The organism is Nocardioides sp. GXQ0305 (assembly GCF_050880345.1).
Lineage (GTDB): Bacteria > Actinomycetota > Actinomycetes > Propionibacteriales > Nocardioidaceae > Nocardioides.
On record NZ_JBNYXG010000003.1, the window covers coordinates 111473 to 169143 of the forward strand.

General features: G+C 72.5%; 43 protein-coding genes and 3 tRNA genes (2 of these 46 running past the window's edge). 26 read left to right on the plus strand and 20 right to left on the minus strand.

Annotation, left to right across the window (positions count from 1 at the left end; translation table 11 throughout):
* A protein-coding gene (gene gndA / locus ACQ1X7_RS09115) for an NADP-dependent phosphogluconate dehydrogenase (protein ID WP_432477867.1) crosses the window boundary here: on the plus strand, positions 1-821 show its 3' portion. 619 nt of this gene lie to the left of the window's left edge; only the last 821 of its 1440 coding nucleotides appear in the window; the start codon falls outside the window, past its left edge; it ends in the stop codon at positions 819-821.
* 21 nt (positions 822-842) lie between these two features.
* On the opposite strand, the gene ACQ1X7_RS09120 is transcribed toward gndA, so the two are convergent.
* Positions 843-2582, minus strand: coding sequence for a sugar phosphorylase (locus ACQ1X7_RS09120; protein ID WP_432477868.1), 1740 nt, complete (start codon positions 2580-2582; stop codon positions 843-845).
* A 139-nt stretch (positions 2583-2721) separates the two neighbouring features.
* Here ACQ1X7_RS09120 and ACQ1X7_RS09125 point away from each other — a divergent pair, with 139 nt between their 5' ends.
* From ACQ1X7_RS09125 to ACQ1X7_RS09140, 4 genes are all read left to right on the plus strand, one after another.
* A complete protein-coding gene (locus ACQ1X7_RS09125; protein WP_432477869.1) occupies positions 2722-3921 on the plus strand; it encodes an ABC transporter ATP-binding protein in 1200 nt (399 codons plus the stop codon).
* Between the two features lie 175 nt (positions 3922-4096).
* Positions 4097-5248 carry an ABC transporter substrate-binding protein gene (locus tag ACQ1X7_RS09130; protein ID WP_432477870.1) on the plus strand — a complete coding sequence of 384 codons (1152 nt, stop codon included), beginning with the start codon at positions 4097-4099 and terminating at the stop codon, positions 5246-5248.
* Positions 5249-5278: 30 nt separating this feature from the next.
* Positions 5279-6223: a carbohydrate ABC transporter permease gene (locus ACQ1X7_RS09135; protein WP_432477871.1), complete on the plus strand. Its 945-nt coding sequence runs from the start codon at positions 5279-5281 to the stop codon at positions 6221-6223.
* Positions 6220-7110 carry a carbohydrate ABC transporter permease gene (locus ACQ1X7_RS09140; RefSeq protein WP_432477872.1) on the plus strand — a complete coding sequence of 297 codons (891 nt, stop codon included), beginning with the start codon at positions 6220-6222 and terminating at the stop codon, positions 7108-7110. Before ACQ1X7_RS09135 ends, ACQ1X7_RS09140 begins: the two co-directional genes overlap by 4 nt.
* Before the next feature lie 7 nt (positions 7111-7117).
* Here ACQ1X7_RS09140 and ACQ1X7_RS09145 read toward each other — a convergent pair whose 3' ends face one another.
* The 3 genes from ACQ1X7_RS09145 to ACQ1X7_RS09155 are packed head-to-tail and all read right to left on the minus strand — an operon-like array spanning position 7118 to position 12091.
* Positions 7118-8728 (minus strand): FAD-dependent oxidoreductase, encoded by a 1611-nt coding sequence (locus ACQ1X7_RS09145; RefSeq protein ID WP_432477873.1) that lies wholly within the window; start codon positions 8726-8728, stop codon positions 7118-7120.
* Positions 8729-8731: 3 nt separating this feature from the next.
* Positions 8732-10789 carry an amylo-alpha-1,6-glucosidase gene (locus ACQ1X7_RS09150; RefSeq protein ID WP_432477874.1) on the minus strand — a complete coding sequence of 686 codons (2058 nt, stop codon included), beginning with the start codon at positions 10787-10789 and terminating at the stop codon, positions 8732-8734.
* 60 nt (positions 10790-10849) lie between these two features.
* Positions 10850-12091, minus strand: coding sequence for an AGE family epimerase/isomerase (locus tag ACQ1X7_RS09155; RefSeq protein WP_432477875.1), 1242 nt, complete (start codon positions 12089-12091; stop codon positions 10850-10852).
* Between the two features lie 189 nt (positions 12092-12280).
* On the opposite strand from ACQ1X7_RS09155, the gene ACQ1X7_RS09160 reads away from it, so the two are divergent.
* Positions 12281-13132 (plus strand): hypothetical protein, encoded by an 852-nt coding sequence (locus ACQ1X7_RS09160; RefSeq protein WP_432477876.1) that lies wholly within the window; start codon positions 12281-12283, stop codon positions 13130-13132.
* 65 nt (positions 13133-13197) lie between these two features.
* Here the strand turns inward: ACQ1X7_RS09160 and ACQ1X7_RS09165 are convergent.
* A tRNA-Leu gene (locus tag ACQ1X7_RS09165) sits at positions 13198-13281 on the minus strand.
* Positions 13282-13481: 200 nt separating this feature from the next.
* Between ACQ1X7_RS09165 and ACQ1X7_RS09170 the strand changes: the two genes are divergently transcribed.
* Genes ACQ1X7_RS09170 through pknB form a run of 7 tightly spaced genes read left to right on the plus strand, consistent with a single transcriptional unit; the run spans position 13482 to position 22123 of the window.
* On the plus strand, positions 13482-14213 hold the full coding sequence (locus tag ACQ1X7_RS09170) for an FhaA domain-containing protein (protein ID WP_432477877.1): 732 nt from the start codon (positions 13482-13484) through the stop codon (positions 14211-14213).
* Positions 14206-14688 carry an FHA domain-containing protein FhaB/FipA gene (locus ACQ1X7_RS09175; protein ID WP_432477878.1) on the plus strand — a complete coding sequence of 161 codons (483 nt, stop codon included), beginning with the start codon at positions 14206-14208 and terminating at the stop codon, positions 14686-14688. The genes ACQ1X7_RS09170 and ACQ1X7_RS09175 overlap by 8 nt, the downstream gene beginning before the upstream one ends.
* Before the next feature lie 13 nt (positions 14689-14701).
* Complete coding sequence (locus ACQ1X7_RS09180) at positions 14702-16012, plus strand: PP2C family protein-serine/threonine phosphatase (RefSeq protein ID WP_432477879.1); 1311 nt, start codon at positions 14702-14704, stop codon at positions 16010-16012.
* A 1-nt stretch (position 16013) separates the two neighbouring features.
* Positions 16014-17402: an FtsW/RodA/SpoVE family cell cycle protein gene (locus ACQ1X7_RS09185; protein ID WP_432477880.1), complete on the plus strand. Its 1389-nt coding sequence runs from the start codon at positions 16014-16016 to the stop codon at positions 17400-17402.
* Entirely contained in the window at positions 17399-18883 is a 1485-nt protein-coding gene (locus ACQ1X7_RS09190) for a peptidoglycan D,D-transpeptidase FtsI family protein (protein ID WP_432477881.1), read from the plus strand. Before ACQ1X7_RS09185 ends, ACQ1X7_RS09190 begins: the two co-directional genes overlap by 4 nt.
* A 52-nt stretch (positions 18884-18935) precedes the next feature.
* Positions 18936-20366: a serine/threonine protein kinase gene (locus ACQ1X7_RS09195; protein WP_432477882.1), complete on the plus strand. Its 1431-nt coding sequence runs from the start codon at positions 18936-18938 to the stop codon at positions 20364-20366.
* Entirely contained in the window at positions 20363-22123 is a 1761-nt protein-coding gene (pknB, locus tag ACQ1X7_RS09200; protein ID WP_432477883.1) for a Stk1 family PASTA domain-containing Ser/Thr kinase, read from the plus strand. The genes ACQ1X7_RS09195 and pknB overlap by 4 nt, the downstream gene beginning before the upstream one ends.
* Before the next feature lie 133 nt (positions 22124-22256).
* Here pknB and ACQ1X7_RS09205 read toward each other — a convergent pair whose 3' ends face one another.
* Positions 22257-23087 (minus strand): DUF881 domain-containing protein, encoded by an 831-nt coding sequence (locus ACQ1X7_RS09205; protein ID WP_432477884.1) that lies wholly within the window; start codon positions 23085-23087, stop codon positions 22257-22259.
* A gap of 88 nt (positions 23088-23175) precedes the next feature.
* Here ACQ1X7_RS09205 and ACQ1X7_RS09210 point away from each other — a divergent pair, with 88 nt between their 5' ends.
* The 5 genes from ACQ1X7_RS09210 (at position 23176) to ACQ1X7_RS09230 (ending at position 26745) form a co-directional block, all read left to right on the plus strand.
* Positions 23176-23640, plus strand: a complete 465-nt coding sequence (locus tag ACQ1X7_RS09210) for a cell division protein CrgA (protein WP_432477885.1) — start codon at positions 23176-23178, stop codon at positions 23638-23640.
* Positions 23637-24452: an SURF1 family protein gene (locus tag ACQ1X7_RS09215; RefSeq protein ID WP_432477886.1), complete on the plus strand. Its 816-nt coding sequence runs from the start codon at positions 23637-23639 to the stop codon at positions 24450-24452. The genes ACQ1X7_RS09210 and ACQ1X7_RS09215 overlap by 4 nt, the downstream gene beginning before the upstream one ends.
* Positions 24449-24847, plus strand: coding sequence for a DUF3817 domain-containing protein (locus ACQ1X7_RS09220; RefSeq protein ID WP_432477887.1), 399 nt, complete (start codon positions 24449-24451; stop codon positions 24845-24847). The genes ACQ1X7_RS09215 and ACQ1X7_RS09220 overlap by 4 nt, the downstream gene beginning before the upstream one ends.
* A gap of 7 nt (positions 24848-24854) precedes the next feature.
* Positions 24855-25673, plus strand: a complete 819-nt coding sequence (locus ACQ1X7_RS09225; protein WP_432477888.1) for a patatin-like phospholipase family protein — start codon at positions 24855-24857, stop codon at positions 25671-25673.
* A gap of 64 nt (positions 25674-25737) precedes the next feature.
* Positions 25738-26745, plus strand: a complete 1008-nt coding sequence (locus ACQ1X7_RS09230; protein ID WP_432477889.1) for a 1-acyl-sn-glycerol-3-phosphate acyltransferase — start codon at positions 25738-25740, stop codon at positions 26743-26745.
* Positions 26746-26794: 49 nt separating this feature from the next.
* Here the strand turns inward: ACQ1X7_RS09230 and ACQ1X7_RS09235 are convergent, their stop codons facing one another.
* A complete protein-coding gene (locus ACQ1X7_RS09235) occupies positions 26795-27415 on the minus strand; it encodes a hypothetical protein (protein WP_432477890.1) in 621 nt (206 codons plus the stop codon).
* Positions 27416-27563: 148 nt separating this feature from the next.
* Between ACQ1X7_RS09235 and ACQ1X7_RS09240 the strand changes: the two genes are divergently transcribed.
* Positions 27564-28076, plus strand: coding sequence for a peptidylprolyl isomerase (locus tag ACQ1X7_RS09240; RefSeq protein ID WP_432477891.1), 513 nt, complete (start codon positions 27564-27566; stop codon positions 28074-28076).
* A 116-nt stretch (positions 28077-28192) separates the two neighbouring features.
* Positions 28193-29002 carry a rhomboid family intramembrane serine protease gene (locus tag ACQ1X7_RS09245; RefSeq protein ID WP_432477892.1) on the plus strand — a complete coding sequence of 270 codons (810 nt, stop codon included), beginning with the start codon at positions 28193-28195 and terminating at the stop codon, positions 29000-29002.
* Between the two features lie 163 nt (positions 29003-29165).
* Here ACQ1X7_RS09245 and ACQ1X7_RS09250 read toward each other — a convergent pair whose 3' ends face one another.
* Positions 29166-30008 (minus strand): endonuclease/exonuclease/phosphatase family protein, encoded by an 843-nt coding sequence (locus tag ACQ1X7_RS09250; RefSeq protein WP_432477893.1) that lies wholly within the window; start codon positions 30006-30008, stop codon positions 29166-29168.
* A 155-nt stretch (positions 30009-30163) separates the two neighbouring features.
* The gene (locus ACQ1X7_RS09255) at positions 30164-31147 is read right to left on the minus strand and encodes a hypothetical protein (RefSeq protein ID WP_432477894.1); all 984 of its coding nucleotides are present in this window, start codon (positions 31145-31147) and stop codon (positions 30164-30166) included.
* 65 nt (positions 31148-31212) lie between these two features.
* On the opposite strand from ACQ1X7_RS09255, the gene ACQ1X7_RS09260 reads away from it, so the two are divergent.
* From ACQ1X7_RS09260 to ACQ1X7_RS09285, 6 genes are all read left to right on the plus strand, one after another.
* The gene (locus ACQ1X7_RS09260; protein ID WP_432477895.1) at positions 31213-32316 is read left to right on the plus strand and encodes a carboxylate-amine ligase; all 1104 of its coding nucleotides are present in this window, start codon (positions 31213-31215) and stop codon (positions 32314-32316) included.
* 138 nt (positions 32317-32454) lie between these two features.
* The gene (locus ACQ1X7_RS09265) at positions 32455-34455 is read left to right on the plus strand and encodes a serine/threonine-protein kinase (protein ID WP_432477896.1); all 2001 of its coding nucleotides are present in this window, start codon (positions 32455-32457) and stop codon (positions 34453-34455) included.
* A 159-nt stretch (positions 34456-34614) separates the two neighbouring features.
* A complete protein-coding gene (locus ACQ1X7_RS09270) occupies positions 34615-34896 on the plus strand; it encodes a pyrophosphorylase (protein WP_432477678.1) in 282 nt (93 codons plus the stop codon).
* Positions 34897-35105: 209 nt separating this feature from the next.
* A complete protein-coding gene (locus tag ACQ1X7_RS09275; RefSeq protein ID WP_432477897.1) occupies positions 35106-40493 on the plus strand; it encodes a DUF6531 domain-containing protein in 5388 nt (1795 codons plus the stop codon).
* 35 nt (positions 40494-40528) lie between these two features.
* Positions 40529-41071 carry a hypothetical protein gene (locus tag ACQ1X7_RS09280; protein ID WP_432477898.1) on the plus strand — a complete coding sequence of 181 codons (543 nt, stop codon included), beginning with the start codon at positions 40529-40531 and terminating at the stop codon, positions 41069-41071.
* A 30-nt stretch (positions 41072-41101) separates the two neighbouring features.
* Positions 41102-41662, plus strand: coding sequence for a hypothetical protein (locus tag ACQ1X7_RS09285; RefSeq protein WP_432477899.1), 561 nt, complete (start codon positions 41102-41104; stop codon positions 41660-41662).
* Between the two features lie 15 nt (positions 41663-41677).
* Here the strand turns inward: ACQ1X7_RS09285 and ACQ1X7_RS09290 are convergent, their stop codons facing one another.
* From ACQ1X7_RS09290 to gyrB, 11 genes are all read right to left on the minus strand, one after another.
* A complete protein-coding gene (locus tag ACQ1X7_RS09290) occupies positions 41678-42016 on the minus strand; it encodes a hypothetical protein (protein WP_432477900.1) in 339 nt (112 codons plus the stop codon).
* A gap of 26 nt (positions 42017-42042) precedes the next feature.
* Positions 42043-46395 (minus strand): FtsK/SpoIIIE domain-containing protein, encoded by a 4353-nt coding sequence (locus tag ACQ1X7_RS09295; RefSeq protein WP_432477901.1) that lies wholly within the window; start codon positions 46393-46395, stop codon positions 42043-42045.
* A gap of 39 nt (positions 46396-46434) precedes the next feature.
* Entirely contained in the window at positions 46435-47715 is a 1281-nt protein-coding gene (locus ACQ1X7_RS09300; protein ID WP_432477902.1) for an ABC transporter substrate-binding protein, read from the minus strand.
* A complete protein-coding gene (locus ACQ1X7_RS09305; RefSeq protein WP_432477903.1) occupies positions 47715-50234 on the minus strand; it encodes a hypothetical protein in 2520 nt (839 codons plus the stop codon). Before ACQ1X7_RS09305 ends, ACQ1X7_RS09300 begins: the two co-directional genes overlap by 1 nt.
* Before the next feature lie 553 nt (positions 50235-50787).
* The gene (locus tag ACQ1X7_RS09310) at positions 50788-53310 is read right to left on the minus strand and encodes a malectin domain-containing carbohydrate-binding protein (RefSeq protein WP_432477904.1); all 2523 of its coding nucleotides are present in this window, start codon (positions 53308-53310) and stop codon (positions 50788-50790) included.
* A 376-nt stretch (positions 53311-53686) separates the two neighbouring features.
* Positions 53687-53762 (minus strand) — tRNA-Ala (locus tag ACQ1X7_RS09315).
* A gap of 9 nt (positions 53763-53771) precedes the next feature.
* The gene (locus tag ACQ1X7_RS09320) at positions 53772-53906 is read right to left on the minus strand and encodes a DLW-39 family protein (RefSeq protein WP_432477905.1); all 135 of its coding nucleotides are present in this window, start codon (positions 53904-53906) and stop codon (positions 53772-53774) included.
* 34 nt (positions 53907-53940) lie between these two features.
* A tRNA-Ile gene (locus ACQ1X7_RS09325) sits at positions 53941-54014 on the minus strand.
* 221 nt (positions 54015-54235) lie between these two features.
* Complete coding sequence (locus ACQ1X7_RS09330; protein WP_432477906.1) at positions 54236-54817, minus strand: DUF3566 domain-containing protein; 582 nt, start codon at positions 54815-54817, stop codon at positions 54236-54238.
* The gene (gene gyrA, locus ACQ1X7_RS09335; protein ID WP_432478336.1) at positions 54817-57504 is read right to left on the minus strand and encodes a DNA gyrase subunit A; all 2688 of its coding nucleotides are present in this window, start codon (positions 57502-57504) and stop codon (positions 54817-54819) included. Before gyrA ends, ACQ1X7_RS09330 begins: the two co-directional genes overlap by 1 nt.
* A gap of 135 nt (positions 57505-57639) precedes the next feature.
* A protein-coding gene (gene gyrB, locus ACQ1X7_RS09340; RefSeq protein ID WP_432477907.1) for a DNA topoisomerase (ATP-hydrolyzing) subunit B crosses the window boundary here: on the minus strand, positions 57640-57671 show its end. Its footprint extends 2128 nt past the window's final position; only the last 32 of its 2160 coding nucleotides appear in the window; the start codon falls outside the window, past its right edge — the gene reads right to left on this strand; the stop codon is at positions 57640-57642.

The window sequence follows — 57671 nt, forward strand, 5'->3', positions numbered from 1 at the left end:
TGCGCCGGGTCGGCGGCCACGAGCCCACGGTGCTGGCCGAGGTGTTCGACCGGTGGAACGGCGGCGACCTGGAGTCCTACCTGATCGAGATCACCGCGGAGGTGCTCCGGCAGCAGGACGCCGACACCGGCCGGCCGCTGGTCGACGTGATCCTGGACCGCGCCGGCTCCAAGGGCACCGGTGTCTGGACCGTCCAGAACGCCGTCGGGCTCGGCGTCCCGACGACCGCTATCGGGGAGGCCGTGTTCGCCCGCGCGCTGTCCTCGGCGCCGCAGCACCGCGAGGCGGTGCGCGGGACCTTCCCCGAACGACCCGACGTCCCGACGGCACCGGACGGCTTCGAGGACGACGTCCGGACCGCGCTCTACGCCTCCAAGGTGGTCGCCTACGCCCAGGGCTTCGACCTGATCCGCGCCGGCGCGCAGGAGCACGGCTGGGACGTCGACCTCGGCGCGATCGCCCGGATCTGGCGCGCCGGCTGCATCATCCGCGCCCGGTTCCTCGACCGCATCGCCGAGGCCTACGACGACGACCCGTCCCTGGTGACCCTGCTCGCCCACCCCTACTTCGCCGAGGCCGTCCGCGAGGGAGAGGCCGCCTGGCGCCGCGTGGTCGCGCTCGCCGCCACGGCCGGTGTCCCCGCGCCCGCGTTCGCGTCGTCGCTCGCCTCGTACGACGCCCTGGCCTCCGAGCGGCTGCCCGCCGCGCTGATCCAGGCGCAGCGCGACTTCTTCGGCGCCCACACCTACGGCCGCACCGACCGGGAGGGCACCTTCCACACGCTCTGGTCCGGCGACCGGTCCGAGGTGTCCACCGGCTGACCTGCCGACCTCGGCCCCGCGTCAGCGGGGCCGCAGCCAGCGCACGCCGTACGCCGGCACGGGGACGTCGATCCGTCCGTCCGCGCCGACCGGGTGCTCGCTGCCGTCGACGAGATCGACGAGCGTGGTGGCGCCGCAGGCCGGCAGCAGCGTCCCGAAGCGACCCGGCCAGCCCGAGACGTCGTGGACGCAGACGACCGGGGGGCCTGCTCCCACCGGGGTCCGCACCACGGCGAGGAAGGCGTCGCCACCGTCGAGGACCTGCTGGCCCGCCCGGGGGTGGAACGCCGGCTGCGCCACCCGGATCGCGATCCGGTCGAGCAGCCGGCGGAGCACCTCGTGGCGGAGCGACCCGGGATCGGCGAGCTCGGCCTCGAGCTCTGGCAGGGCCAGCCGCTGCCGGTTGACGACGCGGGCACGCCCCTCGCGCTCGGCGCCCTCGACCCAGTTCCGGCTGCCGACCAGCGAGTGGAAGTAGAGCAGCGGGACGCCGGCCAGCGCGAGCAGGATCGAGTGAGCCGCGAGGAACCGGTCGACCTCGCGCTGCTGGTCCTCCTGTCCCGGTCCGGCGAGTGCGTCGAGGTAGACCGTGTTCAGCTCGTAGGGGCTGCGCCCGCCGTCCGCGCGCGCCCGGTAGGAGACCTGACCGCCACCGGCCACCACGGCCTCGCACAGCTCGGCGACCTCGGCCTCCGACAGGATGCCCTCGACGGGCCGCACCCCGATGCCGTCGTGGCTGGCGAGGAAGTTCAGGAACGACGTCTGCGCCGAGGGTGCCTCGACGCGGGACGCCCAGTCGGCGAGCGTCGCCGCACTCCCGGTCCGGAACGCCGAGAGCACCAGGGGCGGCAGCGCGAACTGGTAGACGAGGTGGGCCTCGTCGCCACCGTCGCCGAAGTAGGTGAGGTTCTCGCGGTGCGGCACGTTCGTCTCGGTGACCACGAGGGTCCCGGGCGCCGCGGCGTCCAGCACGGTCCTCCACAGCCGGATGATCTCGTGGGTCTGCGGGAGGTGGACGCACGAGGTGCCCACCTCCTTCCAGAGGAAGGCGACCGCGTCCAGGCGCAGCATCCGCGCCCCGTGCCCGACGTAGCGGAGCAGCTCGCCCGTGACCCGGAGCAGCACCTCCGGGTTGCGGTAGTCGAGGTCCACCTGGTCCGCGCTGAAGGTGGTCCAGACCCAGCGCGGCCCCGTCGCCGACTCGAACCGGGTCAGCAACGGCGAGGTGCGCGGCCGCACCACTGAGGAGAGGTCGGTGTCCGGATCGACGTCGAGGTAGAAGTCGTCGTACGCCGGGTCGCCCGCGAGCCAGCCCGTGAACCAGGGGTGGGAGGCCGAGGTGTGGTTGAGCACGGCGTCCAGCATCAGCCGGTGCTCCGCCGCCAGCGCCTCGACGTCCGCCCAGTCGCCGAGCACGGGATCGACGGCGGAGAAGTCGGCGACCGCGAAGCCGTCGTCGGACGTGGCGGGGTAGTGGGGCAGCAGGTGCAGCCCCGGGACGATGCCCCGGGTGTGGTCGGCCAGGAAGCGCCGCAGGCTCGCCAGCGGTGGGCGGTCCGGCTCGTGCACCTGGTCGCCGTACGCGATCAGCACGACGTCGGTCTCGTCGAACCGCGCCTCGGGTGCCGGCGGCGACCCGTGCTCGTGCCGGAAGCTCTCGAGCAGACCGGCGAAGCGGGCCACCAGGTCGTCCGCGCGACCCTCGCCGTAGAGACGGGCGAGGTGGTCGCGCAGGCGGGCGCGGACGGGCTGGGGGATCACGGTGGGCCTCGATCGGAGCAATCGTTGTCGTCTCGTGACCCTAGGCCACGCCGTAGCGGCGGTGGCGACCTTGCGGACCTCGACGCACCCCGCAAGGATGCCGGACACAGAGACCCACATCACTTCTCCGGGGAGATCGATGGCCAAGATCGAGTTCGACGGGGTGTGGAAGCGGTACGCGGACGGCACCGAGGCCGTGAAGGACCTCAGCCTGACCATCGAGGACGAGGAGTTCGTGATCCTCGTCGGCCCCTCCGGATGCGGCAAGTCGACCGCGCTCCGGATGGTCGCCGGGCTGGAGACGATCTCCGAGGGCAAGCTGATCATCGGGGACCGGGTGGTCAACGACCTCTCGCCCGGCGAGCGCGACATCGCGATGGTGTTCCAGTCCTACGCGCTCTACCCCCACATGTCGGTCGCCGACAACATGGCGTTCTCGCTGAAGATGGCGAAGGTGCCCAAGGACGACATCGAGCAGCGGGTCAAGAAGGCCGCGGACATGCTCGGCCTCACCGAGTACCTCCACCGCAAGCCCAAGGCGCTCTCCGGCGGCCAGCGGCAGCGGGTCGCGATGGGCCGCGCGATCGTGCGCAGCCCGCAGGCCTACCTGATGGACGAGCCGCTGTCCAACCTCGACGCCAAACTGCGGGTGCAGATGCGGGCCGAGATCGCCGGCCTCCAGAACCGGCTCGGCGTCACCACCCTCTACGTCACCCACGACCAGATCGAGGCGATGACGATGGGCGACCGGGTCGCGGTGCTCAAGCGCGGCGAGCTGCAACAGGTCGCCAGCCCGCAGGACCTCTACGAGCACCCGGACAACCTCTTCGTCGCCGGGTTCATCGGGTCGCCGGCGATGAACCTCGGGTGCGGCGTCATCGAGGACCACGACGGGCGACTGTTCGTCAGCTTCGGTGAGCACGCGGTCGTCCGCCTCGCGGATGCCGCGCTCGACCACTACCCGCAGGTCACGGAGTACGTCGGCCGCGAGGTCGCCGTGGGCATGCGTCCCGAGCACTTCTTCCCGGCCGACGACTCGGTCCCCGAGGAGAACGTGATGAAGCAGCGCGACGTGCACCTCGTCGAGCTCCTGGGATCCGAGGTGCTGCTCCACTTCGGCACCGAGGCGAAGCCGGTGATCACCGAGGACCTGCGTGAGGCCCTCGACGACGCCGAGGCCTTCGCCGAGCTCGAGCAGGCAGCGGCATCCGGGCGGCAGCAGTTCGTCGCCAGGCTCGAGCCGTACGGGGCCCCCAAGACCGGTCAGACGGTCGACCTCGCGTTCAAGACCGAGCACATGCACTTCTTCGACCTGGAGACCGGACGAGCACTTCGCTGACACGCACGTCGCTGACCCCCGAACCACCCAGCGAGACCACGAGGAAACGGAGATCGAGATGAGTCGACCGACCAACCGTGCGGGATGGGCAGCCGTAGGCGTGCTGTCGCTCGTGACGGTCGCAGCGTGCACGCCGAGCGGAGACAGCGGAGGTGAGGGCGAAGGTGGCGGTGAGATGGTCTGGGCCATCGGCGGCTCGGAGGCCCAGCCCGGAGGCGTCCACCAGAAGGTCGCCGAGATGTGGAGCGAGGAGAACCCCGACAACCCGATCACCATCGAGATCCTCCCCGACGAGGCCGACCAGCAGCGCGAGCAGCAGGCCCTCGAGCTCCAGGCCGAGGGCAGCAACTTCGACGTCCTCGGCATGGACGTCATCTGGACCGGCGAGTACTCCACCAACGGCTGGGTCGAGAACCTCGAGGACATCCGCGGCGACATCGAGGAGGTGACGCTGCCGGCGGCCGTCGAGTCCGCGAGCTGGGACGGCCAGCTGTGGGCGGCGCCCTTCAACACCAACGCCGGTTTCCTCTACTACCGCACCGACCTCGTCGACGAGCCGCCGACGACCTGGGAGGAGCTGTGTGACGTCGCGAGCCGTGTCGCCGAGCAGGAGGACATGAGCGGGTACATCGGCCAGGGCGCCCAGTACGAGGGCTTCGTCGTGAACTGGCTGGAGGTCTACTGGAGCGGCGGCGGCGAGCTGTTCAACGACGACCAGAGCGCGGTCGAGTTCGACCCCGACCTGGCCACCGAGGCGACCGAGTTCTTCGCCGAGGGTCAGGAGAGCGGCTGCTTCGCGCCGGGCTTCAACACCGCCACCGAGGCCGAGGCCGTCAACGAGTTCCAGAAGGGTGACGCCGTGTTCATGCGCAACTGGCCGTCCTTCTACCAGCCGATCGTCGACGACAAGGGCAGCCCGGCCAACGGCAACTTCGACATCGCGCCCCTGCCGACCCTCAGTGGCGAGGGCACGATCTCGGCGTCGGGCGGGTTCAACCTGGGGGTCAGCGCGTTCTCCGACAACAAGGAGGGGGCGAAGGACTTCGTGCTCTGGGCGTCCACCAACGAGGAGGTGCAGAAGCTCCTCGCCACCGACGCGTCCTTGCCTCCCACCATGGAGTCGGTCTACGAGGACCTCAGTGACGACCCGGTGATGGCGCTGCTCGGCGAGGTGCTCCCCGACGCCAAGCCCCGTCCGCCGTCGCCGCAGTGGAACACGATCAGCGTCGAGATGCAGCGAGCCCTGCACCCGGCCTACAACGGCGAAGGCGATCCCGCGGAGGCCTCGCAGACGGTCCAAGAGGCCCTCGAAGGGACCCTTCAGTAACCGACGCGCGACCACCGGGACAGGACGGCCATGGCGACCACCAGCACGGACACGGGGCACGACCCGCGACCGAGGACCACCGACCGGGCCGCGAGCCCGCGCCGGAGGGAGATGTCGGAGACCGCGCTCGGGCGGGTCTTCGTGGCGCCCTCGATCCTGCTGATGGCCCTGGTCGCCCTGTTCCCGGTGGTCTACGCCCTCGTGATCAGCTTCCAGGCCTACACCGGGCGGCTGCACGAGGGCTTCGCCGGTCTGGACAACTACAGCGAGGCCCTGTCCGACGCGCTGTTCTGGGACGCGCTGTGGTTCACCGTGGTGTTCACGGTGACCTCGGTGGCCGCCGAGTTCGTGATCGGTCTCGGCTTCGCCCTGCTGATGAACCAGGCGTTCCGCGGCCGCGGCCCCACCCGGGCCTCGATCCTGGTGCCGTGGGTGATCCCCACGGTGATCGCCGCCCAGATGTGGTTCTTCATGTTCAACGTGACGCCGGGTTTCATCAACAACGTGTTCGGCCTGGGCGACTTCAGCTGGCTCGGCCAGTCGGGGTGGGCGAGCTTCGCGATCATCTTCGCCGACGTCTGGAAGACGGCCCCGTTCGTGGCGCTGCTGCTGCTCGCCGGTCTGCAGACGATCCCGGGTGACGTCTACGAGGGAGCCCGGGTCGACGGCGCGGGGATGTTCCAGCGCTTCTGGTTCATCACCCTGCCGCTGCTGAGGCCGGCGATCCTGGTGGCACTGTTGTTCCGGACCGTCGAGGCGCTCCGGGTCTACGACCTGCCGCAGGTCATGACCGGCGGCGCCTTCGACACCACGTCCCTGTCGATCCTGGTGCAGCAGTACGTCGTGCGCACGCCCGACCCGGGCCTGGGGTCTGCGCTGTCCACGATCACCTTCATCTTCATCCTGGCGGTCGGCCTGGTCTTCGTGAAGCTGCTGGGCAAGGAGCTCGTGATCGGTGAGGGGGAGGGTCGATGAGCGGCCAGACGTCCACCCGGACCGCCAAGCGCGGCGACCACGGCGTGGTCGAGCAGCGCTCGGCCGCACAGGTGTGGGGCAAGAGCGCGCTCCTCGCGATCATCCTGTTCTGGTGCCTGTTCCCCTTCTTCTGGCTGATCATGACCAGCCTCAAGCAGGGTGACCGGGCCCTGAACAGCCCCGACCTGTTCCAGGGCCCCTTCGGCACCCAGAACTACGAGGCCGTGTTCCAGCAGGACTTCCTGCTCAACCTCCGCAACTCGCTGGCCATCGCCGGCATGACCACGATCCTGTGCGTGATCATCGGGTCCTTCGCGGCGTACGCCCTCGCCCGGCTGCCGCTGAAGCGGAAGATCCTGCTGCTCTCGGGAGTGCTCGCGGTGTCACTCTTCCCGCCGGTGGCCCTGGTGCCGCCACTCTACGAGCTGTGGCGCACCCTCGGCCTGCTCAACACCTGGGAAGGGCTCTACATCCCCTACACGTCGTTCACGCTGCCGCTGACCATCTTCATCCTCACCACGTTCTTCGCCGCCATCCCGAAGGACCTCGAGGAAGCAGCCCGCGTCGACGGGGCGAGCCCGTTCAAGGCGTTCTACCGGGTGGTCTTCCCGCTCGCGGCCCCCGGGGTGTTCGCAGCGGCGATCATCATCTTCGTCGCGTCCTGGAACGAGTTCCTGCTGGCCAGCACCTTCGCTCCCCGCAACCCCGAGATCGCCCAGACCGTGCCGGTCGCGATCGCCGCGTTCACCGGCGCGGTGCCGTTCCAGCGTCCGGTCGGGACGATCACCGCTGCGTGCGTGGTGGTGACCATCCCGATGATCATCGTCGCGCTGGTCTTCCAGAGGCGGATCGTCGCGGGACTCACGGCGGGCAGCGTCAAGGGCTGACGCGGGCTCAGTATCCCCGCACGTCGGGCCAGCGGAGCTCCACCCCGTCCCGCACCAGCCGCGCCTGCAGCTCCTCGCGCAGGTCGTCGTCGTCGCACACCTGCTGCGGCGTGCACCCGCGCTCGAGGCAGAGGTCGGCGAGCGTCCCCGCCACCTCGCCCACGTTCCACTCGACCGGGTGCAGTCGGTAGCAGCCGTTCGTGACGTGCGTCGTCCCGATGTTCTTCGCCGCCGGCAGCAGGTTCTCCACGCGCACGGGCACCAGCGCCCGCAGCGGGATCTCGAACGGGCAGGAGGCGATGTCGACGTAGGGGTCGCCGCCGGTCGAGGGGTGCAGGTCGATGCGGTAGCTGCCGACGCCCACGCTGTCGTCGTACCGCACCGCCCGGCCGTCGGGGCGGAGGTCGAGCGCCAGGTCCTGCTCGACGACGGTGTACCTCGCGCGGATCCGTCGGGACTCGCGGACGTAGGGCCGCATCGCCAGGCCGTCGGAGGTCCCGAGGAGGTCGCCGCGCAGCCGGAGTCCCGGATAGCCCGCTCGCCCGTCCGGGCGAGGGGCCTCGGTCTGCAGCCAGTGGAGGAAGCTCAGGCTCAGCTGGCGGGCGCCGTCCCGGTGGCGGGCCGCCTCCGCGCTGTCGACGCCGTACAGCGGCCCCTCCAGGTAGTCGACCATCGGCCAGTTCACCAGCGTGACGTCGCTGGCGAGGTGCCCGGGGACGAAGGTGCGGCGGTCGGCGATGCGGCGGAACGCCCACAGCTCGTGGTCACCGCCCACGGTCCGGTGGTCCACCACGGTCTCGCCGGCCGCATCGGGGTTGGGCGTGAAGGTCCGGGCCAGCGGCTCACCGGTCCGGGGCACGGGCGCGGTGAACGACAGCATCGGTCCGCCGGTCCACCCGCGGGGGGCGTGCTCGCGCCAGAACGCGTACTGCTCGGGCCGGTCGATCGTGAAGTCCTCGCCGGCGAGGTGGTCGACCGCGAAGCACCACGACACGGCCTGCATGTTCAGCGGCTGAGCGCTCTCCGGGGCGTGCGGCTCGCCCGTCTCGGTCCGCGACTCCGCGCCGGTCACGTGCTCGACGCCGGCGAGCGGCAGGAGCGCGCCGGTCTCCGTCGCGTCGAGGACGCACGGCGCCACGACGGTGACCGGGTCCTCCCCCTCCGCCTCGACCGTGACCGAGGTGACCCGGTCGCCGTCGACGGTGGCGGCCACGGGGCGGTGACCCAGCAGCACCTGCAGCCGGCCCGAGCTGCGGGCGGCGGCGAGCATCCCCTCGATGACCGCGACGCCGACCCGCGGCTCGACGCAGAGGGCGCTCACGGTGCCGCGTCCCGGGTTGAGGTGACGCTGCCGGCGGGCGTCCGCGCTGAGCGGGTACCACTGGCGGTAGTGGTCCCGGAGGCCGTCACGCAGCCGCCGGTACCGGGCGGTGCACCCGAACTGCTCGATCCACGGGTGCTCGTCCGGGGGGACCGCCTGCGAGGTCAGCTGCCCGCCGAGCCACCCGCTCTCCTCGGTGAGCAGCACGGTGCGTCCGGCGTCCAGGGCGGCCAGGGCCGCGGCGACCCCGCCCAGGCCGCCGCCGATGACCGCCACCTCGGCGTACCGCTCCGGCACGGCTCAGCGCTCCCCGGAGAACGCCGGGTGGTCGGTGTCGACCCGCACCTCGGCGTCGCGACCCACCGTCACGGCGAGGTCGTGGCCACCGACCCGCAGACCGGAGACCGACAGCGGAAGCAGCTCCTCCGGCAGCATCGGCCGCACCGCCAGCCGCCCGCGGGGGACGTCGACCTCGATCCCCAGCAGCGCGACCAGCGCCGCCATCGGCGCCGCCGCCGCCCACGCCTGCGGTCGGCACGCGGCCGGGTAGGGCATCGGGCTCCGCGCCTCGGCAGCGCCGTCTCCGCCGTACAGCTCCGGGAGCCTGGAGTCGAAGGCCGGCGCCGCGCGGAGCAGGCCCTCGAACAGCGAGGCGGCGGTCTCGGCACGGCCGTGGGCGGCCAGGCCGGCGACGGCGATCGCCGTGTCGTGGGGCCACACCGTGCCCCCGTGGTAGGAGAGCGGGGAGTACGCCGGCGACCGCGCCGTCAGGGTCCGCAGCCCGAAGCCCGAGTCGAGGTCGGGAGACCCCAGCCGGTGTGCGACCAGGGCGGCCTCGTCGGGGTCGAGGAGGCCGGTCCCGAGCAGGTGGCCCATGTTCGACGCGACCGAGTCGACCGGCGCTCCGTGGGCGTCGAGGGCAACGGCCGGGAACCGGCCGTCGGCGTCCTCCACCCAGAACCGCTGCCGGAACCGGTCCGCCAGGGCCGCCGCCCAGGCGCGCCAGTGGTCGCCTCCGGGGCGTTCGAAGCCGTCGAGGAGGTCGGCCCCCAGCATCGCGGCCTGGAACGCGTAGCCCTGGACCTCGCTCAGGGCGATCGGCGCCTCGGCCAGGGAGCCGTCGGCCCACTGGATGGAGTCCACGGAGTCCTTCCAGCCCTGGTTCGACAGGCCGTGCCCGCTGGCGTCGACGTACCGGACGAAGCCGTCGCCGGCCTGCTGCTCGAGCCAGCCGAGCGCGCGCTCGACGGCCGGCAGCAACGCCCGCACCTCGACTGGGTCGGCGCCCCACCGCCAGGCCTCCACGCAGCAGGTGACGAACAGCTGGGTGGCGTCGGCGGTCCCGTAGTAGGTCGGCGGGAGCGTGAAGCCCTCGAGGGCGAGCGGCTCGGCCCGCACCTCGTGGAGGAACCGGCCCGGCTGCTCCTCGCTCTCGGCGTCGTGGCGGCTCCCCTGGCGCCGGGCGAGCGCCCGCAGCGTCCCCATCGCGAGGTCGGTGCCGACCGGCATCAGCATCCGCGCGGTCCACAGCGAGTCCCGGCCGAAGAGCGTCAGGAACCACGGGGAGCCGGCGGCGGCGAACAGGTCGTCCTCGTCCTCGGGGTCCACGAGCAGCAGCCCCTCCAGGTCGTCGAGCCCCTGCTGGACGGCGCGCGGGAGTCGGCGGTCGGGGCAGGCGAGGTCCGGCCGCGACCACGGGACGCGTGTGGCGCCACGGAACACGGGGGTGCTGCCCGGACGGGCGGTGGCGCGCAGCGTGATCGTGACCGACGCGCCCGGCCCGAGCTCGAGCCTCCACGCGAGTCGGCCCGCGCCGGGGTCGATCCCGTCGGGCACCGGGTCGGCGGCGAGGAGTGCCACGGCCTCGCCGGCGCTCCACTGCAGACCGTCGGTCCGGGCCTCGGCGGGCAGCCCGTCCCGCGGTCTCCCGACCCGGACCTCGGCCAGGTCGCTCAGGTCGGCGCCGGCGTCCACGGCGAGCACGCACGAGGTGGGGGCGCGGGCGGTCGAGGTGATCGTGATCGTCTCGACCATCGAGTCGTGCCGGACCTCCCGGCGACGCTCCACGAAGCACGTGGGGTCGTTGGTGGGGGCGCCGATCCCGGGCACGATCCCGCGGAAGACCGCGCCGCCCGCGCCGCGCAGGTCGTGCGAGAGGCCCACCGGGTCGGCGTCGTCCACCGTGATCCGCAGCCGGCTCAGGAAGCGTCGGTCCAGGAGCAGCCAGCCCTGGACTCCCCCGTCCCCGATCTGCCCGTCGCGCGCCGAAATCACCTGCGAGGGCGCGTCGACGCAGGAGACGAGGTCGAACAGGGAGGGCTGGCGCGGTCGGGTGGGCTGGTCGGGGGGACCGGTCACACCGTCAGTCTGGTCAACACCGCCACGCGGCGTCCACCCGGGTGTCGTCGTGGGGCCGGCTCAGGCGAGGAGGCCGTCGCGCAACGCGACGGACAGCGTCGGTGACAGTGGCAGCCGCGGGAACAGGGTCGCCTGGAACGCGTGGTAGGTGTCCGGCTTGCCGGACCAGGTCGCGTCGTCGGGTCGGTTCTCCGGGTCGAGCTCGTGGTGCCAGGACCCGCGATGGCGGTCGAGGAACACGCACGCGACGTGGTCCCACCAGGTGCGGTACCAGGCGTCGTACGACGGATCGCCGGTCGCCTGCCAGAGCGCGGCGGCCGCGGCCGTCGCCTCGGCGGCCACCCAGTGCATCCGCTGGCGCACCACCGGCCGGCCCGACCAGTCGACGGTGTAGACGAAGCCGTCGGCGCCGTCGACGGCCCACCCGTCGGCGACGGACGCCTCGAACAGCGCCCGGGCGGCGTCCAGCAGCCACCCCGGTGCGTCGGCGCCGAGCGCCGCGCGGAGGTGCAGCGCCAACCGGGTCCACTCCAGGCCGTGGCCGATCGTGGCGCCGTACGGCCGGAAGGGGTGGGCGGGAGTGTCGAGGTTGTAGTCGGGCTGCGGGTTCCACGCGTCGTCGAAGTGCTCCGGGAGCCGCCAGTGGTGGGCCGGCCCGAGCTCGTGGAGCACCCGCGTGGTGATGCGGAGCGCGCGGTCGAGCAGTGACCGGTCGCCGGTGACGTCGGCGGCGGCGAGGAACGCCTCGACGGTGTGCATGTTGGCGTTCAGTCCCCGGTAGGGATCGAGGGAGGAGAAGGACTCGTCCCACTGCTCGACGACCATGCCGTGCTCGTCGTCCCAGAACCAATCGAGCACCACCTCCAGGGCCTGGCCGAGCAGCTCGTCCGCCCCGGGTCGGGCGGCGCAGGACGCCGTCGCGGCCGCGAGCAGCACGAACGCGTGCCCGTAGGCGGCCTTGTCGCCCGACACCGGTCCGTCGGCGCCGATCGCGCCGTACCAGCCGCCGTGGACGGCGTCCCGGAACCGGTCGCCGAGTGCCGCGACCCCGTGGTCGGCGAGCGGCCCGCACCCGGGGCGCCCCATCAGCGCACCCAGTCCGAACACGTGCGTCATCCGGCAGGTGATCCACAGCTCGACCGGCCGCTCCGGATCGGGCCGGCCCGCGGCGTCGAGCCACGCGAAGCCCCCGGCCGGGTCGCGGGACGCGCGGCCGAAGTCCAGCAGCCGGTCCCCCTCGGCCTCGAGCCACCGCCCGTGCGCGGGACTTCCGAGCCAGGCACCCGGGAGAACGTCGCTCATCGTCCCATCCTCGCAGCCCGGGCCGATCGATCCCGTCCGGCGGCCGGTCCGTGTGGCATCGAGGTCACCTGGTGACTCCGATCCCACACGTCGACGCCGACACCGGCAGGAAGGCTAGGCAGATGTGCCGATACCGCGGCCACCCGCACCGGGGCACCCTGAAGGGATCCGACCGACCTGGGGGAACCGATGGCGTCCACACTCCACCACCACCGCACGCGTGCCGCTGCCGCGCTGGTCGCCGCCCTGATGGCCACCGCGCTGACGTCGCCCGGCGCCCACGCCGCGCCGCCGGTCAACGACACCCCGTCGCGTGCCGCCCCGGTCGCGGCGGTGCCCACCGTCTTCGAGGTCGACACCCGCGCGGCGACGTACGACACGGTCCGCCGGAGCTGCGTGTACGCCCGCAGCGTCTGGTACCGCTACGAACCTGCCACGACCGGTCGGGTGCGGATCAGCACCGTCGGCAGCAGCTACGACACCGTCCTGGCCGTGTACTCGGGTGCCCGTTCACCGCAGACCCGACTGTCCTGCAACGACGACGCGGCGGGGCTCCAGTCGGCGGTGCGGCCCAGCCTGGTGGCCGGCCGGCAGTACTGGATCGCCGTGAGCAGCTGCTGCGGCAGCCCGTCGGCCCGCGGGGGCGACCTCGTCCTGCGGTTCTCCGAGGACCCCGCCGCGGCGTCGGTCGAGGTCTCGAACCTGGTGGCCACCGCCGGCGCGGTCTCCGGACGCCTCCGGGTCACCGCCGACGTCACCTGCGCCACCCCCTCCGTGGCGTACCTGTACGTGAGCGCGAGCCAGCGGGTCGACACCCATGTGGCCCGGGGAGGCAACAGCCGCAGCGTGCTCCTCTGCTCGACCGACCCGGTGTCGCGGACCATCAGGATCGACTCCGAGACCGGGTGGGCCTTCGCGACGGGCCCCGCCGCTCTCGACGTGTACGCCGAGGGCGACGACGGGTTCTCGCGGGTCGTCCTGAGCTTCGAGCAGAACGTGGACGTCGGCGACGACCCCGACGGCCGCCGGGTCGCGCGGTAGGAGCTGGAGCCCCGGACGGGCGAGGACCGGGCGGCACTCGCCACCCGGTCCCGTTCGCCGTGGTGTGCGCGAGGGGGGAGTTGAACCCCCACGTCCGTTAGGACACACGGACCTGAACCGTGCGCGTCTGCCTATTCCGCCACTCGCGCGAGAAGCGGGGCACAGGCTATCCCAGCGCCGAGACCATCCCCAAACCGGCAGCACGGCGCGCGGCGCACGGCCGTGGGGAGTCGGAGGGGCGGCGTCGACCCCGATACGATCGCGAGCAGCGTGCGTGCCCCCGCAGGTCCGAGCATGCGCGCACACCGACCGACGACGGACGACGACGCAGGCGGAAGGAGGGTCGGGCATGGGCGGGCTGCAGCGCTTCGAGCGCAAGCTGGAGCAGGTGATCTCCGGGGCGTTCGCGAAGACCTTCCGCAGCGCCGTGCAGCCGGTGGAGATCGCCGCAGCGCTGCAGCGCGAGTGCGACAACAACGCCCAGATCCTCTCCCGCGAGCGGCGGATGGTGCCCAACGACTTCCAGGTCGAGCTGTCGCAGGTCGACCTCGACCGGCTCTCGCCGTACGACTCCACGATGGTGCGCGACTTCACCGAGCAGCTGGAGGACCACGCCAAGGAGCAGGGCTACCAGTTCCCGGGGCCGGTGCGGATCGAGTTCGAGGCGGCCGAGGACCTCAGCACCGGCCGCTTCCGGATCCGCAGCAGCGCCCGGGCACGGGTGCAGTCGAACGCCACCCACACCCAGGCCCAGCGCGCCCGCGCCTTCGTCGTCGCCGGCGGCGAGCAGCACCCCCTCCACCCGCCCGTCACCGTGGTCGGCCGCGGGACCGAGGCCGACATCCGGGTCAACGACCCCGGCGTCAGTCGACGGCACGTCGAGTTCCAGCTCGTGGGCGGATCCGGCGACGGGGCGGGGCTCCAGGTGCGCGTCCGGGACCTCGGGTCCACCAACGGCATGCTCGTCGACGGCCACCGGATCACCAGCACCAGCCTCCGCGACGGGTCGCAGGTCAAGATCGGCAGCACCACGCTCACCGTCCGGATCGTCACCGAGGGACCGGGTGCTTCCGATGTCTGAGCTCACCCTGTTCCTGATCCGGCTGGCCTACCTGGCGATCCTCTGGATCTTCGTGCTGTCCGCGATCTCCGTGGTCCGGTCCGACATGTTCGGCGCGCGCGTGCCCGCGGAGGCGCGCGAGGGCGGCGGCGGCCGGCGTACCCGGAAGCCGAAGGCACCCAAGGCACCGCCGAAGCGGCGGGGCAGCCCCACCCACGTGCTGGTCGTCGACGGTGCCAACTCCGGCGAGCGCGCCGAGCTCGACCAGGCACCGATCCTGATCGGCCGCGGCACCGACGCCGCCATCCGGCTCGACGACGACTACGTGTCCACCCGTCACGCGCGGATCGCCTCCTCCGGCGACCAGTGGTTCGTCGAGGACCTCGGCTCCACCAACGGCACCTACGTCGGCACCGCCCGGATCACCCAGCCGACGACCCTCTCGCTCGGCACCCAGGTCCGCATCGGCAAGACCATCCTCGAGCTGAGGAAGTAGGGCCTGCCGAGACATGCGTCTTGACTACGCCGCCATCTCCGACGTCGGCCGGGTCCGCAAGGACAACCAGGACTCCGGGTACGCCGGCCGACACCTGCTCGCCGTCTGCGACGGCGTCGGCGGGGCCGCCCGCGGCGACATCGCCTCCGCGACCGCGATCGGACAGCTCCGTCGGCTCGACGACGAGGACGTCGAGGACCTGCTCGGCCAGGTCGCCGGCGCGCTGCACCGCGCCCACGACCGGATCGGCGAGCTCGTCGACGAGGACCCCGCGCTCACCGGGACCAGCACCACCGCGACCGTCGCGTACTTCGACGGCACCCGGCTGGGGATGGGCCACGTCGGCGACAGCCGCGCCTACCTGCTCCGCGAGGGCGAGCTGCGCCAGCTGACCAAGGACCACACCTTCGTCCAGACCCTGATCGACGACGGCCAGATCACCGAGGAGGAGTCGCGGGTCCATCCCCACCGCAACCTCATCCTCAAGGCCATCGACGGCATCCACGACCTCGAGCCGGACCTGTTCGAGCTCGAGACCCGGGCCGGCGACCGGTTGCTGCTGTGCAGCGACGGCGCCAGCGGCGTGCTCGACTCGGCACGGCTCACCGACATCCTCCGTTCGGGCAACGCCGACTACGCGGCGGTCGAGCTGGTCCGCGCGAGCCTCGAGGCCGGCAGCACGGACAACGTCACCTGCCTGGTCGCCGACGTCATCGACGACCAGGCCGAGGGCGACACCGAGCCGATGCTGGTCGGCGCCGCGGCCGAGCTGCCGAAGCGCGGCGGGCGCGCCATGGCCGGCATGGGCAGCCTGTTCCGCGGTCACCGGTCCGGCGACACCGGGGAGCTCGAGCCGGTTCCCGGCGACATCCCGGACGACGTCGAGTTCGCGATCGCGGCCGACCCGATCGACCCCGAGGAGGCCCGCTACGCGCCGCGGGAGCCCCGGCGCTACGCCTGGCTGCGCCGGCTGCTGGTGCTGGTCTTCCTGGTCGGCGTGGTGTGGGTGGTGGCCGCTGGGGCGTGGGCGTGGTCGCAGAAGCAGTACTACGTGGGCGAGTACGACGGCGTGGTCACCATCTACCGCGGCGTGAACGCCGACCTCCCGGGCGTGGAGCTCTCGCACCCCTACGAGACGAGTGACATCGCGCTCGCCGACCTCAGCGACTACGACCAGAACCAGGTCCGCGACGGCATCGGCCTCGGCGACCTGGCGTCCGCACGTCGTACCGTCGGCAACCTGGCGGCCGAACGGGTCCAGCAACCCGACGACGCGACCAGCGACCCGACCGGCGACGCCTCCTCCGGGTCGGCGAGGTCCTGAGATGTCCCAGACCGGAACCCTCATGGGCTTCGTCCACCGGCGACGGCGGGGCGCCGAGCTGTTCCTGCTCGTCATCGCGCTCGCCGTCGGCATCGGCGCCTACGCCGCGGTCGGGCTCGGGGTCAAGGGCACCGTCCCCGCCGACATCGTCGGCTACGGCGGCACCCTCGCCGTGCTGGTCGTCGCGGCGCACATCACGGTCCGGCTCACCGCGCCGTACGCCGACCCGGTGCTGCTCCCGGTCGTCGCGGCCCTCAACGGCCTCGGCCTGGCGGTGATCCGCCGGCTCGACCTGGTCAAGGACACCGAGTTCGCCGGCCGGCAGCTGATCTGGATGGCGGTCGGGGTGGTGCTGTTCGTGCTCACCCTGGTGTTCCTGCGCGACCACCGGGTGCTGCAGCGCTTCACCTACACGTTGGGCCTGGCCGCGATCCTGTTGCTGCTGCTGCCGATGGTGCCCGGCCTCGGGGCCACCATCAACGGCGCCCGGATCTGGATCCGGCTGCTCGGCTTCAGCTTCCAGCCCGGCGAGATCGCCAAGGTGCTGCTGGTGATCGCGTTCGCGGGCTACCTGGTGCTCCACCGCGACGCGCTGGCCCTGGCCGGGCGCCGGGTGCTGTTCGTCGACCTCCCCCGCGGCCGCGACCTGGGACCGATCCTGGTGATGTGGCTGGTGAGCCTCGGCATCCTGGTCTTCCAGCGCGACCTCGGCTCCAGCCTCCTGTTCTTCGGGCTGTTCCTCACCATGCTCTACGTCGCCACCGAACGACCCGGGTGGCTGGTCGTCGGCGGGGCGCTCTTCTTCGGCGGCGCCGCGATCGCCTACCGGCTCTTCGGACACGTCCGCGACCGGGTCGACATCTGGCTGGACCCGTTCGCCCACTACGGCCCCGGCACCGACGACCGCGCCTTCCAGCCGGTCGAGGCGATGTTCGGGATGGGCTGGGGCGGCCTGCTCGGCCGCGGCTTCGGCAACGGCGAGCCCGAGCGGGTGCCGTTCGCCGAGTCCGACTTCATCGTCGCCGCGATCGGCGAGGAGCTCGGCCTCACCGGCGTCATCGCGATCGTGCTCCTGTACGGCCTGCTCGTCGAGCGGGCGCTGCGCGCGGCGCTGGTGTGCCGCGACGGGTTCGGCAAGCTGATGGCCACCGGCCTGGCCGGCGTCCTCGCCATCCAGGTGTTCGTCGTCATCGGCGGCGTCACCCGGCTGATCCCGCTGACCGGCCTCACCACTCCCTTCCTCTCCTACGGCGGCTCCAGCCTCGTCGCCAACTGGGTGATCATCGCCTTGCTGCTCCGGATCTCCGACCAGGCCCGACGGCCGGTCCCGTCCCTGCCCACCGACGACGACTCCGACGCCGAGTCGACCCAGGTGGTGAAGCTGGGATGAACAAGCCGATCCGCACCATCTCCGTCTTCTGCCTGCTGCTGTTCCTCGCGCTGATGCTCAACGCGACCTACCTGCAGTACTGGCAGGCCGGCGCCCTCAACGACGACCCCCGCAACCGACGGGTGCTCGCCGAGGCGTTCTCCAGCGAGCGCGGCGCGATCCTGGTCGGCCAGTCCGAGCAGGGCCGCACCCCGATCGCCGAGAGCGAGCCGTCGGGCGACCGCTACGACTTCCAGCGGGTCTACCCCGAGCCGTTCAAGTACGCACACCTCACCGGGTGGTTCTCCTACTTCAGCCAGACCGGTCTGGAGAAGACCCAGAACTCGGTGCTCTCGGGCGACGACTCCCGGCTGTTCGTGACCCGGCTGGTCGACCTGATCAGCAACTCCAGCGCCAAGGGCGGCAGCGTCCAGCTGACGCTCAACCCGAGGGCGCAGCAGGCCGCGTTCGACGGTCTCAGCAATCTCGGTGAGGGCGTCGAGGGCTCCGTCGTCGCGATCGAGCCGAGCAGCGGGCGGGTCCTGGCGATGGCCTCGCTGCCGACCTACGACCCCAACGAGCTCGCGAGCCACGACTTCGGCGCCGTGGCCAAGCGGGCCGAGGAGCTCGAGAAGCGCGACGACGAGCCGCTGCTCAACCGCGCCATCCAGACCAGGCTCCCTCCCGGGTCGACGTTCAAGCTGGTCACGGCCGCGGCCGCGATCGAGTCCGGCAACTACGACGCCGACTCACAGGTCCCCGGCGGGGCCACTTACCAGCTGCCGCAGACCACCGGCGAGACCGGCCTGATCGACAACGAGGGCCGCGACTGCGGGACCGACCAGATCCCGTTCACCCAGGCGATGGGGAACTCCTGCAACACCACCTTCGCCCGGCTCGCCGTCGAGGTCGGGGCCGACGCGATGCTCGAGCAGGCGGAGGCGTTCGGGTTCAACAGCGAGTACTTCGAGGACCTGCCCAACCAGGCCGAGTCGAACTTCCCGGAGAACATGAACCCGCCCGAGACCGGCCAGAGCGGCATCGGCCAGTTCGAGGTCGCCGCGACGCCGCTGCAGATGGCCATGGTCTCGGCAGGGATCGCCAACGGCGGCACCGTGATGCGGCCCTACCTCGTCGACGCCGTGCTGACCCCCGAGCTCGACGTGCTGCCCCGCACAGAGCCGTCGGAGCTCTCCGAGGCCGTCTCGTCGGAGACCGCCCAGGACCTCACCGACCTGATGACCTACACCGTGTCGCAGGGCACGGCCAGCCCGGCCGCGATACCGAACGTCGAGGTGGCCGGCAAGACCGGCACCGCCCAGAGCGGCATCGAGTCGGTGCCGCCGTACGCCTGGTTCACCTCCTTCGCCCCGGCCGACGACCCGCAGGTCGCCGTCGCGGTGATGATCCAGAAGGCGCCCGGCACCGAGCGCGGCGAGATCGCCGGCGGCGCCCTCGGCGGCCCGATCGCCAAGGCGGTCATGGAGGCGGTGATCCAATGATTCACCCCATTCGAATGCTCACTCCGTTCCGCTCCGAACGGGGGCCCCGACGATGAGCGACACCAACAACGCGCCCGAGCGCTTCGCGGACCCCGCACGGCGCTACCGGCTCGACGACCGGATCGCCACCGGCGGCATGGGCGAGGTGTGGCGGGCCACCGACACCCGGCTCGGCCGCACCGTGGCGGTCAAGCTGCTCAAGGACGAGTACGCCGACGACGCGACGTTCCGGACCCGGTTCACCACCGAGGCCCAGCACGCCGCCGCGCTCCACCACCCCGGCGTCGCGTCGGTCTACGACTACGGGGGCGGCGACGCCACCCACCCCTACCTGGTGATGGAGCTGGTCGACGGCCAGCCGCTCTCCGCCCTGATCGCCCCCGACCGGCCGATGGACCCCGAGGTGGTGCGCGACCTGATGGCGCAGGCGGCCGACGCCATCGGGGCTGCCCACGCCGCCGGGATCGTCCACCGCGACGTCAAGCCCGCCAACCTGCTGATCACCCCGGACCGCCGGGTGAAGATCACCGACTTCGGCATCGCCCGCGCCGCCGAGGGCATGGCGCTGACCCAGACCGGCCAGGTGATGGGCACCCCGCAGTACCTCTCCCCCGAGCAGGCCCAGGGCCAGACCGCCGTCCCGGCGTCCGACGTGTACTCCCTCGGGGTCGTGGCCTTCGAGTGCCTCACCGGCCGCCGTCCGTTCGGCGGCGAGACGCCCGTCGCGACCGCGCTGGCCCACCTGCGCGAGCCGGTGCCCGACCTGCCGGCGGACGTGCCTGCCGACCTGGCGGCGGTGGTCAAGCGGGCGATGTCCAAGGACCCGGCCGACCGGTTCCCCGACGCCGCCGCCCTGGCCGCCGCCTTCCGCGACCCCGGCACCGCCGTGCTCGCCGCGACCGCGGTGGCGGCCGCGGCGCCCGCCACCCAGGTGATGACCGGCACCGCACCGGTGCCACCCCCGGGCGAGCCGACCGACGACCGGAAGCGTCGGAACCCCTGGCCGTGGATCCTCCTCGCCCTGCTCGCCGTCGCCGCCGTCGTGCTCATCGTCCTGCTCACCACGGGCGACGACGAACCGACCGACAACGACAACGACCCGAACCGCGACCGGCAGCCCTCGCAGGACGCCTCCCAGGACCCCTCGCCCACCGAGACGACCACCCCCGAGACCACGCCACCCCCGGAGGAGACCACCTCGGCGGAGCCGGAGACCTTCGACATCGACGAGGGCGACTACCTCGGCCGCGACGTCGACGAGGTGCAGGGCGAGCTCAGCGGGCTCGGCCTGAGCCCGACGACGCAGGAGGTCGAGAACGACGGCACCCAGGAGGAGAACACCGTCGCGTCGGTGAGCCCGACGTCGGGCCTGCAGGAGGGTGACGAGGTCGTGGTCGAGTACTACGGCGCCGCACCTGCCGACACACCCGGACCACCTGAGACGCCGCCCGGCCAGGAGAAGAAGCAGGAGGACGACCAGTGAGCGCCCTCATCGGAGGACGGTACGAGCTCGGCGAGATGCTGGGCCGCGGCGGGATGGCCGAGGTGCGCAAGGGCACCGACACCCGGCTGGGCCGGGTGGTCGCGGTCAAGCGGCTGCGCACCGACCTCGCGAGCGACGCGACGTTCCAGGCCCGGTTCCGGCGCGAGGCCCAGTCGTCGGCCTCGCTGAACCACCCCGCCATCGTCGCGGTCTACGACACCGGCGAGGAGGAGACCACCGACGGTCCCCACGGCGACACCGTCGCCCAGCCCTACATCGTGATGGAGTACGTCGCCGGCCGCACGCTGCGCGACATCCTCCGCGAGGGTCGCAAGATCCTGCCCGAGCGGGCCCTGGAGATCACCAGCGGCGTGCTCTCCGCCCTCGACTACTCCCACCGCGCGGGGATCATCCACCGCGACATCAAGCCCGGCAACGTCATGCTCACGCCCTCCGGCGACGTCAAGGTGATGGACTTCGGCATCGCCCGCGCGATCTCCGACGCCAGCTCGACGATGACCCAGACCGCCGCCGTCGTCGGCACCGCCCAGTACCTCTCCCCCGAGCAGGCGCGCGGCGAGACCGTCGACTCCCGCTCCGACGTCTACTCCGCCGGCTGCCTGCTCTACGAGCTGCTCACCGGCCGCCCGCCGTTCGTCGGTGACAGCCCGGTGGCGGTCGCCTACCAGCACGTCCGCGAGCAGCCGCAGCCGCCGTCCGACCACGACCAGGAGCTCCCCGAGGCGGTCGACGCGATCGTCATGAAGGCGCTGGCCAAGCGGGTCGAGGACCGCTACCAGAGCGCCGCCGCGATGCGCAGCGACATCGAGCGCTACCTCGCCGGGCGACCGGTCCACGCCACGCCGCCCCCGCCGCCGGTCGACGCGCCCACGACCGTAGCGGCGCCGGTCCCGTCGGCGGCCGGTGGGCAGCCGCCCGAGGAGGAGGACGACGACCAGCGCTCGCGCACCGGGCTGGTCGTGCTGCTGGTGGTGCTGCTCATCGCCCTGATCGCGGGAGCGGCGTACCTGCTGCCCCGACTCTTCGAGTCGCCGCCGGAGCAACAGCGGGTGCCGGAGGTGGTCGGCGAGACCGAGAAGGAGGCCCGGGCGCTGATCGGCGACGCCGGGCTCGCGGTCGGCGACGTGACCTTCCGCACCGACCCCGACGCCAGGCGGAACACGGTGCTCGAGCAGGACCCCAACGCGGACCAGTTCGTCGACCCCGGCTCCGAGGTCGACCTGGTGGTGTCCAGCGGCAAGCCTCTGGCCGACGTGCCCTACGTCATCAGCCAGCAGCTGAACCAGGCGCGCGCGACCCTCACCGACGCAGGTTTCGAGGTGGTCGCGACCCGACAGGAGTCCGACGAGCCGCGGGGTCAGGTGATCGAGACCGACCCCGCGCCCGGGACGAGCGTGCCGGAGGGCAGCACCGTCACCGTCTACTTCTCCGACGGCCCGGAGGAGGTGCCCGACGTGGTCGGCCTGAAGCAGAAGCAGGCCGAGAACACCTTGCGGGAGGCCGGGTTCCAGGTCGACGTCGTCGAGACCACCGACACCACGGCACCCAAGGGCGAGGTCGTCCGGCAGAGCCCCCAGGGCGGTCAGGACGCGGCGGAGGGGTCGACGGTCACCATCGTGGTCTCGGCCTTCGAGGAGCCCTCCGAGGATCCCAGCGAGACCGACACCCCCACCGATCCCGAGTCGCCGACCGACACCGACTCCAGCAGCCTCCCGACCGACACGCCGGGCGGCTGACAGCGGCCCCGGCCACGTCCCGGGGTCTCGAGGCTGGGCGCCGGCGCCGGAGGTTGAGGTGCGAAGGCCGTCAATGCCTGCGCCTCGAAACCCCCGCACCGATGCCCGGCGGGGACCACCGCAGGTCGGCAGCTCAGCCGAGCGGCTCGGCGTACTCCAGGTTGGTCACGCCCTCGTAGGCCGGGGCCTCCACCTGCTCCTCGGTCCGCATCTCCCAGCCCACGGAGATGTCGGGCTCGGCCGCCGCGGCGCGGTAGCCGGCGAGGTAGTCGTCCGCGAGCACGGCGGCCTCGAGCGCGGCCGGGTCGCCGACGGCGGAGATGACGTAGGGCTCGGCGTACGCGACACCCTGCAGCATCACCGCGTTGCCCTCGCACTTGATGCCGGTCGTGGTGATCACCCGCTGGCCCTGGATGGTCATCGCCTGCGCGCCGCCCTTCCACAGGGCGTTGGCCACGGCCTGGATGTCCTGCTGGTGGACGACCAGCAGGTTGAGGTTGCGGCTGGTGGAGTTGATGACCTCCTCCGGCGCGTCGGAGAGCGTGATCGTCAGCCCCGGACCGGACCGCGGCCGCAGCCCGGCAGGGTCCTCGAGCCGCTCGATCTGGCGCTGCAGCCGTCGGGCCTCCCCCGAACCGACCTGCGCGCTCAGCCGCTCCACGTCGGCGGTGAGCTCGGAGGCCCGCTGCTGGAGCTCGTCGTACTGACGGTTCTCCTCGGCCACCAGCCCGGCCATGTCGGTGTAGCGACCGGGACGCAGGTCGGTGCCGCCGCTGTTGGCCGCGCTGGTCGCCAGCAGGACCCCGCAGGTCAGCGCGACCAGCGGCGTCCCGAGCCGCCACCGCCGGCCGGACGGCGTACCGTCCCCCCGGAAGGTGCGCACCAGCCCGGCGCCTGCCCGGCGCAGCCGGTCGGCGCCCCGCCCCTGCTCGGGGCCGGGGCTCGCGTCCGGCCCGTCATCCATGCCGACTACGCTAACCTCCGCGCCCACACCGGGGCGCATCCGCGGGACGACCCGCTCGACAGCCGCATCCGGCCGACCGAGGAGTGCAGTGATCAAGCCGAAGGCCAAGCAGGACCTGACCGGGGTGACCGGGGGCCCGGTGATGTCGGCGCGCTTCGTCATCGCCCTGGTGCTCGTGGCACTGGGGATCGCCTGGATCGCCTACTACTACGTGGTGGTCCGCGTCGACCCGAGCCAGGCGCCGGCCCCCGAGCCCGGCGGGCCGGGCTTCATGGGCGACCTGGGTGACTGGAACTACGCGATCGGCTTCGGGCTGGTGCTCGTCGGGCTGGCGGTCTCGGCCCACCCCTCGACCCCGCTCGGCCGCGGGCGCGGCGTGGTCGTCGGGATGCTCACCTGCTTCCTGATCGGCCTGTTCTGGATCTGCACCTTCTACGTCGTCAGCGACGACCCGTCCGCGATCCCCGTGATGAACGACCTCGGCCAGTACAACCTGGTGCTCGGCATCGCCTTCATGGCCGTCGGCTTCACCTTCGCCACCCGCTGGGAGTGAACGCCCGCACCCGGTCCGGGTGGGGGCCCTGGTGGGCCCTCCGCTACTGGCCGGGACACCTGCTGGTGCTCGTGCTGGTCGCGGTGGCCGTGTGGCTCGGCTCCTGGCAGTGGGACGCCTGGCAGGCGCGCCGGGACGCCGAGGCGCGCGACCTCACGCGGGTCGCCCCGGTGCCGCTGGCCGAGGTGATGGGTCCGGACGACCCGTTCCCGGGAGACCGGGTGGGTCAGCCCGTTGTGCTCGAGGGCACCTGGCGCGACGACGGCACGGTCTACGTCGCCCGCGGCGACGGCTACTGGGTCGTGACCCCGCTCGACGTCGGGCCCGGTGGTGCCGCGCTCCCGGTGGTCCGCGGGGTGTCCGTGGAGCCCTCGGCACCGCCGGTCGACGGCGACGCCGAGCTGGTCGGCTGGCTGCAACCTCCCGAGGGCACCGGTGAGACCGATCCCGACCCCTCCGACGACGTCCTGCCCCAGCTGCGGGTGGCCGACCTGGTGCAGCGGGTCGACGTCGACCTGTACGGCGGCTACGCCATCGTGGCCGACGAGGTCGCCGAGGGGGACGGGCCGGTCGGCGAGCGTGCCGTGAACCCCGGTACCCGAGGCCTGGCCCAGGCGCTCCCGCAGCAGCTGCCGGAGTCCGGGCGGTTCACGGCGGCCCGCAACCTCTTCTACGCCCTGGAGTGGTGGCTGTTCGGCGGTTTCGCGGTGTTCGTGTGGGTGCGCTACCTGCTCGACGAGCGCGGGTCCGAGTCGGACCACCCCACACCGGCCGGAGCGGCCGGGGACGACCCGATAGCGTCGGACGCGTGAAGTCCGCGCTCCTCCGCTACCGCGTCATGGCCACCGTCGTCGGCGTCCTGCTGGTCGTGCTGGTCCTGGTCGGGGTCCCGCTGGCCAACTTCGACGGCACCGGGATGTGGGGCGTCTTTCCCTCGACGCCCGACTGGTTCCCGGTCGGGTCCACGGCCCACGACGTGGGCGAGGCGATCACGACGTACCTCGGCATCGCCCACGGCTGGCTCTACATGGGCTTCGTGGTCGTCGCCTTCCTGCTGTCCCGGCGGGCGCGCTGGGACCTGCCGTTCACGCTCGTCACCCTGGTCTGCGGCACCATCCCGCTCGTGTCGTTCTGGGCCGAGCGGCGCGCCACCGCGCGGGTGCGCGCCGACTTCCCGGAGCTGGTGCACGCCGGGCACCCGGCCTGAGCAGCCGATGACCACGGCGTTCGTGCTCGGGGGCGGGGGCGTCCTCGGCGCGGTCGAGGTCGGGATGCTGCGGGCGCTGCTCGAGCGGGACGTGGTCCCCGACCTGGTGCTCGGCACCAGTGTCGGTGCGCTCAACGGCGCCCTGGTCGCGCGCGAGCCCGAGCTCGGCGTGGTCGCGCGGCTCACCGACCTCTGGCTGGAGGTGGCCAGGAGCCGGCAGGTCTACGGCGAGCGCGCGCTGCGCACCGTACGCCGGGCCGTGGCCAGCGGCACCCACATCTACTCGCCCGAGCCCTTGCAGGACCGGTTGCGCGAGGAGTTCGGCGACACCCTCATCGAGGACCTGCCCGTCCGCTTCCAGGTGTGCGCCGCCAGCATCGAGCGCGCGGCCGAGCACTGGTTCGACACGGGTCCGCTGGTGGACGCCGTCGTGGCCAGCGCCGCCGTGCCCGGGCTGCTGCCGCCCGCCCGCGTCGGCGGTGAGCACTACCTCGACGGGGGCATCGTCAACTCCATCCCCCTGGCCCGGGCCGTGCAGCTGGGCGCCGACCGGGTGTTCGTGCTCCAGGTGGGCCGGATCGACCGGCCGCTCACCGTGCCGCGGCGGCCGTGGGAGGTGGCGCGGGTGTCCTTCGAGATCGCACGGCGGCACCGGTTCATGCGCGAGCTGGACGAGCTGCCCGGCCACGTCGAGGCGCACGTGCTGCCCGCGCGCGGGACCTCCGCCCGGGACGACTCGTTGCGCGCCCACCGCGACTTCTCCAGCGTCGAGCAGCGCATCGAGGCGACGTACGACGCGTGCCGGGACTACCTGGACCGGCTGTGAGCGCGTCGAACCGGACCGCGCGGGCAGGCGCTGCGCGCGTGGGCCCGCGTCCGCGGTGGCCCCGATGACCGGCCACCTCCTGCGCCGGCTCGTGCTGGCACCCACGGTGGTCGGACTGACCGCGCTGATGTGGGTCACCCTGCCGGCGTGGCTGATCGCCGCCGCGGTGCTCTCGCCGCTGCTGCCCGGCCGCTGGCGGGCGCTACGGCTGCTGTGGGTGGTGATGCTCTACCTGACCTGCGAGGCGCTGCTGCTGACCGTGCTGCTGGGGCTGTGGTTCTCCTCGGGCTTCGGCCGACGCGTGCGGTCGCCGTACTTCGAGGGGATCCACTACGACCTGGTGCAGGGCGTGATGTGGGTCTTCTTCCGGGAGGCCCGACGGGTGCTGCGGCTCAGCATCACCACCGACGGCCCCAGCCCCGACGCCCACCCGGGCGTCCCGATCCTCGTCGCCTGCCGGCACGCCGGGCCGGGCGACTCCTTCACCCTGATCCACGCGCTGATGCACTGGTACGACCGCGAGCCGCGGGTGGTGCTCAAGGACACCCTCGCCTGGGACCCGCTCATCGACGTGGTCCTCAACCGGCTGCCGGCGCGGTTCATCGACCCGCGGGGCGGCGACCTGGAGCACCAGATCGAGGAGCTCGCCCACGGCCTGGACGAGAACGACGCGTTCGTGATCTTCCCCGAGGGTGGCAACTTCACCCCCGAGCGCCGGCAGCGGGGCATCGATCGGCTGCGCTCCCTGGGGCTGGAGGCGATGGCCCGGCGGGCCGAGGCGCTCACCCACGTGATCGCCCCCCGGCCGGGCGGCTTCCTCGCCGCCCTCGACGGCGCGCCCGACGCCGACGTCGTCCTGGTGGCGCACACCGGGCTCGACCACCTGCTGACCGTCGGCGACCTCTGGCGCGCCCTCCCGATGGACAAGCGGATCGTGATGCGGTGGTGGCAGGTCCCGCGGGACGAGATCCCGACCGGCCGGGACGACCGGATCGAGTGGCTCTTCGCGTGGTGGGAGCGGATCGACGCCTGGGTCGAGGAGCACCGGCCCGAGGACCTGCCGCGCCGGTGAGGGCCGGGCAGGTTCCCCGGGGACCCGGGGAACCTGCGGCGGCGTTCGGTCAGCCCTTCTTGTGGGCCCCACCCTCGGGGTCGATCTCGACGTCCTCGGCCGGGTCGTCGGGGGTGGTCACGTCATGCGGCTCCTCGCCGGCGTCGGAGAGCGCCTCGCCGGGCATCGCGCCGGCGGCGTCGTCGGCGGCGTCGTCGGCGTCGGACCCGCTCGCCGGGGCAGGCGGGGCCGGCGGCGGCGCGGGGGTGTAGGAGGAGTTCCAGCTGGAGGAATCCTGGCCCCCCCTGAGCTTGGAGGCCACGAACGCGGCCGCCGCGGCGATGCCGCCGAAGATCACGAACTTCCTGAGTCGGCTGCGCTTCTTCGGCTTCTCACCCTTGACCTCTGCGGCCTTCGCGGCGGCCAGGTCGCGGCCCTCGGCCGCCTTCTGCTGGGCCACGTCGGCGACCTGCGAGGCCTTCTCGGCCGCGATCGCTGCGCCGTCGGCGAGGATCGGCTTCGCACGGTCGCGGGCGTCCTCGATCACGGGGACGGCACGGTCCCGGGCCTCGACCAGGAGCGGCACCGCCTTGTCCCGGGCTGCTTCAACCGCCTGCTCGACCTGCGGGCGTACCTGGTCGACGTAGTCGGACGCCTGCTCGATCAGGGTCTTGTTCTTGCGGATGCCCATGGTGGGGATCTTCCTCTCGTCGGGGTGCCCTGCCAATTCCACCACCTTCCGCAAGCACCCACCAGCCACCCTCGGGGTGACTTGTCGCATCTGCGAGGATCAGGGGCGGCACCACCGTCGACGAGAGAGCCCAGGAGCGAACACCCTCATGGCCGATCAGCAGGCCGTCCTGAAGACCAACCAGGGCGACATCACCATCACCCTCTTCCCCAACCACGCGCCCGAGACGGTGTCCAACTTCACCGGCCTGGCCCAGGGCACCAAGGAGTACGACGCCGGGACCGACCGCACCGGGCCGTTCTACGACGGCCTCACCTTCCACCGGGTGATCCCCGGCTTCATGATCCAGGGTGGCTGCCCGCTCGGCACCGGCACCGGCGGCCCGGGCTACACCTTCAAGGACGAGCCCCACCCCGAGCTGCAGTTCGACCGCCCCTACCTGCTCGCGATGGCGAACGCCGGGCCCGGCACCAACGGGTCGCAGTTCTTCATCACGGTGGGGCAGACCCCGTGGCTGAACAACAAGCACACCATCTTCGGCGAGGTGGCCGACCAGGGGTCCCGTGACGTCGTCGACGGGATCGCCGGCACCGCCACCGGTCCCGGTGACCGCCCGGTCGAGCCGGTCGTGATCGAGTCGGTCGAGGTCGTCGGCTCCTGACCACACCCGAACCACCCAGTCCGCCTCCGGCCGGGGTGCCCACCTGCTACCGGCACCCCGACCGGGAGTCGCACATCCGCTGCCAGCGGTGCGAGCGACCGATCTGCCCCGACTGCATGCGCGACGCGGCCGTCGGCTTCCAGTGCCCGTCGTGCGTGGCCGAGGGCGCCAGGACCACCCGCCAGGGCCGGACGACGTACGGCGGGACGCGCTCGGACAACCCGGCGCTCACCTCGCTGGTGCTGATCGCCCTGAACGTCGCGGTGTGGCTGGCGATCCTGCTGACCGGGGGCGGCGGCAGCACCCTGACCGACCTGCTCGGCCTGCGGCCCGACGGTCTGTGCGCGGTGGGCCCGAGCGCCTTCGACGTCGGACGCGCCGTGTGCTCCGTGGAGGGCGGCAGCTGGCTCCCCGGCTTCGTCGACGGCGCCTGGTGGCAGGTCGCGACCGCCGGCTTCACCCACGTGGCCGTGTGGCACCTCGCGTTCAACATGCTGGCGCTGTGGTACCTCGGGCCGCAGCTCGAGGCCGTCTTCGGGCGGCTGCGTTTCCTCGCCCTGTACCTGGTCTCCCTGCTCACCGGCTCGGCGGTGGTGCTGTGGGCGAGCCCCGAGTTCCAGCTGACCGTGGGCGCCTCCGGGGCGATCTACGGGCTGTTCGGGGCCCTGCTCGTGGTCGCGCGCCGGATCGGCGCCGACGTCCGTCCGCTGCTGGCGATCATCGGGCTCAACGTCGTGATCACCTTCACCGTGCCCAACATCTCCTGGCAGGGACATCTCGGCGGGTTCCTCGGCGGCGTCCTGGTCGGCCTGGTCCTGGTCCTCGCCCCCCGCGGACCCCGTCGCGCCGGGTGGCAGTGGGCAGGCGTCGGCCTGGTCGCGCTCGTCGTGCTGGTCGCGACTGCCGCCCGGGCCGTGCTGGCCTGAGACCCCCGTGCTCCGGCCTCGTGCGCGAGTCTTGCGCCTGGCCCACGAAGTTTCCCCCGCCAGGCTCCGGTTTCCCCGCCCAGGCGGGGAAACCGGCGCCCCCGGCCCTGCACAGCTGTGCACAGTCCTGTGGAGAATTACGGGCGTGTAGTTAGGCGCGACTTCAGCCGGGTGCGTCGACGCGCCACCCGAGGTCGGCCACGACGGCGTCGTGGTCCGAGCGCAGCTCGATCCGGCGGTGCCGCTCGGCCCGCAGCTTGGCCTTCCCGCGGTTGAAGACGTAGTCGATGGTCGCGCCGTAGTGGTCACCGGTCGGGAAGTAGGAACCGAGGGTGTCGTACGTCGGCCGCATCCTCGCGGCCTCGAGCAGGCCACGCGGGTACCGACCGCTGGTGTAGTGCACGTTGAAGTCGCCGCCGACCAGGACCGGGCCGTCCGGTGCGCGCCGGGCCACCAGGTCCCCGATCCGCCGCACCGAGCGCCGGAGCAGGTCGGGCATGTCCTGGACGTCGGGAGCGACGTGGACGGCGATCACGGACATCCGCCGCCCGTTGCGGGCCTCGAGCGTGACCCAGTTGGCGAAGCGGATGCCGAGCTTCACCTTCCGGCCCTCGGGCTTCCTGCGGTAGTTGGAGAACCGGTAGGTGCCGTGGTCGACCTGGTGCCAGCGGTCGCTGCGCCAGGCGACGGCGGTGGCCCGGGTGTAGCGGTTGCGCTGACCGCGGTAGATGCCGTACCCGGCCGGCGCCAGCTGCTGGTTCGTCCGCTCCGGGACCTCGTTGTAGGTGATGACGTCGGGCGAGACGGAGAGCACCGTGCGCACGTCGGAGAGGGTGCGGCGGGCGGACTGCCGGCTGAGCAGGTTCGCCTGGACCATCCGGACCCCACCGGGGTAGGCGCCCTCCGACGCCCGTGTGGCCGCGTGCGCGGGTCCGGTGGTGGGGGCGAGGAGGGTCGAGGCGACGACGGCCCCGCTGAGGAGGGCGACAAGGCGGCGGTGCGGCATGGGTGCTCCTGGGCGCAGCACCGAGGTGCCGCGGCTGTCTCGGGGGCAACAACCACAGGGATCACATCACTCACTCTGGCCACTCACAACACCCTGCCTCGAACTACATGCCTGTAGTTCTCCACAGGTTGTCCCCAGTCTGGGGATTTCCGGGGTCACCCGGTCGGTTCCTCCAGCGGGACCACCTCGTCGCACACCGCGAACGGCAGCTCGCCGACCAGGGCCAGGCCCACCGCGACCGGGGGCCGCGGCACGCTGTAGCCGATCCGGCCCGAGGCAGGATCGGCCGCTCCGTCGACGTACGCCGCCGGGAAGCCCGCGACCGGCCAGTCCTCGCCGATCCGCAGCCGCTCGAAGAGGTCGGCGCGGTCGGGCTCGACGCGCACCGTCGCGTCGTGGTCGCCGAAACCGAGCGCGAACCCGTCCAGCGGCTCCAGCGTCGTCACCGGGTGCTCGGCGAGGAGCTCCTGCTGCTCCTCCGCCCGGCGTCGGGGCCCAGGGCGTCGCCCAGCGGCACACACCCGCGCCGGAGGTAGGTCGACGTGGCGGGCTCGGACACCAGCGGGCCCCAGCGCGGCTCGTTCGCCCACACGTCCTCCTCCGCGACCCCCTTCACGACCAGGTGGTCGCCGGCACGCAGCTCGGCCCCCTCGAGCGGCCCCACCCCCTCGGCCACCGCGCGTCGGACCCCCTCGAGCGGCAGGTCGGGCCGCAGCGCGATGACGAAGCCCGGTCCCGCTCCCCCGGCGAAGCGGGTCCCAGTCGACGTCGTCCTGCGTGAAGCCGTGGTCGAGGCCGAGCCGGGACTCCTCGCCCCGCAGCAGCCCGGCGGTCAGGGCCGCCGCCTCGGTCTCGGCCCGGCGCCAGAACTCCAGCCGGTCGGTCATCAGGTCCTCGCTGGTCAGGTCGGGCTGCCCGAGCTGCATCCGGACCTGGTCCCACTCGGTGACCGTGACCACCTCCGCCGACCGCGGCACCAGGCTGAGCACCGCCTCGGCCGGCTCGGCCCCGGGGTCGAACGGTGGTGCGGGCCCGGGCGGGACGTCGACCAGTCGGGGTGCCGAAGGAGGTGCCGGGTCGTCGCTGCAGCCGGCGACGAGCAGGCCGACCAGCAGCGCGGTCACGGCACGCAGCAGCACGGTGCCGCAGTCTGGCAGACGGTGCCGGGTCGCCCCCCGCCGCGACGGTGGGGCACGATCGGGGCGTGCAGACACGCAAGGTCGGGGTCGAGGAGGAGCTGATGCTCGTCGACCCCGCGTCCGGGATGCTCACCGCCGTGGCCGGCCACGCGCTCCGTGCCCACCAGGAGGACGGGCGGGATGACGCCCCGGTCGAGGAGGAGCTGTTCCTCCAGCAGATCGAGTCGCAGACCCCGCCCGCGGCCGACGTCGCCGAGATCGCCGGCCACCTCCGGGCGAGCCGCCGGGTGATGGGCGAGGCCGCGCGAGCGGCCGGGGCCGCGGCGGTCGCCACCGGGACGCCGGTGCTCGTCGACGGCGAGTCGCGGGTGACGCCGAAGCCGCGCTACCGCCGGATCGTCGAGGAGTACGGCGAGCTGGCCCGCTCCGCCATGGCCTGCGCGATGCACGTCCACGTCGACGTGGGCGGTGAGGAGGAGGGGGTCCGGGCCCTGGGCGGCATCGCCCCGTGGCTCCCGGTGCTGCTCGCCGTCAGCGCCAACTCGCCGTACGCCCACGGCCGCGACACGGGCTACGCGAGCTGGCGCTACCAGACGTGGAGCCGCTGGCCGAGCCACGGGTCGGGGGGCGGCTTCGCCGACGCCGGGGACTACCGGGAGGTGACCGACCGGCTCCTGGAGTGGGGGGCGGCCCTGGACGACGGGATGCTCTACCTCGACGCCCGGCCGTCCCGGTCGTTCCCGACCCTCGAGCTGCGGATCGCCGACGTGTGCGGCGACGTCGAGGACGCCGTGCTGGTGGCGGCGCTGTGCCGCGCCCTGGTGGCGACCGAGGCCGACCGCCCCGACGGTCCGCCCCGGCAGTGGCGCGACGACCTGCTGAGGGCTGCCGGCTGGCGGGCGTCGCGCTACGGCCTGTCCGACCGTCTGGTCGACCCCCTGCGGATGTCGCTGGTGACGGCGCGCGAGGCGATCGCGTCGCTGCTCGACCACACCCGGGACGCCCTCGAGGCCGCAGGCGACGCGGCGCTGGTCGAGGACCAGGTCGAGCGGCTGCTGGCCCGCGGCAACGGCGCGACGCAGCAGCGTCGTGCCTTCGAGCGCACCGGGAGCATGGCCGACGTCGTCGCCGACGCGGTCGCCCGTACCGAGGCCAGCTGGAGCGGCTGACCCAATCCGTCCATCCCGCCACGGGCACCGCAGCGATTCGATTATCGTGCCCGGAGCCGTCAGGCTTGTCCCCACGTCCCGTGATCGGCACGGGACGCAGAAGTCCGCCGGACGCGTGGGATCCGGGAGGCAGGAAGCGTGAGCACCGAAGGCTCGGGTGTTGCCCTGGGTGCGTCCTACCGGCTGGTCGAGAAGCTCGGTCGGGGCGCCACGGGTGAGGTCTGGAGGGCCGTCGACCGTCGTACCGACGAGGTCGTCGCGGCCAAGCTGCTGCGCGAGGAGCACACCTCCGACCAGGACCTGGTGGGTCGATTCGTCCGCGAGCGCTCGATCCTGACCGGTCTGCGCCACCCGCACGTCGTCGCCGTCCGCGACCTGGTCGTCGAGGGCGACCGGCTGGCGATCGTCATGGACTTCGTCGACGGCGGGTCGGTGCGGGACGTGCTGGCCCACGACGGCCCGCTGCGGCCCGAGCTGGCCGTCGCCGTCGTGGCCGCGGTGCTCGAGGGCATCGCCGCCGCCCACAGCCGCGGCATCCTGCACCGCGACATCAAGCCCGACAACGTGCTGCTGAGCAAGGACTGGCACGAGCTCGACCCGGGGGCGGTCCGGCTCACCGACTTCGGCATCTCGCGGATGGTGGCCGACGGCGCCGGCACGACCACCGGCCTGATGGGCACCCCGGAGTACATGGCGCCCGAGCTGCTCGTCACCGGCACCTGCGACCTCTCCGCCGACGTCTACGGCACCGGCATCCTGCTCTACGAGCTGCTCGCCGGCCGGACGCCGTTCGCCGGACCCGGCACCGACTACACGGTGGCCCACCGCCACGTCGCGAGCGTCCCCCCAACGATCCCGCTGCCCGGTCCGCTGGCCGCCCGGCTCGACGCGATGCTCGCCAAGGACCCGACCGCGCGGCCCACCGCCGCGGAGGCTGCCGCGGACCTCCGCCGGTTGCTCCCGTCCCTGTCCGGACTCCCGGCCCTGGAGGCGCAGGCGCCGCCGAGCGACTTCGACAGCGCACGCGGGCCGATGACGATGGTGCGCGGCGTCACGCCCGAGCCGGCTCCCGTGACACCTCTCGACGACACCGACGAGGCCGGCGACGCCGGCGTCCCGTCGTCGCTCGACCTCGGCACTCCCGACCACGGCACCATGCTCCGCCCGATGTCGGTGCCCCCGACCACGCGCGAGGAGCCGCGGCGCGAACCGGAACGCGCGCACCGGAAGAAGACACCCAGGTGGCGCGACCCTCGCGCCATCGCCCTGGTCGCGGCGTCACTGGTGCTGCTGGGCGGTGCCGTGGCGTACGCAACGACGACCGGCGGCTCCAGCCCCGGCGGATCGGCGACCACGACCCCGGCCCCGGCGCCGGCCCCGCAGCAGGACTCCCCCCTGCCCACCGGCCTGACGGTGAGCCGGCAGGCGGTCTACGACCCGGAGTCCGAGACGGTGCAGCTGACCATCACCTATGCGGCACAGAGCTCCGAGCTGCGCGGCCCGTTCCTCGAGATCATCCCGGGCACCGACGGCGGTGACTGCCCGACGGTGTCGTGGGACGGTCCCGCCCAGGACCAGAACCTGCCGTCCGGGACCGGCATCACGACCCCCTGCGGCTGGAGCATCGACCCGGGCACGGTGCCGAGGGGGGAGAGCGTCGCCGTGACCGCCACCGTCCCGCTGACCTTCGCCGGCGCCGACCCCGCTGCCGAGCTGCAGGCGTGGCTGAACGGCGCCGCGGAGAGCACCCTCGCCGCCATCACGGACCCCGGGATCACCAACGACAGCTACCCCGCCCAGCGCCTCCGGGGCATCGAGGTCGTCGCGCCCTCGCGGGTGGTCAGCCGCACACCGTTGCGCCTGACCATCTACGCGGAGTGGCCCGACGACGTCGACCGGATCAACCCGCTCTACCGCAGCCCGTCGGTGGGCAGCCCGACCCTCGTGCTCACCGCTGTCGCCGGTGGCGAGGACGGCGTCCGGTTCAGCGACGGGTGCTCCGGTGCCCTCGCCGTCTCGAAGGACAGGCTGACGGTCACCGCGCTCAACCCCGCGACCGACTGCACGGTGCTCACCACCGTCGGCAACTTCATCGAGATCCCCAGCGAACCCTTCGACATCGCCCCCCGAGCCAGCTGATGCGAGGTTTTGCCCAGCCGTGCGGCAGCATCTGGCACAATGCCGCCCTGACGGGGGTCCATGGGCTGGGCGCCACCCCCCGGGCACCCGGCCGACATCCTCGTCGTGTCCTGACCGACGACGGAGCCGATCAGACCGGATCGGCGAGTGAGGATGACGATGTCTCGAGTTCTTTCGACCGAGCAGGCCAAGACCGCGATCACCCAGATGCAGGCGATCATCAACGGCGGCTTCACCGACCAGATCAGCCAGCTCGACTCCCAGGGCAAGACGCTCTCGGACCCCAACGTGTGGGACGGGCCGCTGGCCGAGAAGTTCCGCGGTGCGACGTGGCCGGAGACCCGGGCCGCGCTCGACAAGGCCAAGACCGAGCTGGAGGAGCTCCGCACCCAGCTCAACCAGATCTCGCAGAACATCATGACCGCCGGCGGCGGCGCCTGATCCGAGCGCCTGAGCGAGAGCCTGCGAGCGCTCAGGACCAGCGAGGAGGTTGAGGAGGCTCGACTCCGACCGCGCCTGCGCGGGCGGAGGGAGCCGTGGGTTCCTGAGGAGGTTGCGCAGCAACCGTCTCGAAGGGCTCGAAACCCGGTGGGTCGACAGACCACCTGAGCCGGGAGCCGGTAGAACCACCAGAGACGAAGGAGCGAGACGTGGCTGATCTCGGGGCGATCGAGGAGGACGTCCGCTTCGACTACGGGGCGGCGGACCGGCTGGCGTCGCTGTGCGACAGTGCCGCCGGCGTGATCGACGGCCAGGCGGGCTCCCGCGCGTCCTGGAAGAACACGGCGCTCACCGAGTTCCGGGGCCACTTCTCCCAGCTGTTCCGCAGCAACGCCTCCGTGGCCGCGGCCGACGCCGCCGAGCTGGCCGACCGGCTGCGCGAGGTCGCCGGCTTCACCCGACGGTTGAAGGAGGAGGCCGAGAAGGAGCAGGAGCGCCGCGAGACCGCCCGGCAGTGGAAGCAGGAGCAGGACGACCGCAACCTGTGGGACAAGGGGGTCGACGCGGTCTTCGGTGGCGACGACCCGCCGGTGGGTCCGCCGGCGGCCGAGCCGACGTTCCCGGTTTCCGCGTCGCGCAACGGCACCCGCGAGACCCCCGCGCCCGGCTCGGGCGGCGGCGGGGGTGGAGGGACGTCCTCGGCCAAGCCGGAGGACCTGCGGTCCTTCGCCACCGGCTCCCGGGGCGCCAACAACACGCTGCGGCCCAAGGTGGCGACCTGCCGGTCGGCCTACTCCACGTTCGTCGCCGGCTGCGGCTGGGGCCGGCTGGAGGCCTCCGGCGTCTTCGCCGGCTTCGACACCTACGTCGACGCCAACGAGGAGGACGTCCGCTGGGCCACCGTGGTCGCCGACGCGTTCGCCGCGGCGGGTGGTGAGGGTGCGGTGTCGACGCTGTCGGACTCCGCGCTGATGGCCACCCTGCAGGCCGCCGGGCTCTCCGCGACCCGCCAGGACCTCGTGATCGACCCACCCACGGCCTACGGCTCTCCCCCGACCACCGGCTACGCCAACGACCCGGTCAACACCGCCACCGGCAACTTCCTCGAGAACGAGGTCGACCTCTCCTTCCCGGGCGGGGCCGGAACCCTGGCGCTCGCCCGGACCTACAACTCCTTCGACACCGGGACCGCTGCGTTCGGGCCCGGCTGGTCCTCGTGGACCGAGGCCGGCCTGGCCCTCGACGACGAGGCGGCCCGGCTCCGCCTGCCCGACGGCCGGGTGATCGTGTTCCCCCGGCTCGGCGACGGCTGGGACCGCGCCACCGGCGAGAGCATGTGGCTCGACGCCGTCGACGGCGGCTTCCGGGCGCGCGACAACGACGGCCGCACGTGGGACTTCACGGCCGCCGGTGAGCTGCACGCCGTCGCCCGCGGACACGGCACCCGGGTGACGCTCACCCACGACGGGGGCCGCCTGGTGCGCCTCGACCACGAGCGGGGCCGGTCGATCGAGCTGGCCTGGCGCGACGAGGTCGTGGTCGCCGCCACCTCCTCCGACGGTCGCCGGGTCGACTTCGGCTACGACGAGCACGGCAGGCTGACCACGGTCACCACGCCCAGCGGCACCCGCACCTACCGGTGGAACGACGCCGGCCTGATCGAGGCCGTCACCGACGCCGACGGCGTGCTGGAGGCGGAGAACGCCTACGACGCCCAGGGCCGGGTCACCACCCAGCGCTCCCAGCACGGCCGGCTCACCCGCTTCGCCTACCTGCCGGGCAACGTCACCGTCGTCTCCGATCCCGACGGAAGCCGCTCCAACACCTGGATCCACGACCACCGCGGTCGGCTGATCGGCGTCGTCGACAGCCACGAGCAGCGCCAGTCCACCTCCTACGACCCGCACGGCAACGCCGTGCTGGTCACCGAGCGCGACGGCGCCGTCACGGTCCACGAGTACGACGACCGCGGCCGGCGTACCCGCACCGTGACCCCGACCGGCGACGACCTCACCTACGGCTACGACGACTCCGACCGGGTCACCGCCGTGGTCACCGAGTCCGGCGCCACCACCGGCTACACCTACGACGAGTCCGACCCGGCGTCGCGCAACCCGTCGACGATGGTCGACGCCGAGGGCGGCGAGACCCGGTTCACGTGGAAGTCCGGGCTGCTGGTGGAGGTCGTCGACCCGGTGGGGGTGACCGTCCGCTTCGACTACGACGACCACGGCGACCTGGTCGCGACCACGGACGCGCTCGGCAACACCGCCCGCCTGGAGCGCGACACCACCGGCCGGGTGATGGCCGCCGTCACCCCGTCCGGTGCCCGCACCAGCTACTCCTACTCGCCCTCGGGCCACCTGGCCTCGCGTCGCGACCCCGACGGCGCGGTGTGGCGCTACGAGCACACCACCGCAGGCCGGCTCTCCGCCGTGGTCGACCCCACCGGCGCGCGCACCGAGATCGAGCACGGCACCCACGGCGACGAGGCCCGCACCATCGACCCGCTGGGCCGCGCCGTCACCCGGCACCTCGACGACCTCGGCAACCTCGCGAGCGTGGAGCTGCCCGACGGCTCCCGGTGGGAGTTCACCCACGACTCGCTGTCGCGCCTGGTCGCCACCACCGACCCCACGGGCGCCACCTGGGAGCGTGCCTACGACCCGGCCGGCGAGCTGGTCGCGGCCGTCGACCCGACCGGCGTACGCCAGAGCGTGACCTCGGACCGCGCCTCCGGCAACGTCACGGTCAACGGTGCCGGAGCCTCGGTGTCGGCGCGGTTCGACCCCCTCGGGCGTCCGCTGTCCTCGGAGAATCCCGACGGCTCCGCAGCCCTCACCACCTACGACCGCTGCGGTCGCCCCGTCGAGCTGCTCGACGCCGAGGGGTCGCTCACCCGGATCCGGCGTGACGCCGCAGGGCGGGTCGTCGAGGTGGTCGGCCCCACCGGTGGTTCGACCCGCCACGAGTACGACCCCTGCGGTCGGCTCTCGGCCACGGTCGACGCGATGGGCGCCCGGACCACCTTCCACTACGACGCCGACGGTCGCCTCGTGCGCCGCGGGCTCCCGACCGGTGAGGAGGCCTGGACCGAGTACGACGTGTGCAGCCGCGTCGTCGCGCGGTTCGAGCCCGGCCGCGGAGTGGCCCGTTATCGCTACGACGCCGCCGGCCGGGTCGTCGAGTCCTCCGACACCTGGTTCGGCCGCCGCAAGTACCGCTACGACGCGGCCGGTCAGCTCGTCGAGGTGGTCAACGGCAACGGCGGGATCACCCGCTACGACTACGACGCCAACGGCCGGGCCGTGGCGATCACCGACCCGCTGGGCCACACCACCCGGCGCGAGTTCGACGCGATGAACCGGTGCGTGGCGGAGACCGACCCGCTGGGCCGGACCACCCGAGCGGGCTACGACGCCGCCGGCAGGCCGCTGTGGCAGGAGGACCCGGCCGGCACCCGGATCTCCTGGACCTACGATGCGGCCGGAGTCGTGTCCTCGACCGAGGTGGACGGCCGTACCGTCTCGGCCATCGAGCGCGACGTCCGCAACCGCCGGGTGACGCTGCGCGACCACACCCGCGCCGACGGCCGTGAGGTCGTCCACGAGCTCGGGTGGAACGCCCGCAACCAGCTCGTCTCGCGCGGCCGCGACGGACGCACCCTCTCGTGGGCCTACGACGCCGCGGGCCGCCGCTCCTCGATGACCACCCCCGACGGCCACCGCACCGACTACACCTGGGACGAGGCCGGGCGGCTCACGGCCGTCGACCACCCGCTGCTCGGTCGCGCCGTCCTCGAGCGGGACGCCGCGGGCCGGCTCGTGCAGGCCACCGCCGACGGCATCATCCAGAGCTGGGAGCACCGCGACGGCTTCGTGGTCGCCCACACCGTCACCGACGCCCAGGGCGCGACCCGCACCCTGGTCTCGCGGGACGACGCGGGGCGGATCACCGGGCTCGACCGCGACGGCGTCACCGCGACGTTCGTGCACGACGAGGCCCTCCAGCTGGTCGAGGCCCGGGGTGCCACGGTGACCCGCTGGCGGTTCGACGCCGCCGGCCGCCTCGTCGCGCAGTCCCGCGACGGCGAGCAGGTGGAGCACTCCTACGACGCCGCCGGCCAGCTCCTCGAGAGTCGTGCCGGTGACGGCTCGAGCGCCCGGCACTCCTACGACGCAGCCGGTCGCCGGACCCGCACCGAGCGGTCCGACGGCTCGGTGCGGCAGTTCGGCTGGTCGGCGACCAGCCGGCTGACCCACGTCGTCGACGACACCGACGACGGTGCCGGGGAGCGGCGTACCCACGTCCACGTGGACGCGACCGGAGAGCTGGCCGACGTCGACGGCACCGAGGTGTTCTTCGACGCCGCACAGGCCTACGCGCCCTCGCTGGTGCAGGTGGGGGACACCCCGGTCGTCTCGGCCGGCCCGGTCACCGGCATCGGCGACACCTGGACCACGCCGGGGTGGCGCTCCAGCCGCGGCACCGGCAACGACCCGTGGCCGTCGATCGTCGCCGCACAGCTGCCGTCCGGCCTCGCGATCGGTGCGGCCGGCGAGCTCGAGGTCGCCGGTCTCGAATGGCTCGGCGCCCGGGTCTACGACCCCGCCTCCCGCGGCTTCCTCACCGTCGACCCGCTCGACCCCGTGACCGGGTCCGGGTGGTCCGGCAACCCCTACTCCTACGCCGGCAACGACCCGCTCCACCTCCTCGACCCGACCGGGCTGCGCCCGGTCACCGACGCCGAGCTGGCGGCGTACGCCGCGGCGAACAACGGCGCGCTGGCGGCCGCCGGTGACTGGGTCAAGGACAACTGGGAGTACCTCGCCGGCGGCGCCATGGTGATCGCCGGTGGTGTGCTGGTCGCGACGGGGGTCGGTGGTCCCGCCGGCATGATGCTGATCTCGGCCGGCGCCGACACCATCATCCAGAAGGCCACGACCGGGAGCGTCAACTGGGGCCAAGTGGCCATCTCTGGCGCCTTCGGAGCCTTCGGCGGCACCGGTGTGGCCCGCTCCCTCGGCGCCAACACGCTGCTCAAGCAACGGATCGTCGGAGGCATGATCTCCGGAACCGCGAGCGGTGCGACCGGCGGCGCCTACTCCTACGCGACCGGGCCCGGACCCCACACCCCGGGCGGCTTCGTCCGGGCGACCGCCTTCGGCGGTGGCACGGGTCTGCTCACCGGCGGGGCCGCCGGAGGCTTCGGGCACGCCGTCGACGCCGGGGCGATGCGCTACCTGCCCCGGACCCAGGTCATCCCGGAGCCGGACCTCGCCACCCAGGGCCGCGAGCTGCTCGGCGACCCCGGCAGCACCGTGGTCCTCGGTCGCCAGCCGGACACCGCGGTCGCCCAGGGTTGGGACGGCCACACCGTGCTCGACACCCCCAACTGGAGCCCCGAGCTGAACGACGAGTTCGTGCGTGGTGCCGTCGACTACCAGCGCCCGATCTACCTGGCCAGTCCGGTCGAGGGCAACATGGTGACGCAGGGCGGCCCGCGCGACGGGCTGCCGACGGTCTACGCCACCGAGCTGAACATCCTCGACGACGCCGGGTACACGCGCTCGGGCGACTACATGGTCGGCCCGTAGCCCGCGGGTCCCGGGCGCCGTGGGAGGGTGGTGACGTGAGCGCACCGGTGCTGCAGCTGCTCGACGCCTATCCCCCTGGTGGCGACGACGAGCGCCGGCAGTGGGCGTCGGAGGTGCGAGCGAGCCTCGAGGAGCGGCCGGAGGCCTGGGTCGCGGCCGTCGGCCCCCCGGGGTCCGACGGGCTCACGGAGCGGCGCGCCTGGGTGCTGCTCGGGTGGGCCGAGGTGACGACCGGTGACGTGGTCGCCACCTCCCGGCCCGACCTGATCGAGACCGTCGCCCTCGCCCTCGCCCTGCTGGAGGCCAGCCCCCTCGACCGTCGCGACGTGATGGTCGTCGGCATCCTGCTCCACCGCGCCGCCGTCCTGACCGACGCCGACTTCGAACAGCGGGTACGCCGCGGGTGCGCCCGCGCCGGCGTCCTCGGGGAGCGCTGCCTCGAGTGGCTGCCGGGCATCACCGACCGGCTGCCGAACACCCACGAGGAGGTCGGCCACGGTCCCACCTTCGCCTTCCGTCGCAAGCCGCCGGCGTTCGACCCCGCTGCCCTCGAGCGCAAGCTGGCCCGGGGGGACTGACGGGATGCGCATCCCCCGAGGAGGCACCAGATGAGCACGGAGCGCGACGACCGCGGGACCGGGGGGTCCGGGGACGTGTGGCCGGCCTACGTGCGCTACCCGCTGATCGTGGTGCTGGCCGGTGCAGGCCTGATCGCCGTCGTGGTCGCCCTCTACGACGCGGGCTGGCTGCCGATCGCGGGGCCGTTCGCGGCCGTGGTCATCGCCGCCGTCCTCGTCTACCTGGTGACCTGGTGGCGCGCCCGGAGGCTGCGCCGGCTCTCCACCACGGCCGCCGAGCAGCTGCAGTCCGTCGTGGCGGCGCTCACCGACGAACGCAGGCTCGCGGCTCCGGCGCGCCCGACCCGGGCTTCCGACGCCTCCCTCGACCAGGCCCGCACCCAGGCCGAGGGCGCGCTGCAGCAGCTGGCGTGGGGGCACGAGCAGGGCGCCGTCCCGCTCCTGGTCGACCTGGGCGACGTCGCCCGACGCGACTGGGCCGACGAGGCGCCGCTCTCGCGCCAGGTCGCCGACCTCGACGACACCGCGACCGAGCTGGAGCGGGTCGTCCGGCGGATGCTGGAGACGGCTGCGCGACGCAGGAGCTCCTGACCCCGGGCCCCCCGGTCAGCACTCGTAGGCGTCCTCGATCGCGTAGTCGGCCCCGGCCTCGTCGCTGTCGAAGACCAGCTTGGCGCAGCCACCGTCCTCGGTGTTGACCACCAGGAAGTCGTAGGTGCCGGTGACGAGGGCGTCGGTGTCGCCCTCCCAGGGGTTCTCCGTGAGCGTGGTGGTGATGTCGTTCCCGGTCTCCTCCGACTGCGACCGGATCGCGTCGCCGACGACCTTCCCGTCCTTCTCGGCCTGGGCGACCGCCTCTCCGCCGCCGCATCCGGCGAGCACCGCGACGCAGACGGTGGAGGTGGCGACGGCCTTGAGCATGGCCGTGGTGCGGGTCCCGAGCATGGAGTGCCTTTCGTTCTGGTGGGGGGTCAGGTGGAGGGGCGAGCGGCCTGGAGGAACTCGAGGGTGCCGCCGCTGGCGGCGTAGCCGCGACCGACGGTCATCGCGACCGGCGCCCGGCGGGGCAGGGTGCCACCGACGAGCTCGCCGTCGTAGTCGACGTTCGGCTGCAGCAGCACACCGCACCGAGACTTGCGGACCGTCTTGGTCCAGTGGCCGTAGAGCGTGCGCAGGTCGTCGGAGCGCCCGGCGGCGACCACCAGCAGGTCGGTGGGACGCGCCGAGAGCAGCCCCGCGAACGCCTGGTCGGTGTCGTCGAGCTGCTCGGCGTCGTCGACCAGGAGGACCAGGCGGCCGCGGTGGACCCGGGCCGCGGCGAGCAGGGCGGCCAGGCCGTCGTCGCCGACGGCGACCCGGCCCAGACCCGCCTGCGCGAGCGGTGAACGACGACCGCAGATCCCCCACACCGCGAGATCGACGCCGTCGGCCGCGGCGCCCTCGCGCAGCGCCTCGGTCATCGCCAGCAGCAGCGTCGACTTCCCCGAGCGCGGCGGGCCGGCGACGAGCACGTGCTCGCCCTCGTACGCCTCCAGCATCGCCGGTTCGAGGTCGGACTCACGGATGCCGACGGGGATCCGCCACGGCTCGCCGGCGAGCTCGGCGCGGACCCCGAGCTCGGACACCGTGACCTGCTCGGGCAGCTGGCCGACCACGGTCGGCTTCGGCCCGAACCCGGACCACCGGGACGCGACCTGCTCGACGGCCTCGGCCAGCGACGACGACGGCGACGCCACGTGCGTCTGGAGCTTGGTCTCGGCGAACACGCAGCGACCGGCCACGGCAGCGGGCGCGAACTTCGCCGGCACGCCCGCCGAGGCGTAGTCGTAGGTGTCGGCCAGCCGGAACAGCCACTTCTGGGTGGTGACCTCGTCGAGCGCCGCCGGCACCGACTTGGCGCGCGAGGTCGTGGCGGCGAACCACATCCCCACGTCCGGGCCGTCGGCGTAGGCGCGGTAGAGCCCGTCGAGCAGCTTGATGCCCTCGAAGTCGTCGTACTCGTCGCGCAGGGCGGCCAGGCCGTCGACCAGCACCAGCGTCCGCCGGTGCGGGCCGGGGGCGGTACGGCGTCGGTCGAGCTCGGCCCGCAGGTGCTTCATCAGCCGGACCTGCTGCTCGCGCGCGGCCGAGCCCGAGCCGACGTACGCCGCGGTGTGGGGCAGGCCGGTGAGCGGCTCGAGGTCGCGCGAGCCCATGTCGAGGACGATCAGGTCGAGGTCGTCCGGGGCGTGCTCGGCGGCCAAGGTGAGCGCGATGGTCGCCAGCGCGGTGCTGGTCCCGCTGCCGGGGATGCCGAGCAGCAGCAGGTTGCCGCGATCGAGGTCCCAGCCCACCGGGATCTGCCGCTGCCGGTCGGGGTCGTCGGCGAGCGCGACCTGGACCGTCGCGCCGGCGACCGACCCCACAGAGCGGACGTCGCTGCCGACGGGCTGGGTGACCGCCAGCTCGAGGTGCTCGCCGAGGGGTTCGGGCCAGACGGGTCGGGGCGGCGCGTAGCCGGCGTCGGAGTTGGCGGCCACGACCGCGTCGATCAGCAGGTCGAGGTCGGTGGGCGCCTCCTCGTCGACCGGGGTGCGCGGCTCGGACCGCTCGAGCACCTCGCCGAAGCCGATCGGGTGGGCGTCGACGAGCGTGGACGCCGAAGCCTCGGCGCGGCCGGTCACCAGCGCGGTCTGCACGGGCGTGATGTCGTCCTGGCCGAGCTTGACGAAGGCCCGGCCCATCTGGGTCCGCCCGATCGCCGAGGCCGCCGGCACCCCGACGACGTTGACCGAGTCGTCGCGGCTCTGCACCCTCAGCGCCACCCGCAGGTTGGTGTTGGCGAGGATGTCCTCGTTCACCACGCCCGCGGGGCGCTGCGTCGCGAGGATCATGTGGACGCCGAGCGTACGGCCGACGGCGGCGACGCTCACCAGCGAGGAGAGGACGTCGGGGTACTCCTTGGCGAGCATCGCGAACTCGTCGACCACCAGCAGCAGCCGCGGCATCGGCCGCTCGGGGTTGGTCGCGAGGTAGGCGTCGAGGTTGTCGATCCCCTCGCCCGCCTCGGCGAAGACCCGCTGGCGGTAGTGCATCTCGGCCTCGAGCGCGCGCAGGGCCCGGTCGGCCAGCTGCTCGTCGAGGTTGCTGACCGTGCCGATGGTGTGGGGCAGCCGCTCGCAGGTGGCGAACGCCGCACCGCCCTTGAAGTCGATCAGGATGAAGGTGAGCCGGGTGGGGTCGTTGCGGGCGGCGAGGCCGGCCACGAGGGAGCGCAGGAACTCGCTCTTCCCGGAGCCCGTCGTCCCGCCGACGAGGCCGTGCGGGCCGTCGCGGACCAGGTCGATCTCGTAGCTGCCGCTCTCGCCCACGCCGACCGGGGTCGAGATCCGGCTGGAGGCCGCCCAGCTCTTCCGGATCGCCTCCGCTGTCATCTCCTCCAGGCCCAGCAGCGGCGAGAGTCGGACCAGGCCGGGGAGCGCTGCCCCCGGCACGACCAGCTCGGGGTCGTCGAACCGGGCCAGGTCCGTGGCGCAGCGCCGGGCGGTGTCGATGTCGAGCCCCGCCAGGATGACGTCGTCGACCGTGGTCAGGTCATCGGGGCGGGTCACCGTGCCGTGGGCGTCGGCCTGCACCCGGACGACGGTGGTGCACGAGGCGGGGAGCTGCTCCTCGTTGGCCGCGATCACGATGCCGGAGACCTGGGTGCCCCGGTCCTGGTGGACCAGGCCGGAGTCGGTCGGGCGGCCGTGCCCGAGCAGGCTGCGGGCGGGTGCGTCGCGACCCTCGGTGAGCACGTCGGAGTCGATCACGAGCAGCACGGCGGGGGTGATGTGCGAGTCGATGCCGTCGCGGAGGCTGCGCAGCAGCGCCTCGCTGCGGCCGCGCTGCGCGGAGAGCCACTGCCCGCCGGCACCGTCGCCGACGTGGCGTACGTGGGGCAGCCACGTGGTCCACTGCCACGCCTCGTCGCGGCCGGTGTCGCAGAACACCCCGACCGTGAGGTCGGCCGGGCCGCAGTGCACGGTCGCCTGGCAGACCAGGCTGCGCGCGACGGCCAGCGCCCCCTCCCGGTCGCCGACGATGCCGACGACGCCGGCGTCGGTCAGGTCGACCTCGACGGGTGCCGCGAGCACGCGCGTGCCCGTCACCACCTCGCGCACCTCGTCCTCGAGCTTGGTGCCGGACTGGGAGTCCAGGGGCGGGTCCCACCTGACGTCGCCGACCCCGGCGTGCAGGCGGAGCAGCTCACCCGCACCGGGTCGCCGCTGCCACAGCTTGGTGGTCGGCAGGGCGGCTCGCCGGATCACGCTCGCGGGGTCGGGGACCTCGTCGCGACGCCGGGCACGCTCGGTGCTCGTCGCCTCGTCGAGGTCGTCGCGGAAGGAGTCGAGCGCCGCGGTGAACCGCTCCTCCTCCTCCTCCACGTCGGTCCGGCGGCGCCGCTTCTGCTCCCACCAGGTGCCGACGGCGATCACCGGGCTCATCAGCGCGATCACGGCCATCCGCGGGCCCATCATCATCACCATCACCACGGCCAGCAGCAGCGGCGCGACGACGGTGGCCATGCTGAACCGGCTGGGCGGCGGCGGGTCCTTGTGGGCCGGCGGCACCACCGGGTCCGCTGCGGGCGGACGGCCCGGGCGCGGTGGCCGGTTGAACGGGGCCGTGCCGGCCGTGGTGACGTTGTGCAGGCTGCCCGGAGCAGGGGCCGGGGTCTCGGCGAGGTCGCGGCGCAGCGTGATCGCGCTGCCACCCACGACGACCACCGCGTCTCCGGTGACGAAGATCCCCTCCTCGGGGACCTTGACGCCGTCGACGAAGGTGCCGTTGGTGGATCCGTCGTCCTTGATCCTCAGGCCGTCGCGGGTCTCGGGCGCCGGCTTCGGCTCGTCGTCCGCCTTGGCCTTCTTGCCCTCGGCCGGTTCCTCCGGCTCCTCGCCCACCGTCTCGGTGGCGTGCTCGACGGTGGCGTGGCTCCACGACGCGCTCGCCGAGTCGACGGTCAGGTCGGCCTGGGGTGAGCGCCCGATGAGCAGCGCGCGCTTGGTCGGTACGGCGACCGTGCGGCCGGCGGTCAGCCCGCCCGACATGATCGCGACCCAGCCGCGGAACGTCTGGGGGGTGCCGCGCGGGGAGCGGGCGACCCGCGTGCCCTCGAGGAGCAGCAGGTCGGACAGCCGCGCGTTCGCGGTGTGCTCGGCGTCGTCGACCCACAGCGGCTCGTCGCCGGGCACCTGGGTGCCGCAGACCGCCTCGACGAGGTCGGCCAGGGTCGCGGTCTCGGCGTGCTGCGACGTCTCGACCTCGTGGCGTACCCCGTCGAGCTCGACCGCGAGTCGCACGCGTCGCCCTCCTCTTCCTCGGTGGTCGCTTCCCTGGGATCAGGCGGTGGGCGACTCGAACCAGTAGAGCCTGGGCGCGCCCGCCAGGTCGACCGGCCGCAGGCCCGGGTCCTGGGTGGTCGCCTGGAGGGGCACCACCGCGTCGTCCGCCACCGCGGCCGGGGCCGCGGTGAAGTCGAGCGCCGGGCCGGCGAGCCCGTCGCCCTGGTCAGCGGTCAACCCCGACAGGGCGTCGCGCACGTCGGTGGCGTCGGCGCTGCCCGCGGCCGCTGCCGCGGTCACGAGCGCGACGACCGCGTCGTGGGCGCGGGCGTCCGCCGCACCGGCCACGGTCTCGAACTTCTCGTCGTCGAAGTAGTCGGTCACCTCGCCGTCCTCCGCGGTGACCCGCAGCGCGGCGAGGTACGCCGAGACCGCAGCACCCTCGGTGCCGGGGGCCAGCGCCGCCACGTCGTCGGTGTCGAGCCCCGCCGTGGTGAGCGGCGTGCTGAGCGACCCGCCCGCCTCCTCCAGCGCCGTCGAGAACGCCGGGCTCACGGCGTCCTCGGTGAGGAAGACCGGCAGCGTGACGTTGCGCTCCTGGAGCGCGTGGACCGCCCGGGCCTGCAGCTCTGCGGGGCCGGTCACGACGACCGAGTCGGCCCCGGCCGCGCTGCGGGACAGCCGGACCACGCGGGCGGCGACTCTCGCGGCGTTGCCGCTCCGCAGGGTGACGGTGCCGGCCTCGTCCACGTTGACAGGCGTCCCGCCGGCGTCGACGACCGCGGGGCGGGTGACGCCGGTCGACTCGAGGGCGGCGGCGAGCGTGCTGGACACCTGCCCTGCGTCGGCACCGGTGGTCCAGACGCCCTCCGGCAGCTCGCCGGCCGCGTCGGCGTACGGCAGCAGCACGGGCACGCCGGCCTCGGCAGCGGCGTCGAGCGCGCGGTCGACGTGGGCACCCTCGGTCGCCATCACGATCCCGCTGACGCCCTCGTCGGCGAGACTGGTCACCGCGGCCTCGGCGCCCTCGGCGGTTCCCTGGTCGTCGCGCGGCACGATCTCGACGTCGACGTCGCCCAGTCCGTAGCGGTAGGCGGCGACCTGGGCGCCCTCGGCAGCCTCGTTCCACTGGGCACCCTCGCCGGGGGCCGAGCTCAGGCTGACGACCACGCCCACGGACACGGCCTCCGGAGCACCCTCGGGGGCCAGCTCGACGGCCGGCGGGCTGACGGGCCGTCCGGTCTCGGAGGGCGTGTCCTCACCGGTGCAGGCCGAGGTGCCCAGGACGACCGTGGAGGCCGCGACTCCCAGCAGGAGCCGCGTGCGACGCGCCCGCATCAGCTGTCCCCGATGCGGAAGCTGTAGACGGTCCGGTGCTGCGACCCGCTCGGCAGGTCGAGCCGGAACGCCGGCATGTCGACCAGCATCTGCATGGCGGCGTCGGTCTGGGCCTGGCGCAGCATCAGCCCGTCGACGTCGCGGTGACGCACGTTGGCGTACGCCGTCGTCTGGTCCCCGGCCAGGCCGAGCTGGTAGTCGGCGGTCCGGGCGGTCGCGGCGTTGGTGGCCATGGCGCCCAGCAGTCCGCCGCCGCCCTCGCGGCGCTCGCCGAGGTCGAGCAGCACCGTGCGCAGGTCGCCCACCAGCAGGGTGGTCGCGGCCTCCATGTCGCGCGTCGAGGAGGTGACGCCGGAGTCGATCTGCGAGAGCCCCTTCTCGATCGTGTCGGTGACCCGGTTGCCGGCCGCCTCCTGGGCCTGGGCGAAGTCGCGCTCGAGCCCGTCGAGGCTCTTCCGGCCGTTCTGGACGACCGCGTCGGAGGAGCTGCTCAGACCGCTGGAGGACCGCTCGAGCATGGCGCCGAGCTCGTCGCTGGCCGTGCTGCCAGCCTCCGAGACCTTTTCAGTCTGTGAGCCCAACTCACTGAGGATCCTCTCCTCCGCCGTATCGATCAGATCCTTGACGGTGCCTTCGATAGTGGTGATCTCCTCGTAATCCTTCTTGAGGACATCCAGCGCATCGTCGAGTGCTTGCTGGTTGCCCGTCAGTTCCGTGAACTGGTCATCCAGACCGCCGTCCCCGGTGATGAGGTCCTCAAGCGAGAGTCGATCGGCGCCGAATCGTGCGTCCAGCGCAGACTCGATGCGATTCTGCATCTTTTCAAGTGCCGTCCTAGCCAACGCCAACTGCTCCCCGGCGGACGTGATTGCAGTGTCGACGTTGTCAAGGCGGTCGTACTGGGTCTCCAGCCGGGTTGCCATTGCGGCAGGGTAGTCAGGCGCTGTGTCCTCATCCGCGCCGTCTGGCGGCAACTCGCCGTTGCCCTGCCCGTGGCACGTCCCTGCGAGATGGCGGCGGATCTCATTGAGTCGAGCCTGCTGCTGCGCCGTGTAGGAGGGGTCGTTTTCGAGGTCGCACAAGGCGTCAGCGGCCGTCTGGTTCTGCGCGACCATCGACTCAAGGTCCGTAAGAACCGGATCAACCTGACTCCCGATGGTGTCGAGGCTGGTCAGCGCTTGGTCGATCGCGGTAATCGCGAGAGGGATGTCGGCCCCAGAGAGGCTCGGCAGCACGGTCCCATCGGCGAGAACCACCTCGGGATAATGCTCGTTGGCCCGCGCTGCTCCCTTGAGCGTCTGGACGAGGCCAATTCGTCCGTCCTTGATGAGGTCGGTGATCCGCTTGATCTTGCCGATCGTGTCGTCGAGCGTGGCCACCGCGTCAACGGCCTCCGTGTAGTGGCCAAGGCGTAGAGCCTCGACCGCCTTTGCAGTCCTTGCCCGCAAATCCGCGGTGATCTCCAGCATCGTCGACTCTGCTCCGAACAGCGTGCAAGTCGCGGAACTGTTGTCGGCGCACGTGTCTGTGTCTGGGTTCTCTGGACCGATGTTGGTGAGGATGCTGTCCTTGACGGCGACCTTGCACTTCTCGGTCGCCTCGGCGTACCCGTCGAGCTGACCGGCGACCTGGAGCAGGCTGCCGTAGACCGAGCCGGCCTGCTTCGGGTCGGCGACGGTGGTCTCACACCCCGTGCCGCGCACCTGCGCCGGCTGCGGCTGGGCCGAGGTGTCACCGAGCATCTGGTCGACGGTGTCGACGGCCGCCTGCATCTCGGCGATCGCCGACGACCCGGTGGCCTCGAGGGTCGAGGAGAGCTCACCGCGCAGGCTCTCCAGCTGGCCGTCGAGCGCCTGCATGTTGCCGGTCACCGACTCGGTGCTGGACTGCAGGTCGGACACGGTCTGGGTGCCGAGGGTCTCGGCGGAGTCGGTGAGGCTGGTCCGCACGTCGGAGATGGTGTCGCTGGCCTTGGCGAGGACCACGTTGACGTCGGTGATCAGCTCGATGGTGCGGCGCTGCAGGTCGAGCTCGTCGGAGTTGGCCGGGTTGAACGCGGAGTCGACGAGGGCGCCGATCGACGGGTCGGTCACCAGGCCGGGCTGCACGCTGAGGTCGAAGGTCGGCACGTCGAAGTCCTTGGCGTCGACGACCAGGCTCATCTCGGTGGCGGAGCTGAGGACCGGCGGGGCGAGCAGCGCCGCCCACTGCACGGTGGTGCCGTCGGAGTCCTCGCCGAGGATGCCGTTGGTGACGTTGACGCCGCTGCCCTTGTCGTCGGTGACGACGCGGGCGGGCTTGAGGTCACCGAGCGCCGTCGACGCCGTGACCGTCAGCGGGGAGCCGACCAGGGCGGCCTGCTGCCGCGAGGCGCCGGCGGCGTCGTAGGTCAGCACGTCGGGCTTGACGGTGAGGTTCTGGACGGTGAGGTCGATCGCGATCCGGCCGGTGTAGCCCTGGAGGTCGGCGAGGTCGGTGCCGGCGCCCTCGGAGGTGCGCCACGACGTGAGCACCCGCACCGGGAGGTCCCCCACGACGTCTTGGGGCGCGTAGGTCTCGTCGGAGGTCTCGGCGTCCTCGACGCTCCCCTCGGTCCGGACGACCGAGCTGCCGACGCCGGTCGTGGTGCCGTCGGGGCCCATGGAGACGTCGACGGACTGAAGGACCCGCTCCGTGGTGGACTCCACGGTCGGTACGGCCGCAGGCTGGGCGGCCGTCGCCGCACCCGCCCCCGCCATCACCGTGGTCAGCGCGAGCGCGGTGGTCGCCCACGCGGCTCGACGGACGTTCCCCATGACGCGAAGAGGCGGAATCACTGGTCTCCCCCGGATCTTGGATCAATGAATTCAGGCACCGGAACAGACCTCTAACGTCCCGAGTCCCCGAAAGGATACGAAAGATGGCCGATTCTGGCCAAAGTTCGCCTAGATCCGTGCCACGGGCGGACCAGACCGCGTCTCTCCGTGCCACGAGGGCGTGCCCCGGCGCCCGCCCCGTGCCGGCGTGGTCGAGGCCGGCGGGTCGTCGGACCCGCCGGCCCCGGTCGCGAGGTGACCTACCCGATCGCCGTGCTCACCGGACCTGGAGGAAGAGCGGGCCGCCGTTCCAGTCGACGCCGTCGACCGCCGGCCCGCTGACGTCCTGGACCGTGCCGCTCGTGCCGCCCGCAGCCCATCCGACGGACTTCAGGCTGCCGTCGGTGCTCGAGAAGTACAGGCGGCCGTTGGCCAGGAAGCCGCCGCGCACCTTGCCCCAGTCGATGCCGCTGGCGTCGGTCGGCGTGAACCGCACGGCCCCCACGATCGAGCTCTCCGGCGTGAAGTACCGGTAGTAGAGCTGGTTGGTGTTCCGACGGACGTAGTACAGGCGTCCGAGGTCCCGGTCGAACCACATCGCGCGGATCGTCGGGAGCTCCTGGGCGAACTCGGTCAGGCCGTAGAGGTCGACGACCCGTTCGGTGCCGAAGGTGTTGTCGTTGTTGAACAGCGGGCGCCACCGCAGCGTGCCGTCGGCCCACCCGGTGTAGACCCGGCCGTCGACCATGAAGGCGCCCCGCGCGCTGCTCCAGTCGATCCCCCCGTTGTCGATCTGGGTCGGCGTACCCGCGGAGGACTCGGTGAGCGGCGTGGTCACCAGGTCGTCGGTGCCGTCGGACGGCGGCGGGACGTCGGTCCGGACGATCTCGATCCCGTTGACCCGCGGGTTCTCGATGCCGGTCAGGAACAGCAGCGGGTTGTCCAGGACGTGGGCGAAGTCGATGTCCACGTTCCCGTCGTTGGCCGCAGCCGGGATGTCGAAGGTCTTGACCGTCCCGGTCGTGGTGCCGACCTCGTTGATGATGTCGTAGTTGTCGAGCCTCAGCTGGTTCTCGACCGAGACGTCCATCTGTCGGGGCCGCGTCGCCGAGGCGTCGTTGGCGAAGTACAGCCGGACCTGCAGCGGGACCCCGGTGGTGACCGGGAAGTTCCACTCGAGGTTGGTCCCGTTGCGGGGATCGACGCGCGCCGTGCTGAAGATCGACGGCGGAGTGCTGGCGGGGACCGCCGGCGACGGCGTGAAGACCCGGGTGGTCGACGCCGTGCTGCTGCCCGAGGTGCGCCACGGCGAGGTCGTGCCCTGGTCGGCCTCCCAGTCCGGCCCGTTGTCGAGGGCCTGGACCCCCGGCCCGCCCGCGTTGACGCGGTAGAGGACCGGCGCGGGACCCGTCTGGGCCTCTGCCTTCCCTGCCTGGAACACCGTTCCCGGGAGCGATCCGGTGTTGTCAGGTGAGGTGGTCTTGCCTCCCTCGAGCGGGAACAGCCCGATCCGCCCTGCGGGATCACCGCCGAGGGTGTCCCCGTCGTGCCCGACCCAGAGTCCCTGGGAGTTCGACACGAACCGGCCGACACCCCAGTTGAGCGGGAGCTTGCCGGCGTTGAAGTTCAGCGGAAGCCCGTTGCGCGGGTCCAGCGCGGACAGGCCCTTGCGGCCCACGGAGCCCGGCCCCTCGCGGTCCGCGAGGAAGGGCGCGTTCATCCAACGGAAGTGCCCACCCGTGTAGACGGCTGCTCCCGTGATGTGGATCGCCGTGGTCGTGTCACCACCGACGTAGTCGACCCAGGTCGGCTGCTGGTTCGCACCCGTCGTGTCGAGCTCGAAGCGCGACACCGAGTCGCAGAGCGTGCCGGAGGCGACGCCGCCGTTGAACGCCCCACCGGTGCCGACCACGAAGTACTTCCCGTCCGGGGAGATGTCCACCCCGAGGGTGTAGGTCGGGAAGCTCGCGCTGCAGGCCATCGAGAAACGCGTCGTGGACCAGTCCGCCAGCGTCGCCGTCGGGCCGCTGGTGTCGACGACCGCGACCTGCACCCGGCTCTGCCCGTTGACCGTGCGGAAGTTGCCGATCGCGACCAGGCGCGACCCGTCGGGCGACATCGCGAAGCGCTCGACGCCGACGCCGTTGTAGCCGGACGGCAGACGCGAGCTCGTGGTCTCCCGGAACACGTCGCTGAAGGTCAGGTTCACGGTGCCGGTGTCGGCCCCGGTGGTGGGGTCGAGCGCCGCGAGCGACGTCCTCGGCTGACCGCCCACGGTCTTGAAGTAGCCGCCGACGTACAGCTTGCCGTTGGCGAGCTCGAGGTCCATCACCTTTCCGTCGATGGACGGAGGCTTGAAGGTGCTCACCACCTGGCCGGTGTTCACGTTGATCCGCGCGACCTTGTTGGTGCGCCCCGCGCCGTTGACGTTGCCGAACTGCCCTCCGACGTAGACGCTCTGCCCGTCACCCGCGGGGATGACGTCCCACACCCGGTTGGGGACGGTCGGCACGAACGTCGTGCTGATCTTGCCGGTCGAGTCGAACGCGAAGATGTTGTTGCGGGTCACCGGGCTGGCCGCACCGCGCTCCAGCACCTGGGTGAAGTTGCCGCCGGCCACCGTGATGTCCCCCACGGTCGCGACGCCGAACACCCCTCCGCCGTCCTGGACGCTCGGCGTCCAGGAGACCGGCCTGTTGGCGACCGTCCCGTCGTGCGGCGTACCCGCGAACGACGGAAGGACCGAGGTCACCAACGCGACCATGCCCAGGCCGATACCGATCCGCGCTGACCGTCTCATCCCACTTACCCCTTGCTCCACATCGCGGGTGCCCCCTTCACGACGGTGCATGGGTCCCCCGAGGACCAGACGCGTCGTCATGATGGTCCGCACGGCCGCACCTCGGACGAGGTGCCTTGGGCCGCCCCGAGCCAGTCTGTGCGCCCATGCCCGTGGGCGCCTGCCCCACATTGGGGATTCTCGTGCGCGACGAGGACGCCGGCGGTCACCGCGAGGTCAGGGCGGCCGGTGAAAGCCGGCCGGGAATCCCCTCAGGACTCCCGAGTGGTGACGTGGTGGAGCCTGGGGGACTCGAACCCCCAACCCCCTGCTTGCACAGCCCAGGAACAGCCCAGCCGCTACCAGTTGCGCCCGGGCGCGGGACCGAGTCGTGCCGTGGTGGAGCCTGGGGGACTCGAACCCCCAACCCCCTGCTTGCAAAGCAGGTGCGCTACCAGTTGCGCCAAGGCCCCTCGGAGGGGTCAGCCCTCGCGGGAGGAGCCGACCTGATCGGTCGCCTCGGCCCACAGGGCCTGCTCGTGCCGGGACTCGTCGAGCTTCTTCTTGGCGAAGACAGCACCGGCGGCAGCGATCACGATCAGCAGGATCTTCTTCATCGGGGACTCCTCGTCGCAGCGATCCGGCACGGGGTGGGCCTAACAGGACTTGAACCTGTGACCTCTTCCTTATCAGGGAAGCGCTCTAACCGTCTGAGCTATAGGCCCGGGGACGCCTCGCGAACGTCGACGGCCGCCCTCGCATCGTGCCGGGCGACCGAGGAGTGACCCTACCGCAGGCCGTCCGGACCGCCCAAAACCCCGTCGCTCACCCCTGCCCGGCCCGAGCCTCGTGGGCGAGTCTGCAGGTTCGCGCGGGAAGTTTCGGGCACCAACCTCCGGTTTCCCCGCTCAGCCGGGGAAACCGACGACGGGAACAACGCGTCAGATCAGTTGTCCTCGGCGAGGGTGACCTCGACTCCGCCGAGCAGGGCGGCGGCCATGTTGTAGAGGAAGGCCGTGAGGGTCGCGATCGCGGTCAGCAGCACGACGTCGACGACCGCGACCAGCATCGTGAACCCGAGGACCCGGGAGGTGCTGATGTAGTCGGTGACGTCGAAGTTGCCGGCCTCGCTGCCGAGCACGTCCTCGACGGTGGCATTGATGGACTCCCAGACGCCGGCGCCGCCGAGCACGGTCCAGACGATGAAGACCGAGACCACGGTGACGATGCCGAAGGCGACGGCGAGCAGGAACGACGTCTTCATCACCGACCACGGGTCGACCCGGGTCAGCCGCAGGCGGGCCCGACGCGGGCGCTTGCCGCCGCCGGCGGCGGCCGCGGGACGACGCCGCGACGACGTCATCTGCTTCTTCGGGGCCTCGGCGTTGCGGCGGTGCTCGTCGGCCGCGCGCGCCAGCTTCGACTGGATCCGCTCGGAGAGCGGTGGGCGGGTGGCGGTGTCGTCGGTGCTGTCGGGGCTCCGGACGGCGGCCCTCTCGGCCGTCCGCTCGGCACTGCGGTCCGACATCAGTCCTCCTGGGTCCCGTGGTCGCTGGCCGGGTCAGCCGGGTCGTCAGTCGCGTCGTCGACCGGGGATCCCTCGATTGTTGCATCCGCGCCCGCATCCTGCGATTCCGCGAGCACGCCCTCCGAGACGACACCGTCGACGTCGTCGGGGTCGGCGCCGGTGCCGACCGGCTCGTCCTCGACCACCGTCGCCTCCACCGAGCGGGCGACCACGGCGACCGCGTCGCCGTCGCGGAGCCGGACGAACGCCACCCCCTTGGTGGAGCGGCCCAGGGGACGGAGGCTCCCGTCGACGGGGGTCCGGACGACCTGGCCGGACTGGGTGATCGACATGACCTCGTCGCCCTCCACGACGATGAAGGCGCCCACCAGGCCGCCGCGCGACTCGTCGTCGAGCTGCATGGTCTTGATGCCGAGACCGCCACGGGACTGCAGGCGGTAGTCGGTGATCTTGGACCGCTTCGCGAAGCCGCCGTCGGTGATGGTGAAGACGTACTGCTCCTTGACGTCGGGCAGGGAACCGGGCTCGATCTGGTCGGGAGCCAGTCCCTCCTCGATCACCCGGGCCTCGGCGGCCTCCTCGGCCGCCACCTGCTCGGCGCGGATCACCGACATCGACAGCATCGCGTCGCCGTCGCGGAACTTCATGCCCGTGACCCCGGACGTCGCCCGGCCCATCGGGCGCAGCTGGGAGTCGTCGGCCTTGAACCGGATCGCCTGTCCCTTGCGCGAGACCAGCAGGATGTCGTCGTCACCGTTGACCAGCTCGGCCCCGATCAGCTCGTCGTCGTCCTCGCGGAAGTTGATGGCGATCACGCCCGCCTGGCGGGGACTGTTGTAGTCGCCCAGCCGGGTCTTCTTCACCAGCCCGTTGCGGGTGGCGAGCACCAGGTAGGGAGCCTGCTCGTAGTCGCGGATCGCCAGCACCTGCGCGATGTTCTCGTCGGGCTGGAAGCTGAGCAGCCCCGCGACGTGCCCGCCCTTGGCGTCCCGCGACGCCTCGGGGAGGTTGTAGGCCTTGGTGCGGTAGACCCGGCCGGCGGTGGTGAAGAACAGCAGCCAGTGGTGGTTGGTGGTCGCGATGAAGTGCTCGACCACGTCGTCGCCGCGCAGGGTGGCCCCGCGGACGCCCTTGCCGCCGCGCTTCTGGCTCCGGTACGCCGTCCGCTGGGTGCGCTTGGCGTAGCCACCGCGCGTGATCGAGACGACCAGCTCCTCGTCGGGGATCAGGTCCTCCATCGACAGGTCGCCGTCGGCCGCGATGATCTGGGTGCGCCGGTCGTCGCCGTACTTGGTGACGATCTCGTCGAGCTCCTCGGCGATGATCTCGCGCTGCCGGGTCTCCGACTCGAGGATCGCGCGCAGCTCGGCGATCTCCTCCTCGATCCGGGCCAGGTCGTCGATGATCTTCTGCCGCTCCAGCGCCGCGAGCTGGCGCAGCTGCATGTCGAGGATCGCGCGGGCCTGGAGCTCGTCGATGTCGAGCAGCTCGACCAGCCCCGAGCGCGCCGCCTCCGCGCTCGCGCTGGCGCGGATCAGCGCGATGACCTCGTCGAGCATGTCGAGCGCCTTGACCAGGCCGCGCAGGATGTGGGCGCGCTCCTCGGCCTTGCGCAGCCGGTAGCGGGTCCGGCGCTGGATGACCTCGACCTGGTGGGCGACCCAGTGGCTCACGAACTGGTCGATGGTCAGCGTGCGCGGCACCCCGTCGACCAGGGCCAGCATGTTGGCGCTGAAGTTGGTCTGCAGCTCGGTGTGCTTGAGCAGGTTGTTGAGCACCACCCGGGCGACGGCGTCGCGCTTGAGCACGACGACGAGCTGCTGGCCGGTGCGCGAGGAGGTGTTGTCCTTGACGTCGGAGATCCCCTGCACCCGGCCGGAGTCGGCCAGCTCGGCGATCTTCAGCGCCAGGTTGTCGGGGTTGACCAGGTAGGGCAGCTGGGTGATCACCAGCGTGGTCCGTCCGCGGGCGTCCTCGTCGACCTCGATCACGGCGCGCTGGGTGATCGAGCCACGCCCGGTGCGGTAGGTCTGCTCGATCCCCTGCCGGCCCACGATGAGGGCGGCGTTCGGGAAGTCGGGTCCCTTGATCCGCTCGATGAGCGCGTCCTGCAGCTCCTCGCGCGTGGCGTCGGGGTGCTCGAGCGCCCACTTCGCCCCCTCGGCGACCTCGCGGAGGTTGTGGGGCGGGATGTTGGTGGCCATGCCGACCGCGATGCCGGCGCTGCCGTTGACCAGCAGGTTGGGGAAGCGGGCCGGCAGGATCGCCGGCTCCTCGGACCTGCCGTCGTAGTTGGGGACGAAGTCGACGGTCTCTTCCTCGATGTCGCGGACCATCTCCATGGCCAGCGGCGCCATCCGGCACTCGGTGTAGCGCATCGCGGCGGCCGGGTCGTTGCCCGGTGAGCCGAAGTTGCCCTGGCCGTGGATCAGCGGTGCGCGCAGCGTCCAGGGCTGGGCCAGCCGGACCAGGGTGTCGTAGATCGCGGTGTCGCCGTGGGGGTGGTACTGGCCCATCACGTCGCCGACGACCCGGCTGCACTTGGAGAAGCCCCGGTCGGGCCGGTAGCCGCCGTCGAACATCGCGTAGAGCACCCGGCGGTGCACCGGCTTGAGCCCGTCGCGGACGTCGGGCAGCGCCCGGCCGACGATGACCGCCATCGCGTAGTCGATGTAGCTGCGCTGCATCGACACCTGCAGGTCGATCGGCTCGATCCGGCTGCCGCCGTCACCGCCGTCCCCGATCAGGTTCCCGGTCTGTTCCGTCACGTCGTCTCGTCTCTCTCCACTGGTCTACCGATGTCTAGGGCTGGTGATAGAGACCTAGATATCGAGGAATCGGACGTCCTTGGCGT

Coding starts and splice junctions, on each gene's coding strand:
- ACQ1X7_RS09190 (WP_432477881.1), top strand. CDS start 17,399: ATGAACAAGCCGATCCGCACCATCTCCGTCTTCTGCCTGCTGCTGTTC.
- ACQ1X7_RS09225 (WP_432477888.1), top strand. CDS start 24,855: ATGACCACGGCGTTCGTGCTCGGGGGCGGGGGCGTCCTCGGCGCGGTC.
- ACQ1X7_RS09320 (WP_432477905.1), bottom strand. CDS start 53,906: ATGAAGAAGATCCTGCTGATCGTGATCGCTGCCGCCGGTGCTGTCTTC.
- ACQ1X7_RS09125 (WP_432477869.1), top strand. CDS start 2,722: ATGGCCAAGATCGAGTTCGACGGGGTGTGGAAGCGGTACGCGGACGGC.
- ACQ1X7_RS09140 (WP_432477872.1), top strand. CDS start 6,220: ATGAGCGGCCAGACGTCCACCCGGACCGCCAAGCGCGGCGACCACGGC.
- ACQ1X7_RS09205 (WP_432477884.1), bottom strand. CDS start 23,087: ATGGATGACGGGCCGGACGCGAGCCCCGGCCCCGAGCAGGGGCGGGGC.
- ACQ1X7_RS09270 (WP_432477678.1), top strand. CDS start 34,615: ATGTCTCGAGTTCTTTCGACCGAGCAGGCCAAGACCGCGATCACCCAG.
- ACQ1X7_RS09285 (WP_432477899.1), top strand. CDS start 41,102: ATGAGCACGGAGCGCGACGACCGCGGGACCGGGGGGTCCGGGGACGTG.
- ACQ1X7_RS09130 (WP_432477870.1), top strand. CDS start 4,097: ATGGTCTGGGCCATCGGCGGCTCGGAGGCCCAGCCCGGAGGCGTCCAC.
- ACQ1X7_RS09245 (WP_432477892.1), top strand. CDS start 28,193: ATGCGCGACGCGGCCGTCGGCTTCCAGTGCCCGTCGTGCGTGGCCGAG.
- ACQ1X7_RS09235 (WP_432477890.1), bottom strand. CDS start 27,415: ATGGGCATCCGCAAGAACAAGACCCTGATCGAGCAGGCGTCCGACTAC.
- ACQ1X7_RS09180 (WP_432477879.1), top strand. CDS start 14,702: ATGCGTCTTGACTACGCCGCCATCTCCGACGTCGGCCGGGTCCGCAAG.
- ACQ1X7_RS09290 (WP_432477900.1), bottom strand. CDS start 42,016: ATGCTCGGGACCCGCACCACGGCCATGCTCAAGGCCGTCGCCACCTCC.
- ACQ1X7_RS09240 (WP_432477891.1), top strand. CDS start 27,564: ATGGCCGATCAGCAGGCCGTCCTGAAGACCAACCAGGGCGACATCACC.
- ACQ1X7_RS09230 (WP_432477889.1), top strand. CDS start 25,738: ATGACCGGCCACCTCCTGCGCCGGCTCGTGCTGGCACCCACGGTGGTC.
- ACQ1X7_RS09300 (WP_432477902.1), bottom strand. CDS start 47,715: ATGCGGGCGCGTCGCACGCGGCTCCTGCTGGGAGTCGCGGCCTCCACG.
- ACQ1X7_RS09175 (WP_432477878.1), top strand. CDS start 14,206: ATGTCTGAGCTCACCCTGTTCCTGATCCGGCTGGCCTACCTGGCGATC.
- ACQ1X7_RS09250 (WP_432477893.1), bottom strand. CDS start 30,008: ATGCCGCACCGCCGCCTTGTCGCCCTCCTCAGCGGGGCCGTCGTCGCC.
- ACQ1X7_RS09185 (WP_432477880.1), top strand. CDS start 16,014: ATGTCCCAGACCGGAACCCTCATGGGCTTCGTCCACCGGCGACGGCGG.
- ACQ1X7_RS09330 (WP_432477906.1), bottom strand. CDS start 54,817: ATGTCGGACCGCAGTGCCGAGCGGACGGCCGAGAGGGCCGCCGTCCGG.
- ACQ1X7_RS09310 (WP_432477904.1), bottom strand. CDS start 53,310: ATGAGACGGTCAGCGCGGATCGGTATCGGCCTGGGCATGGTCGCGTTG.
- ACQ1X7_RS09135 (WP_432477871.1), top strand. CDS start 5,279: ATGGCGACCACCAGCACGGACACGGGGCACGACCCGCGACCGAGGACC.
- ACQ1X7_RS09160 (WP_432477876.1), top strand. CDS start 12,281: ATGGCGTCCACACTCCACCACCACCGCACGCGTGCCGCTGCCGCGCTG.
- ACQ1X7_RS09195 (WP_432477882.1), top strand. CDS start 18,936: ATGAGCGACACCAACAACGCGCCCGAGCGCTTCGCGGACCCCGCACGG.
- ACQ1X7_RS09155 (WP_432477875.1), bottom strand. CDS start 12,091: ATGAGCGACGTTCTCCCGGGTGCCTGGCTCGGAAGTCCCGCGCACGGG.
- gyrA (WP_432478336.1), bottom strand. CDS start 57,504: ATGCAGCGCAGCTACATCGACTACGCGATGGCGGTCATCGTCGGCCGG.
- ACQ1X7_RS09170 (WP_432477877.1), top strand. CDS start 13,482: ATGGGCGGGCTGCAGCGCTTCGAGCGCAAGCTGGAGCAGGTGATCTCC.